General features: G+C 72.6%; 59 protein-coding genes and 3 pseudogenes (1 of these 62 only partly in view). 36 read left to right on the forward strand and 26 right to left on the reverse strand.

All coding sequences use genetic code 11. The features are described 5' to 3' along the window. Positions 1–293, forward strand: a pseudogene (locus LX15_RS03600) (IS982 family transposase); the annotation flags it as partial. 13 nt (positions 294–306) lie between these two features. On the opposite strand, the gene LX15_RS03605 reads toward LX15_RS03600, so the two are convergent. The 4 genes from LX15_RS03605 to LX15_RS03620 form a co-directional block, all read right to left on the reverse strand. Continuing rightward, positions 307–567 carry a hypothetical protein gene (locus LX15_RS03605; protein WP_253668021.1) on the reverse strand — a complete coding sequence of 87 codons (261 nt, stop codon included), beginning with the start codon at positions 565–567 and terminating at the stop codon, positions 307–309. Between the two features lie 286 nt (positions 568–853). Continuing rightward, positions 854–1,261 (reverse strand): RidA family protein, encoded by a 408-nt coding sequence (locus LX15_RS03610; RefSeq protein WP_253668022.1) that lies wholly within the window; start codon positions 1,259–1,261, stop codon positions 854–856. Between the two features lie 171 nt (positions 1,262–1,432). Next, a complete protein-coding gene (locus tag LX15_RS03615; protein ID WP_253668023.1) occupies positions 1,433–2,347 on the reverse strand; it encodes an NADP-dependent oxidoreductase in 915 nt (304 codons plus the stop codon). 90 nt (positions 2,348–2,437) lie between these two features. Further along, entirely contained in the window at positions 2,438–3,349 is a 912-nt protein-coding gene (locus LX15_RS03620; protein WP_253668024.1) for a LysR family transcriptional regulator, read from the reverse strand. Between the two features lie 114 nt (positions 3,350–3,463). Between LX15_RS03620 and LX15_RS03625 the strand changes: the two genes are divergently transcribed. Beyond that, entirely contained in the window at positions 3,464–4,978 is a 1,515-nt protein-coding gene (locus tag LX15_RS03625) for an MFS transporter (RefSeq protein WP_253668025.1), read from the forward strand. A 67-nt stretch (positions 4,979–5,045) separates the two neighbouring features. Here the strand turns inward: LX15_RS03625 and LX15_RS03630 are convergent, their stop codons facing one another. Beyond that, positions 5,046–5,375: a hypothetical protein gene (locus tag LX15_RS03630; protein ID WP_253668026.1), complete on the reverse strand. Its 330-nt coding sequence runs from the start codon at positions 5,373–5,375 to the stop codon at positions 5,046–5,048. Between the two features lie 328 nt (positions 5,376–5,703). Here LX15_RS03630 and LX15_RS03635 point away from each other — a divergent pair, with 328 nt between their 5' ends. Beyond that, on the forward strand, positions 5,704–6,072 hold the full coding sequence (locus LX15_RS03635) for a hypothetical protein (protein WP_253668027.1): 369 nt from the start codon (positions 5,704–5,706) through the stop codon (positions 6,070–6,072). Positions 6,073–6,133: 61 nt separating this feature from the next. On the opposite strand, the gene LX15_RS03640 is transcribed toward LX15_RS03635, so the two are convergent. Continuing rightward, a complete protein-coding gene (locus LX15_RS03640; RefSeq protein WP_253668028.1) occupies positions 6,134–7,285 on the reverse strand; it encodes an FAD-dependent oxidoreductase in 1,152 nt (383 codons plus the stop codon). Positions 7,286–7,446: 161 nt separating this feature from the next. On the opposite strand from LX15_RS03640, the gene LX15_RS03645 reads away from it, so the two are divergent. From LX15_RS03645 to LX15_RS03660, 4 genes are all read left to right on the forward strand, one after another. Further along, positions 7,447–7,989, forward strand: coding sequence for a TetR/AcrR family transcriptional regulator (locus LX15_RS03645; RefSeq protein ID WP_301304004.1), 543 nt, complete (start codon positions 7,447–7,449; stop codon positions 7,987–7,989). A gap of 313 nt (positions 7,990–8,302) precedes the next feature. After that, entirely contained in the window at positions 8,303–9,127 is an 825-nt protein-coding gene (gene map / locus LX15_RS03650; protein WP_253668030.1) for a type I methionyl aminopeptidase, read from the forward strand. Positions 9,128–9,634: 507 nt separating this feature from the next. Further along, complete coding sequence (locus LX15_RS03655) at positions 9,635–9,931, forward strand: YciI-like protein (protein WP_253668031.1); 297 nt, start codon at positions 9,635–9,637, stop codon at positions 9,929–9,931. Positions 9,932–10,489: 558 nt separating this feature from the next. After that, a complete protein-coding gene (locus LX15_RS03660) occupies positions 10,490–11,665 on the forward strand; it encodes a Cmx/CmrA family chloramphenicol efflux MFS transporter (protein WP_253668032.1) in 1,176 nt (391 codons plus the stop codon). Positions 11,666–11,715: 50 nt separating this feature from the next. On the opposite strand, the gene LX15_RS03665 is transcribed toward LX15_RS03660, so the two are convergent. Next, positions 11,716–12,816: an FAD-dependent oxidoreductase gene (locus LX15_RS03665; RefSeq protein ID WP_253668033.1), complete on the reverse strand. Its 1,101-nt coding sequence runs from the start codon at positions 12,814–12,816 to the stop codon at positions 11,716–11,718. Positions 12,817–12,907: 91 nt separating this feature from the next. Here LX15_RS03665 and LX15_RS03670 point away from each other — a divergent pair, with 91 nt between their 5' ends. Beyond that, positions 12,908–13,444, forward strand: a complete 537-nt coding sequence (locus LX15_RS03670) for a TetR/AcrR family transcriptional regulator C-terminal domain-containing protein (RefSeq protein WP_253668034.1) — start codon at positions 12,908–12,910, stop codon at positions 13,442–13,444. A 377-nt stretch (positions 13,445–13,821) separates the two neighbouring features. Here LX15_RS03670 and LX15_RS03675 read toward each other — a convergent pair whose 3' ends face one another. Next, the gene (locus tag LX15_RS03675) at positions 13,822–14,211 is read right to left on the reverse strand and encodes a helix-turn-helix domain-containing protein (protein WP_253668035.1); all 390 of its coding nucleotides are present in this window, start codon (positions 14,209–14,211) and stop codon (positions 13,822–13,824) included. A 216-nt stretch (positions 14,212–14,427) separates the two neighbouring features. Here LX15_RS03675 and LX15_RS03680 point away from each other — a divergent pair, with 216 nt between their 5' ends. Next, the gene (locus tag LX15_RS03680) at positions 14,428–14,832 is read left to right on the forward strand and encodes a PPOX class F420-dependent oxidoreductase (protein ID WP_253668036.1); all 405 of its coding nucleotides are present in this window, start codon (positions 14,428–14,430) and stop codon (positions 14,830–14,832) included. Between the two features lie 46 nt (positions 14,833–14,878). Here the strand turns inward: LX15_RS03680 and LX15_RS03685 are convergent, their stop codons facing one another. Both LX15_RS03685 and LX15_RS03690 read right to left on the reverse strand, forming a co-directional pair. Continuing rightward, on the reverse strand, positions 14,879–16,129 hold the full coding sequence (locus LX15_RS03685) for an MFS transporter (protein ID WP_253668037.1): 1,251 nt from the start codon (positions 16,127–16,129) through the stop codon (positions 14,879–14,881). A 162-nt stretch (positions 16,130–16,291) separates the two neighbouring features. Next, positions 16,292–17,161, reverse strand: coding sequence for a TIGR03621 family F420-dependent LLM class oxidoreductase (locus LX15_RS03690; protein WP_253668038.1), 870 nt, complete (start codon positions 17,159–17,161; stop codon positions 16,292–16,294). A 327-nt stretch (positions 17,162–17,488) separates the two neighbouring features. On the opposite strand from LX15_RS03690, the gene LX15_RS03695 reads away from it, so the two are divergent. Further along, the gene (locus LX15_RS03695) at positions 17,489–18,361 is read left to right on the forward strand and encodes a polysaccharide deacetylase family protein (protein ID WP_253668039.1); all 873 of its coding nucleotides are present in this window, start codon (positions 17,489–17,491) and stop codon (positions 18,359–18,361) included. 146 nt (positions 18,362–18,507) lie between these two features. On the opposite strand, the gene LX15_RS03700 is transcribed toward LX15_RS03695, so the two are convergent. Next, the gene (locus LX15_RS03700) at positions 18,508–19,029 is read right to left on the reverse strand and encodes a DinB family protein (protein WP_253668040.1); all 522 of its coding nucleotides are present in this window, start codon (positions 19,027–19,029) and stop codon (positions 18,508–18,510) included. 1,153 nt (positions 19,030–20,182) lie between these two features. Between LX15_RS03700 and LX15_RS03705 the strand changes: the two genes are divergently transcribed. Together LX15_RS03705 and LX15_RS03710 are read left to right on the forward strand one after the other, a co-directional pair. Next, entirely contained in the window at positions 20,183–21,415 is a 1,233-nt protein-coding gene (locus tag LX15_RS03705) for a site-specific integrase (RefSeq protein WP_253668041.1), read from the forward strand. A 177-nt stretch (positions 21,416–21,592) separates the two neighbouring features. After that, positions 21,593–21,982, forward strand: coding sequence for a tautomerase family protein (locus LX15_RS03710; RefSeq protein WP_253668042.1), 390 nt, complete (start codon positions 21,593–21,595; stop codon positions 21,980–21,982). Positions 21,983–22,035: 53 nt separating this feature from the next. Here LX15_RS03710 and LX15_RS03715 read toward each other — a convergent pair whose 3' ends face one another. The 3 genes from LX15_RS03715 to LX15_RS03725 form a co-directional block, all read right to left on the reverse strand. Next, entirely contained in the window at positions 22,036–23,058 is a 1,023-nt protein-coding gene (locus LX15_RS03715) for a MerR family transcriptional regulator (protein WP_253668043.1), read from the reverse strand. Beyond that, on the reverse strand, positions 23,052–23,678 hold the full coding sequence (locus LX15_RS03720) for a HEAT repeat domain-containing protein (protein WP_372502311.1): 627 nt from the start codon (positions 23,676–23,678) through the stop codon (positions 23,052–23,054). Before LX15_RS03720 ends, LX15_RS03715 begins: the two co-directional genes overlap by 7 nt. Positions 23,679–23,926: 248 nt before the next feature. Next, positions 23,927–24,922, reverse strand: coding sequence for an NAD(P)/FAD-dependent oxidoreductase (locus tag LX15_RS03725; protein WP_253668045.1), 996 nt, complete (start codon positions 24,920–24,922; stop codon positions 23,927–23,929). A gap of 280 nt (positions 24,923–25,202) precedes the next feature. Here LX15_RS03725 and LX15_RS03730 point away from each other — a divergent pair, with 280 nt between their 5' ends. Continuing rightward, the gene (locus LX15_RS03730; RefSeq protein ID WP_253668046.1) at positions 25,203–25,784 is read left to right on the forward strand and encodes a GNAT family N-acetyltransferase; all 582 of its coding nucleotides are present in this window, start codon (positions 25,203–25,205) and stop codon (positions 25,782–25,784) included. Positions 25,785–26,345: 561 nt separating this feature from the next. Here the strand turns inward: LX15_RS03730 and LX15_RS03735 are convergent. After that, entirely contained in the window at positions 26,346–26,840 is a 495-nt protein-coding gene (locus tag LX15_RS03735; protein WP_253668047.1) for an SRPBCC family protein, read from the reverse strand. Between the two features lie 299 nt (positions 26,841–27,139). Here LX15_RS03735 and LX15_RS03740 point away from each other — a divergent pair, with 299 nt between their 5' ends. After that, positions 27,140–27,763, forward strand: a complete 624-nt coding sequence (locus tag LX15_RS03740; protein WP_253668048.1) for a hypothetical protein — start codon at positions 27,140–27,142, stop codon at positions 27,761–27,763. A gap of 15 nt (positions 27,764–27,778) precedes the next feature. Here LX15_RS03740 and LX15_RS03745 read toward each other — a convergent pair whose 3' ends face one another. Further along, the gene (locus LX15_RS03745) at positions 27,779–28,522 is read right to left on the reverse strand and encodes an AraC family transcriptional regulator (RefSeq protein WP_253668049.1); all 744 of its coding nucleotides are present in this window, start codon (positions 28,520–28,522) and stop codon (positions 27,779–27,781) included. A gap of 46 nt (positions 28,523–28,568) precedes the next feature. Between LX15_RS03745 and LX15_RS03750 the strand changes: the two genes are divergently transcribed. Continuing rightward, positions 28,569–29,777, forward strand: coding sequence for an MFS transporter (locus tag LX15_RS03750; protein ID WP_372502312.1), 1,209 nt, complete (start codon positions 28,569–28,571; stop codon positions 29,775–29,777). Between the two features lie 59 nt (positions 29,778–29,836). On the opposite strand, the gene LX15_RS03755 is transcribed toward LX15_RS03750, so the two are convergent. Together LX15_RS03755 and LX15_RS03760 are read right to left on the reverse strand one after the other, a co-directional pair. Beyond that, a complete protein-coding gene (locus tag LX15_RS03755) occupies positions 29,837–30,181 on the reverse strand; it encodes a DUF2690 domain-containing protein (protein ID WP_308213410.1) in 345 nt (114 codons plus the stop codon). A gap of 22 nt (positions 30,182–30,203) precedes the next feature. Next, positions 30,204–31,373 (reverse strand): FAD-dependent oxidoreductase, encoded by a 1,170-nt coding sequence (locus tag LX15_RS03760; protein ID WP_253668052.1) that lies wholly within the window; start codon positions 31,371–31,373, stop codon positions 30,204–30,206. 492 nt (positions 31,374–31,865) lie between these two features. Here LX15_RS03760 and LX15_RS03765 point away from each other — a divergent pair, with 492 nt between their 5' ends. Further along, positions 31,866–32,021: a hypothetical protein gene (locus tag LX15_RS03765; protein ID WP_253668053.1), complete on the forward strand. Its 156-nt coding sequence runs from the start codon at positions 31,866–31,868 to the stop codon at positions 32,019–32,021. 225 nt (positions 32,022–32,246) lie between these two features. After that, positions 32,247–33,401 carry a cytochrome P450 gene (locus LX15_RS03770; RefSeq protein ID WP_253668054.1) on the forward strand — a complete coding sequence of 385 codons (1,155 nt, stop codon included), beginning with the start codon at positions 32,247–32,249 and terminating at the stop codon, positions 33,399–33,401. A 433-nt stretch (positions 33,402–33,834) separates the two neighbouring features. Here LX15_RS03770 and LX15_RS03775 read toward each other — a convergent pair whose 3' ends face one another. Next, a complete protein-coding gene (locus tag LX15_RS03775) occupies positions 33,835–34,434 on the reverse strand; it encodes a TetR/AcrR family transcriptional regulator (RefSeq protein WP_253668055.1) in 600 nt (199 codons plus the stop codon). Positions 34,435–34,515: 81 nt separating this feature from the next. Between LX15_RS03775 and LX15_RS03780 the strand changes: the two genes are divergently transcribed. The 5 genes from LX15_RS03780 to LX15_RS03795 all read left to right on the forward strand — a co-directional run bounded on the left by LX15_RS03780 (position 34,516) and on the right by LX15_RS03795 (position 38,153). After that, the gene (locus LX15_RS03780) at positions 34,516–34,773 is read left to right on the forward strand and encodes a hypothetical protein (RefSeq protein ID WP_253668056.1); all 258 of its coding nucleotides are present in this window, start codon (positions 34,516–34,518) and stop codon (positions 34,771–34,773) included. After that, positions 34,766–35,329, forward strand: coding sequence for an alpha/beta hydrolase (locus LX15_RS32945; protein WP_308213404.1), 564 nt, complete (start codon positions 34,766–34,768; stop codon positions 35,327–35,329). The genes LX15_RS03780 and LX15_RS32945 overlap by 8 nt, the downstream gene beginning before the upstream one ends. Continuing rightward, positions 35,326–35,691: a hypothetical protein gene (locus LX15_RS32950; protein ID WP_308213405.1), complete on the forward strand. Its 366-nt coding sequence runs from the start codon at positions 35,326–35,328 to the stop codon at positions 35,689–35,691. Before LX15_RS32945 ends, LX15_RS32950 begins: the two co-directional genes overlap by 4 nt. 763 nt (positions 35,692–36,454) lie before the next feature. Continuing rightward, positions 36,455–37,561 (forward strand): acyltransferase family protein, encoded by a 1,107-nt coding sequence (locus LX15_RS03790; RefSeq protein ID WP_253668057.1) that lies wholly within the window; start codon positions 36,455–36,457, stop codon positions 37,559–37,561. A 211-nt stretch (positions 37,562–37,772) separates the two neighbouring features. After that, positions 37,773–38,153: a hypothetical protein gene (locus tag LX15_RS03795; RefSeq protein ID WP_253668058.1), complete on the forward strand. Its 381-nt coding sequence runs from the start codon at positions 37,773–37,775 to the stop codon at positions 38,151–38,153. Between the two features lie 29 nt (positions 38,154–38,182). Here LX15_RS03795 and LX15_RS32955 read toward each other — a convergent pair. Then, positions 38,183–38,470 (reverse strand): annotated as a pseudogene (locus LX15_RS32955) (hypothetical protein); the annotation flags it as partial. 128 nt (positions 38,471–38,598) lie between these two features. Here LX15_RS32955 and LX15_RS03805 point away from each other — a divergent pair. After that, positions 38,599–39,162, forward strand: coding sequence for a dihydrofolate reductase family protein (locus LX15_RS03805; RefSeq protein ID WP_253668059.1), 564 nt, complete (start codon positions 38,599–38,601; stop codon positions 39,160–39,162). Between the two features lie 91 nt (positions 39,163–39,253). On the opposite strand, the gene LX15_RS03810 is transcribed toward LX15_RS03805, so the two are convergent. Both LX15_RS03810 and LX15_RS03815 read right to left on the reverse strand, forming a co-directional pair. Further along, the gene (locus LX15_RS03810) at positions 39,254–39,706 is read right to left on the reverse strand and encodes a MarR family winged helix-turn-helix transcriptional regulator (RefSeq protein WP_191892487.1); all 453 of its coding nucleotides are present in this window, start codon (positions 39,704–39,706) and stop codon (positions 39,254–39,256) included. Between the two features lie 137 nt (positions 39,707–39,843). Next, positions 39,844–40,248: a hypothetical protein gene (locus LX15_RS03815; RefSeq protein WP_253668060.1), complete on the reverse strand. Its 405-nt coding sequence runs from the start codon at positions 40,246–40,248 to the stop codon at positions 39,844–39,846. A 168-nt stretch (positions 40,249–40,416) separates the two neighbouring features. On the opposite strand from LX15_RS03815, the gene LX15_RS03820 reads away from it, so the two are divergent. Together LX15_RS03820 and LX15_RS03825 are read left to right on the forward strand one after the other, a co-directional pair. Continuing rightward, a complete protein-coding gene (locus tag LX15_RS03820; protein WP_301303987.1) occupies positions 40,417–40,953 on the forward strand; it encodes a phenolic acid decarboxylase in 537 nt (178 codons plus the stop codon). Between the two features lie 59 nt (positions 40,954–41,012). After that, complete coding sequence (locus LX15_RS03825; protein ID WP_308213406.1) at positions 41,013–41,246, forward strand: DUF2795 domain-containing protein; 234 nt, start codon at positions 41,013–41,015, stop codon at positions 41,244–41,246. A 137-nt stretch (positions 41,247–41,383) separates the two neighbouring features. On the opposite strand, the gene LX15_RS03830 is transcribed toward LX15_RS03825, so the two are convergent. After that, positions 41,384–41,767, reverse strand: a complete 384-nt coding sequence (locus tag LX15_RS03830; RefSeq protein ID WP_253668061.1) for an ArsR/SmtB family transcription factor — start codon at positions 41,765–41,767, stop codon at positions 41,384–41,386. A gap of 97 nt (positions 41,768–41,864) precedes the next feature. On the opposite strand from LX15_RS03830, the gene LX15_RS03835 reads away from it, so the two are divergent. From LX15_RS03835 to LX15_RS03850, 4 genes are all read left to right on the forward strand, one after another. Next, positions 41,865–43,124 (forward strand): MFS transporter, encoded by a 1,260-nt coding sequence (locus LX15_RS03835; RefSeq protein WP_253668062.1) that lies wholly within the window; start codon positions 41,865–41,867, stop codon positions 43,122–43,124. Between the two features lie 704 nt (positions 43,125–43,828). Next, positions 43,829–44,710, forward strand: a complete 882-nt coding sequence (locus tag LX15_RS03840; protein WP_253668063.1) for an oxygenase MpaB family protein — start codon at positions 43,829–43,831, stop codon at positions 44,708–44,710. Between the two features lie 127 nt (positions 44,711–44,837). After that, positions 44,838–45,914: an NAD-dependent epimerase/dehydratase family protein gene (locus LX15_RS03845; protein WP_253668064.1), complete on the forward strand. Its 1,077-nt coding sequence runs from the start codon at positions 44,838–44,840 to the stop codon at positions 45,912–45,914. 222 nt (positions 45,915–46,136) lie between these two features. Then, positions 46,137–47,057: an aminoglycoside phosphotransferase family protein gene (locus LX15_RS03850; protein WP_253668065.1), complete on the forward strand. Its 921-nt coding sequence runs from the start codon at positions 46,137–46,139 to the stop codon at positions 47,055–47,057. Positions 47,058–47,142: 85 nt separating this feature from the next. Here LX15_RS03850 and LX15_RS03855 read toward each other — a convergent pair whose 3' ends face one another. After that, complete coding sequence (locus LX15_RS03855; protein WP_253668066.1) at positions 47,143–47,910, reverse strand: catalase family protein; 768 nt, start codon at positions 47,908–47,910, stop codon at positions 47,143–47,145. A gap of 184 nt (positions 47,911–48,094) precedes the next feature. On the opposite strand from LX15_RS03855, the gene LX15_RS03860 reads away from it, so the two are divergent. Both LX15_RS03860 and LX15_RS03865 read left to right on the forward strand, forming a co-directional pair. Further along, the gene (locus LX15_RS03860) at positions 48,095–48,616 is read left to right on the forward strand and encodes a hypothetical protein (RefSeq protein ID WP_253668067.1); all 522 of its coding nucleotides are present in this window, start codon (positions 48,095–48,097) and stop codon (positions 48,614–48,616) included. A gap of 196 nt (positions 48,617–48,812) precedes the next feature. Beyond that, positions 48,813–49,421: a CatB-related O-acetyltransferase gene (locus tag LX15_RS03865; protein ID WP_253668333.1), complete on the forward strand. Its 609-nt coding sequence runs from the start codon at positions 48,813–48,815 to the stop codon at positions 49,419–49,421. Between the two features lie 9 nt (positions 49,422–49,430). Here the strand turns inward: LX15_RS03865 and LX15_RS03870 are convergent, their stop codons facing one another. Continuing rightward, entirely contained in the window at positions 49,431–50,303 is an 873-nt protein-coding gene (locus tag LX15_RS03870) for a UbiA family prenyltransferase (RefSeq protein WP_253668068.1), read from the reverse strand. Between the two features lie 26 nt (positions 50,304–50,329). Here LX15_RS03870 and LX15_RS03875 point away from each other — a divergent pair, with 26 nt between their 5' ends. The 3 genes from LX15_RS03875 to LX15_RS03885 are packed head-to-tail and all read left to right on the forward strand — an operon-like array spanning position 50,330 to position 53,355. Next, on the forward strand, positions 50,330–51,061 hold the full coding sequence (locus tag LX15_RS03875; protein WP_253668069.1) for a methyltransferase domain-containing protein: 732 nt from the start codon (positions 50,330–50,332) through the stop codon (positions 51,059–51,061). A gap of 6 nt (positions 51,062–51,067) precedes the next feature. Further along, positions 51,068–52,273: an acyl-CoA dehydrogenase family protein gene (locus LX15_RS03880; protein WP_253668070.1), complete on the forward strand. Its 1,206-nt coding sequence runs from the start codon at positions 51,068–51,070 to the stop codon at positions 52,271–52,273. Continuing rightward, positions 52,270–53,355, forward strand: coding sequence for a type III polyketide synthase (locus tag LX15_RS03885; protein ID WP_308213407.1), 1,086 nt, complete (start codon positions 52,270–52,272; stop codon positions 53,353–53,355). The genes LX15_RS03880 and LX15_RS03885 overlap by 4 nt, the downstream gene beginning before the upstream one ends. Positions 53,356–53,420: 65 nt before the next feature. Here LX15_RS03885 and LX15_RS03890 read toward each other — a convergent pair. Next, positions 53,421–53,857 (reverse strand): annotated as a pseudogene (locus tag LX15_RS03890) (hypothetical protein). A gap of 417 nt (positions 53,858–54,274) precedes the next feature. Here LX15_RS03890 and LX15_RS03895 point away from each other — a divergent pair. Both LX15_RS03895 and LX15_RS03900 read left to right on the forward strand, forming a co-directional pair. Further along, complete coding sequence (locus LX15_RS03895) at positions 54,275–54,865, forward strand: hypothetical protein (RefSeq protein ID WP_253668072.1); 591 nt, start codon at positions 54,275–54,277, stop codon at positions 54,863–54,865. Between the two features lie 549 nt (positions 54,866–55,414). Continuing rightward, a protein-coding gene (locus LX15_RS03900; RefSeq protein WP_253668073.1) for a VldE C-terminal domain-containing protein crosses the window boundary here: on the forward strand, positions 55,415–55,623 show its beginning. The gene runs 445 nt beyond the window's last position; the window shows 209 of its 654 coding nt (coding positions 1–209); it begins with the start codon at positions 55,415–55,417; its stop codon lies off the right edge, out of view.

The following is a 55,623-nucleotide window of genomic DNA, read 5'->3' on the forward strand; positions in this document are numbered from 1 at the left end:
CCCGCGAACTCGACCACTTCCTCGCCGAGCGCGGGGTCCGGTTGATCCGACCGTCCTACCGCAACCGGACCCCGCATCCCGGCGAGCCGCTGCTCAAGGCCGTCCGCCAGCTGATCGAGTCGGTCAACGACACGTTGAAAGGCCAACTCGACCTGGAACAACACGGCGGGCGCACCATCGAGGGCGTCGGTGTTCGCATCGCCCAACGACTCCTGGCCTTAACGGCCGCCATCTGGCACAACCGCGCCACCGGCCAGCCCGTCACCCGCTCCCTGACCGCCTACGACCACTAACCCCAGTTACGCATTACTCGTCTAGTCCTATTCCTCCTGGAGCGCTGACCGTCGACGCCGGTGACCACTGGTAGCCGCTGGCCCACAACGCCGGTGGCGTACCGGCCGTGCGGTCCACGGCCACGGTGGGCAACAGCGGGATCTGCCCGTCCAGGCCCGTGAGCTGGACACCGCCCTGCCGCGGTGGTGGGACCCCGACGCCTCCCGGGCCGTCCTCGACGCCGAACAACTCACCCGCGACCAGCTCAACGACCGGTGCCCTCCGCGGAATCACTTCAGGAACCGCCCGCAGCCAGCTCCGCGTTGATCGGCGACCAGAGCCGGTGCGGGCTTGGCGCCAGTTTTCGTTCCGATGTTCCTCAAGCCCCCGGTCCTGAAGAAAACCTTGGGCGGTACGCCAGACCCGAAAGCCCTGTGACAGAGACAGGACGAGAAGCAGACAGTGGTGGTGTCGACGCGGAGTTCCGCGTCGACACCACCGACCTGGTCACCTCACACGATCACCGTGGCCGGCTCGGCCGCCGTGCGGGAGGTGCGGACCCTCCGCGCTGGGTTCGCGCTCAGTCGAGGACCGCGACCGCCTCGACCTCGACCAACAGGTCGGGCTCGGCCAGCGCGGCCACGCCCACCAGCGTCGCCGGCGCGGCCGGGCTGACCCCCAGCTTCGCGCTCGCCCTGGCGAGCCCGTCCCGGAACAGGGGCATCTTGTCGGGAGTCCAGTCGACGACGTAGATGGTCAGTTTCGCCACGTCCTCGAAGGAGCCGCCGACCGCCGCCAGGGCGGTGCCAACGTTGAGGTAGCTCTGCTCGACCTGGGCGGCGAGGTCGCCGTCGCCGACCCTGCGCCCGTCGGCGTCGCGGGCCACCTGGCCGGCGACGAAGACCAGCCTCGACCCGGTGGCGACCGCCACCTGCCGGTACACGCTGACCTGGGGCAGCCCGTCGGGGTTGACCAGGGAGACGGCCATGTCCACTCCTTGTCGTCGAGGATCACGAAGATCACGCCGTGACCACGGGTACCGCGAGGGCGCGGCGAGGCCAAGACCCGGGGAAGGAGTGACCACTGTGGACGGTGTGGCCCGCCGGATCCCGTCCGGCGGGCCGACGGCGCGGTGAGGACCGCGCGGACGCCCCGGTCCTCAGACGACCTTGATCACGGCCTTGCCGGGGCGGCCGGCCTTGGAGCGGAACGCCTCCCGCGTCTCCTCCAACGAGTGCACGGCACCCACGATCGGACGGATGACGCCCTCCCGCACCCGGCGGGCGAGCTGGACGAGTTGCTGCCGGTTGGGCTCCACGACGAAGAACACCGCGCGGCCGTTGTCCGGCCGCACCTTCGGCGGCGCGGCGACGGTCACCAGGGTGCCGCCGGGTCGGACCACCGCGGCCGAGCGGTCGAGGATCTCGCCGCCGATGACGTCCAGCACCAGGTCCACCTGGCCCACCTCCTCGAACCGCTCCCGGTCGAGGTCGACGAAGACCTCCGCGCCCAGCTCCAGCGCGGTCGCCCTGTCCCGCTCGCGGCCGGTCGCGACGACCCGCGCGCCGGCCTGGCCGGCGAGCTGCACGGCCAGGGCGCCCACGCCGCCGCCGGCGCCGTGGACCAGCACCGTCTGCCCGACCGCGAGGTTCCCGTGGTCGAACAGCGCCTGCCACGCCGTGAGGCCGGCCAGCGGCAGGGCCGCCGCCTGGACGTGGTCGATCGAGGCGGGCAGCGGCGCGAGGTTGCGGGCCTCCACGGCGACGTACTCGGCGAGGGCGCCGTCCCTGGTCCAGTCGGTGAGGCCGAACACCCGCTGGCCCACGGTCAGCCCCGTGGTGCCCAGCCCGAGTTCCACGACCTCCCCGGACACCTCGTGGCCGGGGATCGACGGGGCGCGGTCCCGGCCGGCACGGTCGGTCCAGGTGCCCGGCCAGTCCAGCTCACCGGGGGTGAAGCTGGCCGCGTGCACCTTGACGATCACGTCGTTCTCGGCGGCGTGCGGGTGTGGCGCCTCCTCCAGGACCAGCCCGTCCACGCCCTCGCCACGACGGTGGATGCGGATCGCTCGCACGGCGGCTCCCTCTCGTCAGAGATGATCAGTGCACGGTGCGAACCCGGGCGACCCCCGGTTGATTCCCGACCGCCGGCGACAGAACGCCTGTCAGTGCCGGGCGGGCCCACCGTGCGCGCGCACGGCGTCCTCGACAGCGCGGACGAAGGCCAGGATGCGCGCGGTGGCGTTCGCCGTGCGCCACACGACCGCCACGTCGGTGGGCGGCGCGTCGTCGATGGGCACGAACACGATGTCGGGCCGCGCGTAGTAGCGGTCGACGGAGGCGGCCACCGGGGAGATCCCCTGTCCCGCCGCGATCAACGCGAGCAGTTCCTGGAAGGTGGCCACGTCCTGACCCCGGCGCACGGGCTTGCCCGACGGCGTCGAGCGCGGGACGTGGAAGTCCCACCAGTAGTCGGGCGCCGGCCCGGCGACCCCGAACACGGTGTGGCCCGCCAGGTCCTCCAGCGAGACGGTCCTCCGGCGCGCGAGCGGGTGTCGGGCGGGCACCGCGAGCACGCGTGGCTCGGACAACACCACCGGCCCCACCGTCAGGTCCGGTTCCTCGACGGGAAGCCGGGTGAGCAGGACGTCGACCTCGCCGGCGCGCAGCGGTCCCAGCGGGTCGGCGAAGTGGGTCTCGCGCATCTGGATCTCGCAGCCGGGGTGCCGTGCGCGGAAGGTGTCCAGGATCAGCGGGGTGAGTTCGCCCGCTCCGGCGCCCAGGAACCCCAGGCGCAGCAGGCCGTCCACGCCGCGCGCGGCGGCCGTGGCCCGGCCGATCGCCTCGCCCATCCCCCGGTAGAGGGGTTCGAGGTCGGCGCGCAGTCGCGCGCCGATCGGGGTGAGCGACACCCGACGGCTGGTGCGTTCGAACAGCGGAGCGCCGATCCCCCGCTCCAGCTTCCTGATCGTCTGGCTCACCCTGGCCTGGGACAGCCGCAGCCGCTCGGCGGTGCGCCCGAAGTGCAGTTCCTCGGCCAGCACGAGGAACGCCTCCAGTTCGTACCGCTCCGGCATCCGCGCATCCATAACCGTGGATTATTGATCCTTTCTCGCTTCGTCGTTGTTCCGACCCCCGCGCTGATCGATCGTTTCTGGTGTTCCCCCGCGATGACCTGGGAGTTGAGCAGCATGAGCGTGACGATCGAGACCCCGAGCCGGCCACGGGAGCGGGCGGGCACCGCCCCACCGGCCGACACCGCGCCGCCCGTCGGCGCGGAGCGGATCTCCGGTCGGGGCCTGGGGACCCTCCTCGTGGTGCTGGCCGGCACGTTCATGGCGATCATGGACTCGTTCGTGGTGAACGTGGCGGTGCCCTCCCTCCGCGACGACCTCCACGCGAGCTTCGCCCAGGTCGAGCTGTCGATCAGCGGCTACGTCCTGGTCTACGGGCTGCTGCTGGTGACCGGCGGCCGCCTCGGCGACCTGTTCGGCGCGCGACGGCTGTTCCTGCTGGGCACCGGGGCCTTCACCCTCGCCTCGCTGGCCGCGGGCCTCGCGCCCGACCCCGTGTCGCTGGTCGTCTTCCGCGTGGCCCAGGCCGTGGGCGCCGCGTTGTTCTACCCGCAGGTGCTGGCCGTGTTGCAGACCGCGTTCACCGGGGCCGCGCGGGCCAGGGCGTACGCGGCGTTCGGCGCGACGATCGGGCTGGCCTCGGTCGCCGGGCAGGTGCTGGGCGGGCTGTTGATCCACCTCGACCTGTTCGGCCTCGGCTGGCGCACGGTGTTCCTGGTCAACGTGCCCGTCGGCCTGCTGACCCTGGTCGGCGCCCGCCGCACCCTGTCCTCCTCGGCCCGCGCCACCACGAGGGGACGCGGTCTGGACGTGACCGGTGTCGGGCTGCTCAGCGGCGCGCTCCTGCTGCTGACCGTGCCGCTGGTGGTCGGTGGGCAGGCCGGCTGGCCGACGTGGACGTGGTTCTCGCTGGCCGCCTCCGTCCCCACCCTGGTCGCGTTCCTGGTCTGGGAGCGCCGGCTGGCCGCGCGGGGCGGCAGCCCCCTGGTCGACCCCGCCCTGTTCCGGTCGCGGACCTTCTCCGCGGGCAACGCGATCGCCCTGGCCTTCTTCGCCGGCAACGCGGGGCTGTTCTTCGTGCTGACCCTCCAGTTGCAGAACGGCATGGGCTACTCGCCGCTGGCCGCCGGCCTCACCTTCGCCCCGCTCGCGGTGACCTTCTCGGTCGCCTCACTGCTGGCGCCGCGCCTCCAGGCCCGCCTCGGCCGGCACACCCTCACCCTCGGCTACGCGGTCAACGCCGTGGGCACCCTCGCGCTGCTGGTCACCGCCTGGGCCGCCGGCGACGGCCTGACCGGCTGGCTGTTGATGCCCGCGCTGGCCGTCATCGGCCTCGGCGAGGGGCTCGGGGTGAGCCCGCTGGTCAGCACCGCCCTGTCCGGGGTGCCGGCGCGCGTGGCCGGAGCGGCGGCCGGTGTGGTGGAGACGGCCGGCCAGGTGGGCATGTCGCTGGGCGTCACCGTCCTCGGGCTGGTCTTCTCCGCCGCCCTCGGCGGCACGACGCACACGGCGGCGCCGGCGGCGGTCGGCCACGCCTTCACGGTCACCCTGGTCGGCAACCTGGTGTTGGCCCTGGCCGCCCTCGCGCTGCTGCCCCTGATCCGCGACACGTCCACTGTGGACAAGAGCTGAGCGGGGAGGCGACGCGACGGGTGGCCCACCTGGGGCGGGCCACCCGTCGCGTCGTGTGCCCTCCCGCTCAGAACAGGCGTAGCTGCCCGGCCGCCAACTCGTCCCGGGTCGTCCGACAGCCGGGAAGGCGGCAGGTCACCGGGTCGTGGGTGGGCGTGTACACCCGCCACCACTCCCACGCGCCGAACGCGCCGACGTGGCAGGCGGGGACCGGGATCTCGATCCCCCGGGAGTCGGCGACCCAGGTGATCGCGTGCACGGTGTGGTTGTCGTGGATGCGGAGCCCGGAACGCTCCCGGAACTGGTCCGCCTGCCAGCTCTCCCCCGGGACGCCGGTCGGTGACGCCGACCCGGGCGGGGGTGGCATGCCGGGCAGAGGCAGCGGAACCACGGTCACCCCACCGATGGTCGCAGGGAACACCGGCGATCTGGCTGACCAGAACGGGTGGATCACCGCCAGGCCCGCGACCTGGGTGACCACGGCCCACGACACGGTCACCCGAACGCCGGCTCGGCGACCGTCGGCCACGACCTGGGCCGTCCCGGCGTTCCTCCCGTGCCCCGTCGCGGGCAACGCCGCTGCTCCGTCTCGCTGAACCGCCCCGAAACGGCCGAGAAGGACCAGCCGCTCCCCACACACTCGGCCCCACCTCGGTGTCGCCGGCGTGCCGGCCGGCGGCGCCGAGGCCCGAACTCTTCTCACGCCAGGACAGGAAGAGGTGTCCATGCGTTCGACGACCACGAGGATCACCGGTGTCGCGGCCGCGGTCGTGGGAGTGGCGGTCCTGCTGGCCGCGCCCGCCGCGGCCGCGCCGGAGCCCGCCGAGGCGCGGCCCGCCACGGCGTGCACGACGTTGTCGGGACCGGCCGGCGGCAGCCTGCCCCTGTGCAAGAGCTGGGAGCGGCGCGGCAACGCCTACGACGGCAGGTGGTGGCCCAACGGCCCGTCGTCCCTGCCGTCCAAGAGCTACCTGGAGCGGTCCGAGGACGGACACGTGACGAGGTCGAAACACTCCGGCAGCTACAAGAACCGCAAGAGGGTGCTCTTCCGGGTGTGCGACAGCCTCGCCCGCCGCTGCAACGGCTGGTGGTGACGGGCCTGGTGGTGGGTCGCCACCAGCATCGCGGCGACCCACCACCAGCTCCCGGACGGGGTCAGCGGGCGTGGTCCCACGACGGCGCGCCCGTCCAGCCGATGCTGCCGTCCGACGGCACGAACGTCTCCAAGCCCTCGCCACAAAGCTTGGCGGCCTCGGCGGAGCGCGGCAGCATGACGCTCTCGTAAGCGCGGACGGCGTCGTCGACGGTGGCTTCGCGCAGCAGCGCGGTGGCCAGTTCGGCGCCGTCGACCATCGCGAGGTTCGCGCCCAGCCCCAGCGGGGGCATCAGGTGCGCGGCGTCGCCGAGCAACGTGATGCCCGGGACGTGCTCCCACACGTGGGGGACGGGCAGGGCGAACAGCGGGCGGTTGACGAACGGGCCGTCGTGCTCCCGGACCAGCGCCAGCAGGTTCTCGGCGTAGTCGTCGAACAGGCGCAGCATGTGGGCGCGCACGGCGTCGACGTCGTCGAAGTCCAGTCCGGCGGAGACGTGCCAGTCCGGCGCGTCCCGGAACACCAGGTAGACCCGGACGTGACCGTCGCTGTTGCGTTGGGCGGTCAGCACCCTGCCAGGCGCCTTGGCCATCAGGGTGCCCTGACCGAGCAGTCGCGCGACGGCCGGATGCCGGGTGTCGCAGTCGTCGAGGCTGGTCTCGACGAAGACGACGCCGCTGTACCGGGGTGTGGCGTCCGAGACGGCCGGACGGACCCGGGACCAGGCGCCGTCGGCGCCCACGACCAGGTCGAAGTCCTCGGTGGAGCCGTCGGCGAAGAGCAGGCGGCACGTGCCGTCGTCCTGGGGGATGGCCTCGCGGACCGCCCGGCCCCAGCGCACCGTGCCGTCGGCGAGGGAGGCCTCCAGCAGACCGCGCAGGCGGCCCCGGTCGATCTCCGGCCTGGCCGGCGCGCCGGGCGTGGGCTGGTGGTGGAGCAGGACCTCGCCCGTGGCGGCGTCGACCATCCGCATCTCCTCCCCCTCCGGTCGGGCGACGGCCAGGAACTGGTCGAGCAGTCCGGCCGTGCGCAGCGCCACCTGCCCGGTGTCCTCGTGCAGGTCGAGCGTGCCGCCCTGGGCGCGGGCGTCGGGGGACGTGTCGCGTTCGAGGACGGTGACCGGGTGGCCGTGCATCTGGAGGACGCGGGCGCAGGTCAGGCCGCCGGGGCCGGCGCCGACGACGGCGATGCGGCGGTCGTGGACGGATGTCATGGGCACCTCACTGGGGATGGCGTGGTCGTCGAGGTCCGGACCACCCCGAGAAAAGCAGACCCGATCAAAAAGTGCAACGGCTTAACTTTTGGTCCAGCTCAACCGTCGGGTACGGTGGGCCCGTGAGCCAACCGACCGGGCGCCGGGAACGCAAGAAGGCCATGACCCGCAAGGCCCTGGCCGACGCCGCACTCCAGCTCTTCCTCGAACGCGGCTACGACCAGGTCGGCGTCAAGGACGTCGCCGACGCCGCGGACGTGTCGGTGACCACCCTGTTCAAGCACTTCCCCAGCAAGGAGGCGCTGGTCTTCGACATGGACGACGACCTGCGCACCGCGCTCGTCGCCGCCGTGCGCGACCGCTCCCCCGGCCAGTCCGTCCCCCAGGCCCTGCGCGAGCACATCCTGGACCGGACGGTCCCCGCCGACAGCCCCGAACTCGCCGCCTTCCACAACCTGGTCGAGAACACCCCCGCGCTGCGCGAGTACGCCCGGCGCATGTGGACCCGGCACCAGACCGCCCTCGCCCACGCGATCGCCGAGGAGGTCGGCGCGCCCGCCGACGACGTCACCTGCGCCGCCCTGGCCCGCTTCGCCCTGGAGGCCCACGACCTCATCGGCGGCCACCCCGACCCGAGGGCCGCCGCCGAGCAGATCTTCGCCCTCCTCGAACACGGCTGGTCCGCCGCCCACCCCACCTCATGAACCCCGCGCGCCCGGCACGTCGCCAGGCGCGCCCGAGCGTGTGGCTGTTCCGGTGCCACCACCAGCTCAGTGGTGGGCGCGGATCGTGGTGAGCGCGGGACAGGTACGGCCGCCGGCCCCCCTCCGGCGACCATCAGACACACAGGACGAGTCGAACCCTTCGGTCGAGCCAGACCGTCCACAGAGGACAGCTTCGGCCTGCTCCGGCGTGAGCGGTTTGATGGGGCCACACCAGGGCAACTGGTATTTCTATACCGCCAAGGACTAGGGTGCCGGTATAGAAATACCGGCACCCGAGGCACGTGAGGTACTCGTGATCGAACTGAAGACCCCTGCTGAGATCGAACGCATGCACGTGACCGGGCGTTTCGTCGCCGAGGTGCTCACCGAGGTCGGCCGGCTCGCCGACGTCGGCGTCAACCTCCTCGACCTGGAGCACCACGTGCGCGGCATGATCAGACGGCGCGGGGCCGAGTCGTGCTACTGGGACTACGCGCCGTCCTTCGGCAGGGGCCCGTTCCGCAACGTCATCTGCCTGTCGGTCAACGACGCCGTCCTGCACGGCATGCCCCACGACTACGTGCTGCGCGACGGGGACGTGCTCACCGCCGACCTCGCGGTCAGCATCGACGGCTGGGCGGCCGACTCGGCGCGCACGATCATCGTCGGCACCCCCGCCGAGGAGGACCTGCGGATCATCCGCGCCACCGAGGAGGCGCTGGAGGCCGCGATCGAGGTGGCACGGCCGGGCAACCGCCTGGGTGACATCTCAGCGGCCATCGAGGCGGTGGCCCGCGACTACGGCTACCCGGTCAACACCGAGTTCGGCGGCCACGGCATCGGCCGCACCATGCACGAGGACCTCCACATCCCCAACAAGGGCCGGGCGGGCCGCGGCCTGAAGCTCCGGCCGGGGCTGACCCTGGCAATCGAACCCTGGTTCGCCCAGACGACCGACCGGATCGTCTACGACGACGACGGCTGGACCATCCGCTCGGCCGACGGCTCGCGCACGGCCCACTCCGAGCACACGATCGCCATCACCGAGGACGAGCCCTTGGTCCTCACCCGACGCGAAGGGGAGATCCCCGCGACCAGGGCTGGTTCCGCCCGTCGACCGTCCACGAGCAACGCCTAGGTCTATTGTCCTGAGAGGTTGCGAACGGCCCGACACGTAGTCGGATGATCGTGGCATGAGGGAGGGCCTCCGGGTTCGGTGTGGATTGCGTCATCACCCACCGAGCCACAGGAGGCCCTCATTCCTCACGCTCACGCACCACTGACCGCGTTGGGCCGACTGTGTCCTGCCCGGTGTGTCGCCGACGACGGAGCGTGTGACCGTGGGGCGGAACCGGCCGCACTCGACCGGGGTGGAGTCGATGATCCACGTGGCGTGGGGTCCACTAGGCGCGCTGCGGACAGGAAACGCGCCACGGTCAGGCCAACGGCTCTTCCCCGGCGAGAACTCCGACCGCTGCGAGCCGAGGACGCGCACCCGTGTCCCCAGTCCACACAGGTGGGGCGCCGGCTGCCTGGCGCGGGAAACTCACCGACGGCCGCTCGAAGGTGACTGGAAGTATGGCGGCTTCGCAGTGACGTCTGGATGGAGCCGCGACGGCTGCGGCGGGGTGAGGAGGACCAACGGATGGCGCATTTCGTTCTGGAGTACGTGGTGGTCGATGACTACGTGCGGCGGAGGGCGGAGTACCGCACGGAACACCTCGCGCTGGCCCGCCAGGCCCACGAGCGCGGCGACCTGGTTCTCGCCGGAGCCCTGGCCGATCCGGTGGACCGGGCGGTGCTCGTGTGGTCGGTCGAGGACCCGTCGGTGGTCGAGCGGTTCGTCGAGCAGGACCCGTACGTGCGCCACGGCCTGGTCCGGTCGTGGTCGATCCGGCCGTGGACGGTCGTGGTGGGCGGCGAGGGCGGGGCGATGGCCTGACCCTTCGGGGGCCGTCACGTGCACGGAGTCCACGGTGGGGCCCACCGCCGCTCGACTGTCCATAGTGGACCTCCTGGGAGGCCCTTCTTCGACCTCCGCCCCCGCTCCGGGTTTCGTCACCGTGACAAAGGCGGACAGTGTCTCTACGCCCGATCTCCCAGGGGTGCGCGGGTTTCGGCCGCGCCCTGTTCCGGCGCCCGGTCGACAGGACCGCGACGAAATCCGTGGACGTGACCGGGTCGGCCTGTCTAGGCTGCCCACGTGTCCAGCCCCGAAGCGTCAAGACGCTAGCCACCGGCCGTGTCCGGTGGCTTCTCCTGACGTCGTTGTGATGCCCGCGTGCCGCTGACGCCGCCACGGGCCGCGACCATCGCCACCGGATCGCCGTAGTACGGGCTGTCTTTCTCGCGTCGCACGTCCTGTCGTGACGTCGACGGTTCCTGCCTCGCGGTAGCCCCGCGCCCGAACGCCCACCCGCCGTCCGCCGACGCCGTGGGTCGTCGTCGCGCGCGGCTCGCCGCTGCCCTGTCGATCCCTGACGTGGTTGCGGAGTCTTTCGTGCCTTTCACCCTCTACCTGCTCGGACTGGCGGTCTTCGCCCAGGGGACCTCCGAGTTCATGCTCTCCGGTCTCCTGCCGGGCATCGCCGACGACCTGGGCGTCTCCCTCGCGACAGCGGGAACGCTGACCTCGGCGTTCGCCGCCGGCATGGTCGTCGGCGCGCCGCTGGTGGCGATGCTGAGCCTGCGCTGGTCCCCTCGCGGAGCGCTGCTGGGCTTCCTGGTCACCTTCCTGCTCGTCCACGTGCTCGGCGCGCTCACCCCCACCTTCGCGGTGCTGCTGGCCACGCGGGTGGTCGCGGCGTTGGCCAATGCCGGGTTCCTGGCGGTGGCCCTGGCGACCGCGACGAGCATGGTCGACGCCAACGCCAAGGGGCGGGCCACCTCGGTGCTGCTCGGCGGCACCACCCTGGCCTGTGTCGCCGGCGTCCCGGCCGGGGCCGTGCTGGGTCAGATGTGGGGATGGCGGTCGGCGTTCTGGGCGGTCGCCCTGCTCTCGGCCCCGGCCGTGATCGCGATCCTGTTCTCGGTGCCGAGGCGGCCCTCCGACTCCCCCGCCGCCCCCAGCCTCCGTGGCGAGCTGCGGGCGTTGCGGAGCGCGCGGCTGGTGGTGACGCTGCTGCTGGCCGCCCTGGTCAACGGCGCGACGTTCTGCACGTTCACCTACCTCGCGCCGCTGGTCACCGAGGTCGCCGGGCTCGGGGCCGCGTGGGTGCCGGTGCTGCTGGCGTTGTTCGGCGTGGGCTCGTTCGCGGGGGTCGCGATCAGCGGCCGGCTCGCCGACACGCACCCGGTCGCGCTGCTGGTGTCCGGCGGGGCGGCGCTGCTCGTGGGGTGGGCCGCGTTCGCGCTCACCGCGGGGAGCGCGGGCGCCGCGATCGTGCTCATGCTCGTCCAGTCGACGCTGTCGTTCGCGGTCGGGTCGACGTTGATCTCGCAGGTGCTCTACGCGGCGGCGGGCGCGCCGACGGTGGCCGGCGGACTGGCCACGGCCGCGCTCAACGTCGGAGCCGTGCTCGGGCCGGCGCTCGGTGGACTCGTCCTCGACGCGGGGCTGGGCTACCGCTCGCCGTTGTGGGTGAGCGCGGTGTTGGTGGCCCTCGCGCTGGTCCTCGCCGCCGCGGCGCGGGGCGCGCGAGCCCGGCGCGAAGCCGCCACGGTCACGGCGCGCTGATGCCACAGGGGTCCGGCCACCGCGGGATGCGGTGGCCGGACCACCGGTTCTCACGACCGGACAGGAGACACCCGGGGTTGGTCGGCCCGGCCGGGCAGGAACGCCGGCAGGGCGTCGAGGCTGCGCGCGACGGCCTCCGCGCCGTAGTCGAACATCTGGCGCTCGTAGTCCTCCACCGCGTCCAGCAGGCTGATCCGCCCACGCGCGACGTCGATCAGCTTGCGCCGCAACAAGTCGGCGTCGCGCAGCGCGGTGTTCGCACCGTTGCCGCCGCTGGGCGAGGTGGCGTGGATGGCGTCGCCGAGCAGGGTCACCGGCCCCGACGGCCACCGCGTGGACGGTCGGACGACCCTGATCGACAGGTGGGTGGTGTGCGTGGCGCTGGTGGCGTCGAGGACCTCGCGCAGGTCGGGGTGCCATCCCTCCACCAGCTCCGGCAACGGGCGGGGCGAGTCGGGCATGCACACCCACCGCAGGTAGTCGGCGGTGTCCGGCAGCCACGGCGCGGCCTGGCGCGGCGGCACCCGGAACCGCATCAGGCCCAGCATCAGGGTCAGGCCCGGCCCCCTGACCACGGTGCCGGCCCCGGGGACCAGTCGGGCGAACCGGTCGGTCAGCGGGGTGCGGCCGAGCACGAACCGGATGCCGGTGTCCTCCGGCTCGATCCCGGGGGCGAGCGCGGCCCGCACGGCCGAGCCGATCCCGTCCGCGCCGACCAGCAGGTCGGCCGTGGTCGTGGCGCCGTCGGCGAAGTGGACGTCCACCCGTCCGTCCTGTCGCACCTGGTAGCCGGTGAACCTCCGGTCGAAGCGCACGTCGACGCCGTGGAGCAGCAGGTGCCGCAACACGTGCCGGTCGGCGGCCAGCGCCGTCATCGGCCCCAGGTCGCCGACGCGGCGGAGCTGGTGGTCCAGCACCACACGGTCGCCGGCCAGATCCCCCGTGATCGCGTCGAGCACGGGGTGCGAGGAGGCGGGCAGGCAACCGTGCAGCGCCGCGACGCCCACCTCGGACAGCCCGATCCGGTAGCCCTGGAACCTCGCGTGCACGCCGGCGTCCCGCTCGGAGACGTCGACCTCGATCCCGGCCTGTCGCAGGCCCTGGGCCAGTGCCAGCCCGCCCAGCCCCGCGCCGATCACCACGACTCGCACGACCACTCCTCTTGAGCGTTGTTCAATTGAGCGGTGTTCAAGATACTTGAGCGCTGTTCAGGTGGGCAAGGGCTGTGGTGGACTGTGCGGCATGCCGCTGACCCAGGCCGTGGTGCTGGACGCCGCGATGTCGCTGCTGGACGAGGTGGGGCTGGACGAGCTGACCACCCGCAGGCTCGCGACCAGGCTCAACGTCCGTGTGGGCGCGTTGTACTGGCACTACCGGAACAAGCAGGCCCTGCTGGACGCCGTCGCGGACCGGATCATCGCCGAGGCCGCCGCGACCCCGCTGCCCGACGCCGACTGGCCGGACCAGCTCCGGGCGCTCGCCGGCGCGCAACGCGAGGCGATGCTCGCCCACCCCGACGGCGCCAGGGTCGTCGCCAGCATGGGCGCGCCGGGGACCCAGGCGCGCGCCTTCTTCGACCGCCTGATCGACATCCTGCTCACCACCGGCCGCGACGCCGGCGCGGCCGAGACCGGCGCGGACGTGATCACCAGCTACGTCAACGGGTTCACCATGGAGGAGCAGGCCCGCAAGGCCAACCTGCTCTCGCGCGCCGAGCGCGACCGCGCGTTCGACGCCGGCCTGGACGTGGTGCTCAACGGCCTGCGCCACACCCCGTGATCTCCGCGAGCGGACGCGCCGCGGACACAGGACAGCGTCCCGAGCCGTCCGCCCTCCCGGGAGGAACCGGGGCGAGGAAGCCGAGGGAGGACCCGACCGTGACGACGTCGACGAGCAGGTCGGCCAGGTCCGACACGGCCAAGGAGAAGTCCTCAGAGGACAGACGAACGACGGTGCGCACAGGATTCCCTTGTCCGACAACGACAACCGACAACAACGATGACGATCAGGGCAGGACCAGCGCCAGGGCATAGCGGACCGGCTCGGGTCCCTGGCACCAAAACCGAGTCTGCCCCCAACCGGAACCGCAGGCAGTCCCCGGCCTGGACCTCCTGCGCCCTCCCGCCCACGGTGATCTCCACCATGTCCGACAGCACTCAGAGGTGCTGCTCCAGTCCCGGCACCGACGGCTCGTCGTGGATGATGTCCGCGCCGGACCGCAGCACGCCCTCGACGACCTCCGCGCGCGGCCCGGAATGCGGCGGGGACACCGACCGGCGGGTGAAGCCCGACGCCTCGTCCCGCCACACCAGGTGCTGGCCGGCCCGCACCAGGTGTGGCGGCTCGGCCTCCACCTCGGCCAGCAGCCGGGACCGTCGGTGGGCCGTGCACAGCCCGCCCAGCGACGACGCGGTCGGGCTGATCTCGGCGCGCTCCAGGCGCGACAACGTCGAGCGGCTCACGCCGGCGCGCCGGGCCAGCTCCTCCAGCGACCAGCCGTGCTCCGCCCGCAACCGCGCGAGCCGGTGGGCGAGGCGGACGTCCATGTCCCCGCCGTCTCCCCCTCACCTCGTCTCCCTATTCGGGAAGCCATCCCGGATATGAGCGAGACGGAAGGGCGCCCAGGACGCGCCGTGGCGCTCGTCGATGCGACAGAGGGCGGATCACACGCCCGTCACCCCAGGCCAGAGGCGGCGCGTTCGCGCGCTGAGGCAGGATCGGGGCGAAGGTACGTCAACCCGACGCCGCGAGAAAGGACATCCATGGCCACCGTGCTGTCCGAGCGCCTCAAGGAACTGCTCGACGCCCCCACCTTCGTCACCCTGGTGACCCTCCAGCCCGACGGCAGCCCCCAGGCCTCGCCGGTGTGGGCGAAGCGGGACGGCGACGACATCCTGATCTCCACCACCGTCGGGCGCCAGAAGGAGCGCAACCTGCGCCGCGACCCGAGGACGACGGTGGTGGTCCAGCCCTTCGACGACCCCTACGTCTACGCGGAGATCCGCGGCGAGGCCACCCTGTCCCCCGAGGGCGGCCAGGAGCTGATCGACGAGCTGTCGGTGAAGTACACCGGCACCAAGTACGCCGAGTTCAACCCGGCGGCCGGGACCGAGGGGCAGCGCGTGGTCGTGCGCATCACGCCCCGCAAGGTCGTGGGCCGCCTCTGAGCGCCGGGCAGCGCACACCCCAACCGCCTCCGGCACGTCCCCGCCGTCACGTGACGGGTGTGGGCTGGTCGCCCGGGCGCCACGACCGGCGCAGCGCGGGCGTGGTCAGACCGAGCGCCACGACCACGGCCACGCACATCACGCCGCCGCTGACCAGCGCGACCGTGCCCGAGGTGGCGTCGGCGACCAGCCCGCCCCGCATGTTGCCCACGTCCGGCCCGGCCCTGCCGACGATCTGCTCGGCCGCCCCCACCCGGCCGAGCAGGGCGTTGGGGGTGTGGAGCTGGACGAGCGTGCCGCGCGAGACCACCGTGACGGTGTCGGCGGCGCCGGCCACCGCCAGGAACGCCAACCCCGCCCACGGGTTCGCCGACAGCCCGAACAGGGCCAGCGCCGCGCCCCACACCACCGCCCCGCCCAGCATCGCCAGACCGGGACGGGACAGTCGGGTGAAGGTCCCCGACATCAGCGACGCCAGGACGCCGCCGACGGCGATCGCGGTCAGGAACAGCCCGAGCGTGCGGGGGTCGTCGCCGAAACGCTCGGCGTTGACCAGCGGGAACAGGCTGATCGGCATGGACAGCGTCGTGAGGGCCAGATCGGTGAGCAACGCGGCGCGTACCACCGGGTCGCGCACCAGGAACGCCAGGCCGTCCAGCACCCCGCCCAGTCCGGGCCGGGCCGGCTCGCCCTCCGGGCGCATCGGCGGCAACCCGAGCGCCCCGGCGAAGGCGACGACGAAGGTGACGGCGTCGACCAGGTAGCAGCCGCCAACGCCCCACCAGCCCAGGACGAGTCCGCCCAGCGCGGGGCCGACCAGCATGGCGGCCTGGAACGCGATCCCGTTCAACGCCAACCCCGCCGCCACGTTCTCCCGGGGCAGCAGGTGCGGGATGAAGGAGCGGAAGGCGGGGCCGCCCATGGCCACGAACCCGGACTGCGCCGCGACCAACGCCAGCACCACCGCCACCGGGACCTGACCGAGGAACCCCTGCACGGCCAGCGCCACCGAGCACAGGGCCTGCCCGGCGGTGGCGACCAGGTAGACCCGACGCCGGTCGGAGCGGTCGACGAGGGCCCCGGCGAACAGGCCGAACGCGATGACCGGCAGGGCCTGCGCCAGCCCGACCGCGCCGGTCCAGACGGTGCTGCCCGTCTCCCGCCACACCTGGAACATCACCGCGACCACCGTCATCTGGCCGCCCAGCGACGAGACGACGCGGCCGATCCACAGTCGCCGGAACGCCGGGGAGATCCGCAGGGGCGTCAGGTCCACCAGCGCCCGCCTCACCGCCACGCCTCCCCGCTCGACCGACGACCGTCATCCCCGACCACACCCTCAGCGCCGTCAGCGCCGAGGACGCGGTCGCGTGGTCCTCCACTCCCCGCCGACACCCGTGCTCCCCTCCCTGTCGCTGATCCCGGTGCGCGGACGACCGGTCCTCGACCGGCGTGGTGGTCAGCGGAGCTGGGCGATCACCTCGGCGAAGGCGTCCATGCCGGGCTCGGTCACGGTGAAGTAGCTCAGCCCGTAGGTCTCGCGGTACTCCCGCAGCGTGTCGGCCATCGACGCCGGGCTGCCGCGCAGCACGCCGGGCAGCGCCAGGATCCGCTCGTCGCTCAGCCCGGGGGCGAACCCGCGCAGGAACGACAGGTCGGGGTGCGGCTCGCTGTCCGGCAGCACCGCCTGGACCAGCAGGTTCAGTTCCAGATCCGCCCAGCGCGGCCCGGCGGCGGCCCGGACGGCCGCGATCTTGTCGGCCAGCGCGGCGTGCCCGGTGTCGTGTTCGTCGCGGGGCAGGGCGCCGGCGATGCCGACGATGTCGGCCTGCCGCGCGGCGACCCGCAGCAGCCGGTCGCCCTGCCCGGCCACCAGGATCGGCGGCGTGGGGCGCTGGACCGGCGTGGGCTGGTGCCCCTCGTCGGCCAGCAGCCGGCGTAGCTCGGCGACGGTGCGCGCGAGATGGTCCACGCGCTCTCCGGCGCGCGGGAAGGGGAGGCCGGCGGCCTCGTACTCGTGCGCGGCGTAGCCGGCGCCCAACCCGAGTTCGAGGCGGCCCTCCAGTAGCTGGTCCAGGCTCGCCACGTCGCGGGCCAGCAGCGCGGGCCGGTGGAAGCCGGCGTTGAGCACGAAGGTGCCCAGCCGCACCCGGGAGGTGACCTGCGCCGCGGCGGCCAGCAGCGCGAAGGGCGAGGACATGCCGAGGTGGTCGGGCGCCAGGACCACGTCGTAGCCCAGGTCCTCGGCCCGCCGGGCACTGGCCTGCCAGTCCGCGCGGGAGACGCCGGTGAAGAAGGTGACGCCGAAACGGAACGGTCGGGTGGTCATGCGCCCCTCCAGGACGTGCCGCGCCACCGCCCCGCACTGCCGGGGTCGGCGCGGGGCGGTGGGGAAGGCGATCAGTCGGGACCGTCACCCTGGCACATCCCGGGGAGGGACCCAACCGAAAAGGCGTCACCTGAGGCGGGGAACGCGGCCAGGAGCGGACACGCGGGGCCACTAGGCGGGGCGCAAGGGCGGGGCGCGAACACGCGCGGGGCATGGCGACCAGCGGTGTGCCGGGGCTCACGCCGGCGCGCTTTGACCTTCACATCAATGTGAAGGTTTCAGGATCCTCCTCGACCGCGACACCCCAGCGGACACGAGGTGAGAAGGATGGACAACCAACTCTACGACTACAGCCCGATCGTCGACCGCGAGCCCATCCACTGGCCGAACGGGGCCAGGGTCGCCTTCTACGTCGGCGCCAACATCGAGCACTACCAGGTCGACCGCCCCTCGACCAGCATCTTCGGCGGCACCGTCGACCTGGCCCCCGACCCGCTCAACTACGGCTGGCGCGACTACGGCCCCCGCGTGGGCGTCTGGCGACTGATCGAGACCCTCGACCGGCACGGCCTGCGCGCCAGCGTGCTGCTCAACTCCGAGGTCTGCCGGCACTACCCGCGGATCATCGAGGCAGGCACGGCCAGGGACTGGGCGTGGGTGGCCCACGGGCGGGACAACTCCACCTTCCAGGCCGACATGACCGTCGAGGAGGAACGCGCCTACCTCACCGACGTGGTGGAGACCATCGAGAAGGCCACCGGCCGACGCCCCCGGGGCTGGATGGGCCCGGCGCTGACCGAGACCTTCAACACCCCCGCGCTGCTCGCCGAACTCGGCCTGACCTACGTGCTGGACTGGTGCAACGACGACCAGCCGTACCGGCTGAACGTCCCGGGGATGCTGAGCGTGCCCTACGGGATCGAGCTGAACGACATCTCCCTGTTCCTCGGCAAGAGCCTCAGCGGCCCGGACTTCGTCCAGATCGTCAAGGACCAGTTCGACCAGCTCTACGCCGACTCGGCGACCAGCGGCCGGGTGATGGCGCTGGCCCTGCACCCGTTCGTCATCAACCAGCCGTTCCGGCACAAGTACCTGGACCAGGCGCTGGAGTACGTGGTCAACCACCCCGGGGTGTGGCTGACCACCAGCGACGAGATCGCCGAGCACTACGCGCGCACCACCGCGCCGACCACGGCGTGAGCCGCACTCCGACGGCCACGGCGTGACGCTCGGCCACGGCGTGACGCTGCCCCGCCGGGGTCCTCGACCCACCTCAGGCAGGCCGAGCACCCCGGCGGGGGCGCTCCGCGTTCCCACGTCCCTGACAGGGGCGCAGGGCGACGCGGTCAGGGCTGTTCCGCACCGTCGGTGGTGGGCGCGGCGGGATGCTTGATCTGCTCGCGGAGGATGTCGCCGTGGCCGGCGTGACGCGCGAAGTCCTCCGTCAGGAGCAGGTAGACGAACCGCAGGTTGACGTCGCCGAGGTCGGGGTGCGGCGTGGTGTGGTCGAGGTCGAACCCGGCGGCGATCACGCGCGAGCGTTCGCTGGCGCGTTCGAACTCGGCGATCACGTCGGCCACGGTCTCGTCGTCGGCGACGACGAAACTGGCGTCGCCCGCCGTGGTGCCGCCGTCGCACTCGCTCCTGGGCAGGCCGGCCAGGACGTGCTGGAACCAGATCCGTTCGGCGACCGCGGCGTGCTTGAGCAGTCCGATCGGGGTGGTCGGCGACGCGACGAGCCGGCGGCGGGCGTCCCCGTCGGACAGACCGCGCACCGTGTTGACCAACTCGGCCCGGTTCCGGTCGAGCATGGCCTCCAGCAGACGGCGTTCGTCGCCGGTGGTGATGCGGGGTATCGACCACGTCATTGTCAGCTCGATTCTGTTCGTGAGAGGGATCTGCCTGGTGTGCCTGAGGTTTCGGTGCCCGCGCCCGGTTTCAGCAGGGGCCGCTGAGCGCGTTGCGCCGGAGGCGGCGGGTGATTCCCTCGTGCTGGACGGCCAGGCGCGCGCGGCCCGCACGCGGACGTCGGTGAGTTCGCCGCAAGGCTGACGGTCTCGGCGAGCCGCTCGCGGAGTGCGCGATCGGGAGTGCGCGATCGCCGGGCGTGAGTCGCAGGATCCGCGCGCCGTGGGATCCGGGATGACGCCGCTCTGTCGCGGCGCGCGCGGGCGTTGCTCGAACCCTATCCGACGGTGGGCCTAGGTCTGTGCTCAAGCTGGTGTGGCTGATCTGGTGTGTTCCCGGGGCGTGCTCATCGGCACGAGGTGACCGGCACGAGGTGACCGGCGAGCGACGGCGAGGCGAGCGAGCCGCTGTTGCCCGCCTCCGACGCGAAGGGACACCCACGGGTGGATGAGGCGTCGCGTGATCAACGGGTGCTGTTCACGGCCAGGATGGGCGTGATGTGGCCTGCCGGAACGTGAGGGGCCGTGGAAGACGGTCAAACCGGTTCTGGCGGTGGCCGCGCACCCGCGCCCTGACCACTCTGGCGGCGCGGGTGCGGGTGATCGCCGAGGCGATCAAGGAACCTGACCGGGAGGTCTCGCCTCGACTCCAGCGTCGTGCGATGCGCACCGGCCCGCCGCCGCCCGCCGCACCTCCGCGTCCCTCACCCAGGGGGGAGGGCGGATCGTGCGGTGGGCGCCGTGAGCCAGGAGGACATGCCATCGGCCGCTTCCGCAGCGTGGGACCCCGCCGCCTACCCACGCCGCACCGTGGTGGTCGAACGCCGCCTCGACCGGGTTCGCGGGGTTCCGTGCTCTCGTCATCCGCGAGGACAGGACCGCCGTCTCCTGCTGAGGGATGATCGAACTGGCCATCCTGCTCATCGGGCTTTGCGGACAGACCCTGGGGACGAGCCCCGGAGACGACCGCTGGCGGCTCCTTCAGCGCCCAGCTCCACGAGCCCCAGGGGGCGCGATCACCGAACAATTGCGACCGAAACGACCTGACGTGTGGGGTCGATCCGGTGATGACAAGCTTGTCCCTGATCATCACTGACACGTCGGAGGAGGCAGCGTGGGGGGCTCGCCGACGGCGCCGCAGGCCCTGCCCGAGCCGGTGCGGGCGGCGCTGGAGCGCCGCGCCGGAAGCGTGCTGATCGACACCGAGCACCTCGCGGCGGTGCGCGCCCGCTTCGACGACGACCAGGCCGCCGCGCTGGGCCGCTACCTCCAGGCGTCCCAGTCCCCCAACACCCTGCGCGCCTACCGGTCGGACTGGATCGCCTGGTCGGCGTGGTGCGCGGCCGAGGGACGACAGGCCCTGCCCGCCGACCCCCTCGACGTCGCCGTCTACCTGGCCGCCGCGGCGGAGGAACGCCGACCGCCCCGCTCCGGCGAGACCGGCCCCACCCGGTGGGCGTTCAGCCCGGCCACGCTGGAACGCAAGGCCGCCGCCATCGCCGCGGTCCACGCCGCCAACGGCCTGCCCTCCCCCACCCGCGCCGACGTCGTGCGCCTGACCCTGCGCGGCATCCGCCGCACCCGCCGCGCCCGACCCCACCGCAAACGGCCGGTCCTGCTGCACACGCTGGAGGAGCTGCTGGACCAACGCCCCGACCCGGGCTGGCCCGGCGAGCCGGCCCGCCGCCGGGACAGCCTGGTGCTGCTGGTCGGCTTCGCCGGCGCGCTGCGCCGCGGCGAGCTGGCCGGGCTCACCCTCGACGACGTCGTCGTGCACGTCGACCCCGGCACCAACGAGCCGGTGTTGCTGGTGGACCTCGCCGTGACCAAGACCGACCCCAGCGGCGTGCGGGCGCAGCGGGTGGTCCTGCCTCGGGGCGCGCGCCCCCACACCTGCCCGGTGTGCGCCTTCGCCGCCTGGGTGGAGCTGCTGGAGATCCACGCCGAACACGGCGCGGCGGGTCTGCGCGAGTACGTCGAACACGGACAGGTCAAGGAGCGGGCGGTGCACCGCTGCCACGGCTTCGACGGCACCTGGCTGGCCGACGGCCAGGGCCGTCCCCTGTTCCCGGGGATCAACCGGCACGGCGGGATCGGCGGTAAGGCGATGTCCGGCGCGGCCGTGGCGGAGCTGGTCAAGCGCTACGCCCAGCGCGCCGGTCTGGACCCGGACCTGTTCGGCGGGCACTCGCTGCGGGCCGGCTTCGCCACGCAGGCCGCGTTGGGCGGCGCCAGCGACCGGGAGATCATGCGGCAGGGGCGGTGGAGCAACCCGCGCACCGTCCACCGCTACATCCGGGTGGCCAACCCGCTGGACGACAACGCGGTGACCAAACTCGGTCTCTGACCGGCCGCGAGCCCGCCGTGCTCTCCGCAGGTCACGCATGCGCGGCGGATGACCACCAGCCCGGGCTCGCCACGACCACCCTTCTGTACCTACTAGTATGTATGATCATGGTTGGGGTTCCCGGAACCGCCCGGTGATCATCGCCGACCCCATCGACCCGAGGGGAGAACCACCACCGTGCCCTTCGTGCGCATCGACGCGTTGCGGGCCGACGAGGACCAGCTCGACGCGCTCGGCCGCGCCGTGCACGAGGCCCTGGTCGAGACGCTCGGCATCCCGTCCGACGACCACTTCCAGGTCCTGGTCAGCCACGACGGCGTCACCAGCACCCTGCGGTACGACAACTACCTCGGCGTGCCCCGCGACGAGGGCATCGTGTACATCGCGATCACCCTGCGCTCCGGCCGCACCCAGGAGCGGAAGCGGGCCCTGTACCGGCGGATCGCCGAACTCGCCCACGAGTACGCCGGCACCGAACCCCGCAACGTGTTCGTCACCCTGACCGAGAACGAACCGGCGGACTGGTCACTGGGCCACGGGCTGGCCCAGTACCTCGACTCCCCCTGAGAACCCTCTAGGCAAGGAGGAGACGCCGACCGGGTGGTCACCACCCCGGCTCGTCACCCTCCGTCCTCATGGGACCGCCGTTCGAGCACGCCCACCAGGGCCGAGGCGACGAGGGCGACCGCCCGATCATCGTCCCGTGCCAGCGACCGCAGGACGTCCCGCGCGAGGGCCGCCGGCATCTCGACCAACGCCTGGGTCAGGCGTATCCGCACGGCGGAGTCCGCGGTGTGCGCGGCGAGCGCGTCGACCAACGCGCTCATGATCCGCTCCGCGCGCCCGGGGTCCAGCGCCAACGCCCCCAGGACCTCGGCCGCCTCGACGTCGTTGACGCCCCCGACCACCATCTCGACCAGCGCCGGCACGGCCGCGGCCTCACCACGCCCGCCCAGGGCCACCGCCGCGTGCGCGCGCACCGTCGCGTCGGAGTCCCCGAGCGCGTCCACGAGCACCGCGGCCGCCTCGTCACCGGGCATCTCGGCGATCGCCAGGACCGCACGCCGCCGGACGTCGACCTCCTCCGCGCGCAGACCGGCGGCCACGCTGGCCACCCCGTCGGCGCCCGCCCGCGCCAGAGCCCACCGCAGAGCGCCGGCGACGTGCGGATCGGATTCGGCCAGAACCGCCCGCGCCAACACCTCGGCGGGAACCGGCACGTCCTCGGCCGGAGCCAGGACGGCCTGCTGTCGGCGCGCCGCGCTGGGCGAGTCGAGCCCGCGCAGCAGCTCCACGACGCGCAGGACGCCCCGCCAGTCCGCCGGCGCCGAGCCGTCGATCGCCCGGAGCCGGTCGAGCAGCTCCCGCTCCCGCCTCAGCCGGTCCTCGGTCCGCAGGATGAGGTCGCCGACCAGCGCGGACGGTGTGAACGCCGGGTCGTCCATGGCGCGTGCGACCTGCCGCAGCGACAACCCCAGGGACCGCAGCCCTTCCACGTGGAAGATCCGCTGGATGTCCTCCTCGGAGTACTCGCGGTAGCCGCCCACCGTGCGACCGGTGGGGCGCACCAGCCCGAGGGACTCGTAGTGCCGGAGCATCCGCGCGCTCACCCCGGACCGGCGCGCCACCTCCCCGATCAACACGTTGGCCCCTCCCCGGGCTCCTGGCCAGGTTCCTGATCGGGCTCCCGACCGGGTTCGCGACCGAGCGCGACGATCCGCTTCGCCTCGTCGACGGCCAGGTCGAAACCGGAGTCCGGGTCGCGCGACAGCCGCTCGGTCGCGCGGGCGTGCGCGCGCACCGCCGGGTCCTCACTCGCCTGCGCCGCCCGCAGGATCGGCTCGATCACGTCCCCGAGCGCGACGAGCGCCCGACTCAGGCTCAGCCGCACGTTCCGGTCGCCCCGCCCCAGTTGCGCCGCCAGGTCCTCGGCCAGCCCCCTGCGCTCTCCGGCGGGCACGAGCACCACCGCGGCACGCCACGCGCTCCGCGCGACCTCGTCGTCGGCGTCGTGCAGCAACGACCGCGTGATCGCGGGCCACGCGCCGCCGTCGCCGATCTTGGACAGCGTGTGCAGCGCCTGGCCGCGGGCCTGGGCGCGCTCGGACCGCAGCTCCGCGAGGAGACGAGGGACCGTGATCTCCGCGGGCAGGCGCGTCAACGCCCAGGTGAGCATCTCGCGCACGAAGAAGTTCGGCTCGACCGCGCACCGCGCCACGAGCGCGTCCACCAGGCCGGGGTCGGGGCGCGTGCCGATCGCCATGACCGCCTGGAGGCGCGTCGACGAGCTCCCGGCGCTCAACGCCTCACGCAGGCGGGTCTCCTGTGAACTGCTGGGTGTCGAGTGGATGGGAACCACCTCCTGCGCAGCAGCCAAGACCTTGTCACAGTGTCAAGGTCAAGCGCGCGGGGGCCCGGAGTGAGCGGACGCTCAGCTCGGGGTGGCTCGGCGCGGCGCGTGGCGCACCGGCCGAGCCACCCCACCCCCAGTTCGACACCGCTCACGCGAGGTCAGCGCACAGCCACCGCCGACGCGCCACGGCGCGCGACCATGACCTGCGCGATCTCCTCCTCCAGCAGGTCATGGTTGAGGGCGATCGCCGCCGCGGCGCCCCGGGCCGCCGCCGTGATCACCTGGGCGCGCTGGTCCACCACGTTGCCGGCCGCCCACACCCCCGGCACGCTCGTGCGCCCCGACGGATCGGTGATCACCCAGCCGTCGGCGCCGGTCCGGCAACCCAACGTGGTCAGCAGGGCGTCGTGGGGCACCATGCGCGGAGCGACGAACAACGCGTCCCGGGTCACCACGTGCCCCTCGGCCATCTCGACCCCGCGCAGCCGGTCACCGTGCGCCACCAACTGCGTGACCTCGCCGTCGACCACGCGCACCCCCAGCGCGGCGAACCGCTCGCGGTCCTCCTCGCCCAACCCCAGGGTGTGCGGGAAGAACACCACGTCCTCCGACCACCGGCTCAGCAGCAACGCCTGGTGCACCGACCCCTCGGCCGTGCCCAGCACACCGATCCGCTGGTCACGCACCTCGTAGCCGTGGCAGTACGGGCAGTGCAGCACGTCCTTGGCCCACCGCTGGCGCAGGCCGGCGACGGCGGGCAGCTCGTCGCGCAGCCCGGTGGCCACCAGGACCCGACGGGCGCGCAGCACCGGCCCGCCCGCCAGTTGCGCCAGGAACGAGGGCGCCTCCCCGTCGCCGGCGACCGCCTCGATCTGGTCCACCCTGCCCTCGACCAGGCGCACGCCGTAGCGGGCCACCTCGTGGCGGCCGACCTCCAGCAGCGCGGCGGGCGAGGTGCGGTCCCGGGACAGGAACCCGTGCATGTGCTCCGCCGGGGCGTTGCGCGGCTGGCCCGCGTCCACCACCGCCACCCGTCGCCGGGCCCGGCCCAGCACCAGCGCGGCGTTGAGACCCGACGCGCCCCCTCCCACCACGACCACGTCGTACACCGAGTCCACCGAGTCCTTGGCTGACACGTTCTCCGTCCCCGTCACGGCGACCACCTCCGCCGCGAACCCTGCGCCCCGCCCGCCCCGGTCGACAAACTTCGTTGCCGCATCAGCAAGAGATCGCCGGGCGGGACCGTGCACACTGGACTGATCACGATCGGTCACCCGCGATCCCCGGGGCACACCCGACTCTTCCGGCCACAGTGGACTCGGCCCCGCGCGCGCCCTGCCGGCCGAACGCGGACCGAAATTGCCGCCCGACCGATGTCACCCGCATGCGAAGATCCTTCGCACGAGCGGCCGACAGTGATCACGGAGTGTGGCGATGTACGCGATTTCCCTGGGCGAGGACGGCGCGGAGCTGCGCCCGCTGGAACCCTGGCAGGCCGAGGAATTCCTCGCCCACATCGACCGGGGGCGGGAGTTCATCGCCCAGCACGTCCCGCTCGCGGACCTCGTCACCGACCTGGCGTCCAGCCGCGCCTACCTCCAGAGCTACGCCGACCGGACCCTGGCCGACACCGGGCGGATCCACGGCATCTGGTGGAACGGCGCGCTGGTCGGCGGGATCGTCATCCCGGCGATGGACCTCGCGCGGGGCACGGCCGAGGTCGGCTGCTGGCTGGAGCCCTCGGCGGCGGGCAGGGGCCTGGTCACCAGGGCCGCCCGCCTGGTCATCGACTGGGCGGTCGAGCAACGGGGCATCCACCGCGTCGAGTGGCACGTGTCGTCGGAGAACGAGCCCAGCATCGCCGTGGCCCGACGACTGGGGATGACCAGGGACGGCGTGCTGCGGGAGAGCTACCCGTACCGGGGGAAGCGGCAGGACATCGAGATCTGGTCGGTGCTCGCCCCCGAGTGGCGCGCCGCCGCGGAGGCCCGCCGGACCACCCACGGCGAACGCTGACCAGATCCCGGCCAGTCCCACGCCCCGGCGGGGAGCGAGGAGGACGCTCCGGCTCCCCGCTCCGAGCCCAGCGCCGGGAACACGCGAAACCAACTGGATGAAACCCGCGACTCCGCGCGATAAAGTGCCACGTCAGAAAGTGTCGTCCCCGCACACGCGGGGGTGGTTCCCATCGTGCCGGTGGCGGCCCAGTCCAGTCGTGGTCGTCCCCGCACACGCGGGGGTGGTTCGTGCCAGCGGCTACCGTCGCAAGACTCATCGCCGTCGTCCCCGCACACGCGGGGGTGGTTCCATCCCGCGCCTGGCCCGCGCCCGGGGACGGGCGTCGTCCCCGCACACGCGGGGGTCCAGCGCGCCGCTACCTCGACCACGTCCTCGCCCGGGGTAACTGATCCGGCCGTGCGATCCGCGACCCGCTTCCGTGCGTCGAGGCCACGAGGAGCAACCCGGAGTCACGAGGGCGGCTGCGCGCCGAGAAGGCCCGCAGGGACGAGCAGATCGCCGATCTCCAACGCATCCGCGACTGCTTTGAGCCGTCATCGCGCCTGCCCTGGACAGGGATCAGGCGATGGTGTGCAGGTAGCTCGCCAGGCGGTCGAAGCTCTGGGCCGCGCCGTCCTTCATCCCGGTGCCCAGGGCGGCGTCCCTGGCCTGTGGCGAGGGGTAGCGGATGGTGACGGTGACCGTGGTGCGGCCGGCGTCCTCGGTGAAGATGGCCATGTTCACCGTCTCCGGCCAGTCCCCGCCCCACCGTTCGGTGTTGACGATCCGTTCCGGCGGGGTGACCTCCCGGTACTCCCCGCTCATCTCCATCTCGGTCCCGTCGTCCTTGCGCCAGACGTGCCGCCAGCTCCCGCCGGGGCGCAGGTCGATCTCGCAGACCGGCATCCGCCACCCCTGCGGTCCCAGCAGCCAGTGCCGCACGTGTTCGGGTTGGGTGAAGGCGTCGAAGACGCGCTGACGCGGCGCCTGGAAGACCCGGGTCAGGACGACCTCGTGGTCCGAGGGCATGGACAGGACGGTGTCGGCGGAGGCGTCGTCGTTGGTGGTGCCCATGGCGGTGCTCCTCGTCGCGGCGGCGGGGCTGCGCCCCCACCCTGCGCCCCCGCAGCCCGACGCGCACGCCCAGAACCGGCAGCCTCGCCCCTTCCAGGCCACGCCGCGACCAGCTGGTGATCACACCCGTGTGAGTGAGCGCCGCTCGCCACTCCACGCGGCAGGATGACAGTGATCAACACGGGACCGCTCTCCCCGTCGCCGCTGGTTCACCCGCGACAACGGGGAGAGCGGAAGGAAGGCCGGCGACGCCCCGGGCCGAAGGACCGTCGGCGACCCCCTCACCAGGGAGTGATGCCGTGGTCAACGTCCGGAGGTACACCAGGCGGGACGGCACGACGGTCCGGGCGCACACGCGTTCCGCCCCGCGCCGAGGTGGCGGAGGAGCCGGACTTCTCGCCCTCATCCCCCTCACCCTCCTCCTGGGCGTGGGCGCTCTCCTGGCCACCCACCGCGAGGGGAGCCAGGAGGAGCCGACAGCGGCCCCCGCCCAGCAGGTAGGCCCCACCTTCGCCCCGATCGGCGTCTCACACGCCCTGCCCTGCGGCGCCCACGCCTACGGCGAGGTGAAGCGGTTCCTCGACACCACCCCGTGCCTGGCGCTGGCCCGCGCCCTGTACGAGGCCAGCGAACAGGGCCACCGCGTGCTGGTGGCGGTCGCCTGGGCGGAGATGCCCGACCGGGCCAGCGCCGACGCTCTGAAGGAGCTGGCCGACCGGGAGGGCAGTGGCAACATCACCGAGCTGTCCCAGGAACTGCCCCAGCACGCCGGCACCCGGTTCACCGGCCGCTTCTACCGGGCCCGAACCGACGGCGCCACCACGGTCATCGCCCAGTCCGAACCCCTGACCGGCACCCGCGACGAGGCGCTGCTGGACCGCGTCACCCAGGCCGCCGCCCACCTTCCCCGCCCCACGAGATGACGTTCGTCGTCTCCCTCACTGGCGTTGGTGCGCTCCCGGGGTGTGGCCGAAGGCGCGGCGGAACACGTCGATGAACGCGCTGGCCGACGACCACCCGCACTGGTGTGCCACGGTCGTCACCGGAGTGTTCTCGGCCAACAGCACGAGCGCCCGGTGCAGCCGGAGCTGGGTGCGCCACTGCGGGAAACCCATCCCGAGGTCGGTCTGGAACAACCGCGACAGCGTGCGGTCGCTGGCACCCACCTGCTTGCCCCACGCGGCCAATGTCCGGTTGTCGGCCGGATCGGCGCGCAGCGCCGCGCACACCGCCCGCAGCCGAGGATCCCTCGGGGCGGGCAGGTGCACCGGCTGCTGCGGCGAGGCCCGCAACTGGTCCAGCAACACCGCCCGCAACCGACTCCGCTCCGGGCTGTCCTCCCGCGGCGCGCGGGTGTAGGCCAGGATCAGCTCCCGCAACAACGGCCCCACCGCCAACACCGACGGCTCCTCCAGCCCCAGCGGGTTGTCCGTGGCCGGCAGGCCCACCAGGTGCAGTTCCAGATCCCCGTGCGCCTCGTGGGCGTGCACCGTCCCCGCGGGCACCCAGATCGCCCGGGTCGCCGGAACCACCCACGACCCCGCGTCGGTCGTGATCGCCAGGACACCCCGCGCGGCGTAGACGATCTGGTGGTCGTCGTGCCGGTGCGGGTCGATCGTGGACCCCGACGGCAGCCGCTGGCTGCGGGTCGGCGCGACCGGCTCGTGGCGGATTCTCGTCATCGCTTGGCAGGTTAACGAAAGCACGACAACCCGGCCGGCGGTGAGCATGGCGGGCGTGCCGAGAAACCACACGATCATCCTGCTGGCGGTCGGGCACGCCTGCGTGGACGTCTACCAGGGCGCGGTCGCCGCGCTCGTCCCGTTCTTCCTCGCCGAACGCGCCTACACCTACGCGGCCGCCTCGGGCGTGGTGCTGGCCGCGTCCCTGTTGTCCTCGGTGGCGCAACCCCTGTTCGGCGCGCTGACCGACCGCTGGGCCATGCCCTGGCTGCTCCCGACGAGCACCCTGCTGGGCGGAGCGGGCATCGCGCTGAGCGGCGTCACCGGCTCCTACCCCCTCACCCTGGCATTCGCCGCCCTGTCCGGCATCGGCGTGGCCGCCTACCACCCCGAGGCCGCGCGCGTGGCCCGTCTCGCCAGCCGGGGCAGCCACACCGCCATGGGCTGGTTCTCCCTCGGCGGCAACATCGGCTTCGCCCTGGCGCCCCTGCTGGTGGCCGTCGTGGTCGCCACCGGCGGCCTGCGCCTGTCCCCCCTGCTGGTCATCCCCGCCCTGGCCGGCGGCGTGCTCTGCCTGCCCGCGCTGCGCGCCCTCCGCGCCACCACCCGGCCCGGCTCCACCGCCGCCGCCCCGACCCGCGACGACGACAGGGGCTCGTTCGTGCGGCTGTCACTGGCCGTGGTCTGCCGCTCCATCGCCTTCACCGGCCTGAGCACCTTCCTGGCGCTCTACGCCCACCAACGCACCGGCGGCGGCACCCCCGCCGGCACCGCCGCCCTGGTCGTGCTCTACCTCGGCGGCGCCGTGGGCACGGTGATCGGCGGCAACCTGGCCAACCGCTGGGACCGGGTCACCGTCGTGCGCTGGTCCTACCTGCTCACCGTGGTCGCCGTCGCCGGCGTCGTGTTCATACCCGGCCCGGCGTTTTTCGTGTTCGTGGCGCTGACCTCCGCCGGTCTGTACGTCCCGTTCTCCCTCCAGGTCACCCTCGGCCAGGACTACCTGCCCACCCGCGTGGGCACCGCCAGCGGCATCACCCTCGGCCTGACCGTCAGCATCGGCGGCCTGGCCAGCCCCGTGCTCGGCGCCGTCGCCGACGCCACCTCCCTCCAGGTCGCCCTCATCCCGCTGATCGCGATGCCCGCCCTGGCCTGGCTGCTGTTCCGCTCCCTGCCCGAACCCGGCACGCCGTCACCCGCCCAACCTGCCGAGCCTGCCAACGCCACCGGCGGGTTGCCCCGCGCCGACCGCTGACCTCCGCCACGAGCCGTGGGTGGCCACCGGTCTGCTGGTGGGCACCCACGGCTCGTCCGTCAACGTGACAGCAGATAGGAGTCCGTCTGCGCGTAGGCGGTGTGGGGGGCCGTAGGCAGCAAACCCACGGCGTAGGACGTCACCCCGTTGTTGTTGAGCTGGGGCGTGTAGCAGCCCCGTTGGTCCCTCAGGGTCTCGCAGCGGTACTCCCGGCCGTCGCTGTTGCGGTGCACGACCGCCAGGGCGCAGTGGTCCCCCGCCGGGCGGCAGGGCGGCATCTTCAAAGTGGTGACCCGCGCCCACGCCGTGGTGCAGCGGGGGCTGTACCGGAGTTCGACCAGGACGATGGGGTGCCCATCAGCCTGCCGTAGGCCGAGCGCGCGGTGATGGCGTCGTTGGCGCAGCCGGTGTCGACCGGGTCCGCCCTCACCCGCGGTCCGGGGCGTGGGAGTGGAGGGCCCGGTCGTTCAGGTACCGGCGCACCGCGTCGACGTCCACGGGCACGTCGTCGGCCAAGGCCTCGGACAGCTCCAGGCACGCCGCGGCGGCAGCGGCCGATCGGGGCAGCATCGTGTTCTCGTAGGCGCGCACGGCCTCGTCGAGGTCCGCGTGGCTGGCCAGGGCCTGCCCGAGGTCGGCGCCGTCGAGCAGCGCGAGGTTGGCCCCGATGCCGTACGGCGGCATGAGATGGGCGGCGTCGCCGACCAGGGTGACGCCGGGGACGTGCTCCCAGGCGTGCCCGGCGGGCAGCATGTGCAGGGGGCGGTTGACGAACCCGCCGTCGTTGTGGCGCAACAGGTCCAGCAGGCTGTCGTGCCAACCGTCGAACAGCCCCAGCAGGTGCGCGCGCACCGCCGCGGTGTCGTCCAGCTCCAGACCGGCGGCGACGTGCCAGTCCAGCGGGACGTCGAGCAACGCGTAGACGCGGACGTGGCCACCGCTGTTGCGCTGGGCGAACAGACTCCGCCCGTCGGACTCGGCGACCATCGTGCCGTCGCCGACCAGGCGGGCGAGGGCGGGATGACGGCGGTCGACGTCGTCCAGGAAGGTCTCCACCATCGAGGTGCCGAGGTAGGCGGGGGTGGCCTCGGAGACCGCGGGGCGGACGCGCGACCAGGCGCCATCCGCGCCGACGACCAGGTCGACGTCCTCGGTCACGCCGTCGGCGAAGCGCAGCCGGGCAGCGCCGTCGCCGAGCGCGGTGACCCCGCTGACCGCACGCCCCCAGGCGACGGTGCCCTCGGCGAGGGAGTCCAGCAGCAGCGTCCGGAGTTGACCCCGGTCGATCTCGGGCGCGTAGTCGTCGGTGGCCCCCGGCCGGTCGTGGCGCCGGAGGGCGGCGGTGGCGGGATCGAGCGCGCGGTGCTCCTGACCTTCGGGGCGGGCCAGGTCGCGGAACCGCTCGTACAGCCCCAACGCGCGCAGGGCGGCCTGGCCGGTGTCGGCGTGCAGGTCGAGGGTGCCGCCCTGCCAGCGGGCGTGACGGGACGTCTCCCGTTCGTACACGGTCACCGCGTGGCCGTGCGCCTGGAGGGCGCGGGCGCAGGCCAGGCCGCCGGGGCCGGCGCCGATGACGGCGATGCGGGGAGAGCGCATGGTGCGGGTCCTTCCGTTCCGGGTGCGCCGGTGCTCCGGACGCACCCCCAGAAGACCACAGTCACTTCAAAAGTGCAACCACTAACCTTTTGTCATGACTACACCCTTCTTGGGGTCATGGGTTCGCGGCGGGCGGGGCACCACCCCGGCCACCTTGTGGTCCACAGTGGACGGTCCACCCGATCCGACCCCGGCCAAACTCACTGATCAACGGCCGTCAGGACACCACCGAGGCCGTCGACACCCACCACGACGTCTGTCGGCCGGGCCAGCACCCGCATGCCCCCACGCCATCGGCCGCTCGTCGACGGCACATCCCACCGCCCGGCACCCACCGCCCACCGGTGGACAACCCACCTGGCCCGCCACCGCTCACCCCGCAGGGCGAAATGATCACCGGGCGACTCCCCGCCCCCTGGGCGACAGTGAAGACACCCGACGCGCCCACCGTCCGCAGTGGACGCCGTCGGCCCACCAGGGAGGGAGAACCCGGTGAACCCCATCACGGAACTCGCGGACCTCGACCAGCTCATCGAGGACCTCGCCACCCGCATCGCCGACATCCGGCTCCCCGCGCCCGGCACCCACGCGCAGAGCGACTTCCTCCTCTGCGACCTGACCATCCTGATGTGCCCGCCACCGTCCTGACCCGCCCCACGACCCCGCTCCCCACAGCCGTCGCGGCGCGCGCCACGCCGCCACCGGTGAACACACGGAGCCGGCCGAGCCGGCCCGCTCCCCACCGCCACAGGACATAACGGCCAGAACACGAGGTGATCACGAAACGGTCGATCAAGGACTGCTGACCCGGTGATACTGACGGCCGCTCGCACGAACCCCCGGGCACCCGCCCGGCGTTCCGCAGGAGGCCTCGTGACCACCGCACCCCGAGCCGGCATCGACCCCTTCGCCACCACCGTCCGCCCACCCACACCACCCCGCCCCCTCCACGCCGCGCTCCGCGCCACCGGACCCGTCGTCCGCGTCGACGCCCCCGCCGGCGGCCCCGCCTGGATCGTCACCGACGACACCCTGGCCAGGAAGGTCCTCACCGACCCCCGCGTCAGCAAGGACCCCGCCTGCGCCCCGCACGGCTGGAACCCTCACACCGCCGGCCTGGAACCCCGCGCCGACGAACGACTCTCACTCACCACACTGGACGGACAGGCCCACGCCGAGCTGCGCCGCGCCCACGCCCCACTCTTCTCCGCGCGACGACTGGGCCAGTTCTCCGAGGACATCACCGCGACCGCGCGGGAACTGCTCACCGCGCTGGCCGCCACCGGTGACACCGTCGACCTGATGGCCGACTTCACCACGCGGTTCCCCCTGACCGTCCTGTGCGACCTGTTAGGCGTTCCCCGACAGCACGTCGACGCGGCCATGGCGGCCAGCAGGCTCATGATCACCGACGACGTCGACCAGCGAACCACCGCGGTGGCGGCGTTCATGGACCTGGCCGCCACCGCCCTGCGCGAGGGCCGGCACGGCCTGGCCGCCGAACTCCGCGACCGCCTCCCCACCCACGTCACCGAGGACCAACTGCGCTACCTGATCTTCGCGCTGCTCTTCGCCGGTCAACTCACCACCGACGCGTCCCTCGGCTTCCTCATCGCCCGCGCCCTCGGCGACGACCAGGCAGCCGTGGCGGGCGCGGCCGACGAGGTCGTCGAGGAGACCCTGCGACTGCACCCACCCGCGCCGTTCACCCTGTGGCGGTTCACCACCAGCGAGATCGAGCTGGCCGGAACCAGGATCCCCGCCCACGCCCCGATCCTCGTCGACATCCAGGGCATCAACACCGACCCCCACCGGCCCCGAGCGCAGGACCTCACCTTCGGCGCCGGCCCGCACTACTGCATCGGCGCGCACCTGGCGCAGATGGAACTGCGCGTCGTCCTGGAGGTCCTGCGCGCGGACTTCCCCCACGCCCGCCTCGCCGTCCCGTTCGCCGAACTCCGACAGATCGACTTCGGCGGCATCCAGGGCAGCCGACTCATCGCCCTGCCGGTCCGACTGCGCGGCTGAGCCGAACCCGAGCCAGCGCCGGCCGGGGCTCCTTCTTTCCCCTTCTTTGCCTTTCTTGTTGTTTTGCTTTTGTGTCTTTAGGAGGTGATAAATTTGGTTGACACTGAAATCATCGTGCCAAAAGACTGAGACAAGGAGCACGTGCAGACGCTGTTGGCCGAGACGGCTGATGGCGTGATCGCCTGGCTCACCATGCCCGCCGCCCGATGTGTCCTCCCCCTTGCGGGGCGCGGAGGCGCGGCGGGCACCGGCCGCGTGCTGGTGGGCGGCATGGTGCTGGAGCTGCCCCACACCTCCGGCCGAGATCGCCAATCGCCCGCACCTTCGACACCAACGTCGTCAGGGTTCCGGTCCGTGACCACAGTCGACGCGTGCCTGCGGAGCACGCCTCGGGATCACACCAGATCCGCCACACCAGCTTTGCGGACACGACCTAGGTCCGCAGTAGTGCGGTGGTGCGTCGGCGGATCGCGGCGCGTGCCGACTCGGGGCTGTGCCTGCCGAGCAGCACCTGGACGGTCAGCCCGTCGGCGAGGGCGATGAGCGCCTCCGCCTCGGTTTCGGGCTCGACCTCGGCCCTGATCTGCCCGCTCTCCTGGCCCGTGCGGAGCAGGACGGTGAGCAGTTCGGTGAGTCCGGCGTAGTGGCCGCGTTGGACTTCGGCGAGGGCGGGGTCGAGGGTCGCCTGCGCGGTGAAGGCCATCCAGACGCGCGCGTCGAGCAGGTCCTCGCCGTCGACCGCCAGCATGGCGACCAGCGTCTGCTCCAGCATGGTCGTGACCGATCCCGGTTGGGGGGACTCGGCGATCCGGGCCCGGGCGCGCTCGGTGATCCTGCGGTTCACGTGTTCCTGCGCGAAGACCAGCATCTCGTCCTTGGCGCGGAAACACCGCTGCACGGCGCCCATGGACACCCCCGCCTGCGCCGCGACCTCGCGCAGGGTCGCGCCTTCCAGCCCGCGCCGGCCAATCAGCTCGCAGACCGCCTGCGCGATGTGGCGTCGCCGGCTGTCGTGGTCCACCTGTTTCGGCATGACCACACCTTACCGATGCATGTGTATCGGAACCGTGCTAGCGTTCCGATACACATGCATCGGAACGAGGGAGGGCGCCAGATGGCGCAGAGGACGGACAGGGCACGGCGCAGCAGCGGCTCGGCGCTCCAGTGGGTGCTCGGGGTGGTCCTGCTGGTCCAGGGGTTCGGGTCCGCGGTCACCGAAGCGCTGTGGCAGACCAGTTTCGGGGTCTCGGGCCTGCTCCGGTCGGCGGGCGCACCCGGCTGGTCGGATCTCGTGGTGGGCGCGCTCGGTGTCGCGCTGCTCGGCCACGCGCTGGTGCGCCGTCGGCCCGGGAGGAGGACCGTTCGTGGCTGAGCTGTCCCGTCGCGGCTTCCTCGGCACGGCCGTGATCGGCGCGGCCGTGATCGGCGCGCGGGAGTGGAGTGCCCGGGGTCGGCCGACCTTCGTGCTCGTGCACGGCGCCAACGGCAACGCGGGGTACTTCGCCCCGCTGGTGGCCGAACTGGCGATGGCCGGTCACCGGGCACTGGCCGTGGACCTCCCCGGGCACGGCCCGGCGGCCCACTTCCCGCCCTCCTACCAGGCCCCGCAGGACCTCGCGTCCCTGGCCGCCGCCCCGTCGCCCCTGGCCAGACTGCGCCTGGCCGACAACGTCGAGCACGTCACGCGCATCGTGCGCCGGGTCGCCGCGCACGGGCCGGTCATCCTGGTCGGACACAGCATGGGCGGCGCCACGATCACCCGGGTCGGCAACGAGATCCCGCACCTCATCGCGCGACTGGTGTACGTCACGGCGTTCTGCTGCGTCCGGCTCCGCAGCGTCCTGGAGTGCTTCACCGCCACCCCGGAGGGCGCGACCTCGTCGCTGACCGCGATCCCCAGCCTGACGGACCCGGCCAGAACCGGGTGACCCGCACCAACTGGCGGAGCGCGGACCGCGGCTTCCTCACCGCCGCGAAGGCCGCGCTCGCCCACGACTGGGACGACGCCGCCTTCCTGGCCGCCCTCAACACGATGGAGCCGGACGAAGTGTGGGCCGTGAGCACCGACGACGCCCGCGGCGCGCCCACGACCTGGGGACGGATCCCCCGCACCTACGTGCGCTGCGCCCGTGACCGGGCACTTCCCCCGGCGCTCCAGGACCGGATGATCGCCGAAGCGGACCAGGCGACCCCGCGCAACCGGTTCGACGTCCACACGCTGGACGCCCCTCATCTCGGCCCGCAGCACCCCCGACCGCTGGCCCGGGTGCTCACCAGCCTTCTCGACTGAGCCCCGAGGCCCGCCGCGCCCGCCCTGGTGTAGGCCGAACTCCCCAGGCCGGCGATGAGCGCCCACGCCCCTCCCCCTCTGGCGTCAGCGGCCAGCGGCGAGGCCGGAGCGCGCTCCCGCGCCGGACGGCTACACCGGCGAACAGGCCGTGATCGAGAAGGTCGGACTTGCGCTGCCTCGTCACCAGGACAGCCCGCGCCCTCCGCACGCCTCCGGAGATGAGCGGTCGCGTGGGATCGTGGCAGGTTCCCGTCAGGACGAGATGGCATTGCCACGCTCCGTCCAGTCTGGACTGTCCCATGTGGAGAGAGAAGAACCCCTTGTCACATCGTGGTTTCCGACCTCCTCTGGGTGAGGCAAGCTGCCGGGGCGCGCGCTGCCGCGCCCCGGTGACGCCTGTCGCGCACCGGCGAACCCATCAGACGTGGCGCCACCGTAACGGGCCGCCCAGTCGACACCTCAACGGTTTTGCCGAAACTGGAAAGCACTCTGAGGGGCGGGCGGGTCCCTGCCCAGTCCATAAGAGACGGTCCACGGCAGCGCCTTGAGCGGCCGCCACTGCCAACGGGTTACGACAATCGGGTGACAACCAGAAAATCCTTGCCGTGCGGGGAATGCGGGCGCGAACGGCCAGGTTCACCCGATCACCGGCTGCCGGGCGCTGCCCGAGCGCGACCGGTCCAGGGACCGAAAGCACCCTCTCGGCCGCGATCTCTCGCGGCCCCTCCCTGGTCCGTCCCCTCCCCCACACGGAGAGGTCTCGATGACCATCACGTTCCACGAGCACCGGGTGACCACCGACGACGTGCGAAGACCCGCGCTGCCCTCGCTCACCGGCATGCGCGCGGTCGCCGCGGTGTCGGTGTTCCTGTTCCACCTCGCCATCCAGGCCGAGGACCTGCCCTACGGCATCGACCTGCTACACGTCTCCGCCGACCCCGACATCCGCTCGACCTACCTGTTCCTGGTAGGCACGCTGGGGCAGACGGCGGTGTCGTTCTTCTTCGTGCTCAGCGGCTTCATCCTCACCTGGTCGGCACGTCCGGAGACCGTCGGCCGCTTCTGGCGCCGGCGGCTGGTCAAGATCTACCCGCTGCACCTGGCGACCTACCCGCTCGGCGTGCTGCTGCTGACCGGCGCCGGCACCTCGGCCGCGGACGTGCCCGGCCTGTTCCTGGTGCAGAGCTGGATTCCCGACTACCGGTTCACCGTCGCCGGCAACGGGCCGAGCTGGTCCATCTCCACCGAGCTGTTCTTCTACCTGATGTTCCCCCTCCTGCTGTGCTGGTTGGGCCGCGTTCCCCCGCGCCGGTCGGGTCTGACGCTGGTCGCCCTGGTCAGCGCGGTCGTGGTGGTCGCCGTGGTGAGCGACCTGACCCTGTCGCCGTCGGGCCAGGTGTGGCTGGGGTACGTGTTCCCGCCGGTGCGGGCGCTGGAGTTCGTGATGGGGATCGTGCTGGCGCGGATGGTGATCGCGGGCCGCTGGACCGGGCCGTCCCTCGGCTGGTCGGCCGCCCTGCTGGCCGCCGCGTCGGTGGTGGCGTTGTTCGTGCCCAAGGCGTACGCGTTCGCGGCGGTGACGATCGTGCCGGTGATGCTGACCATCGCCGCCGCCGCGCGCAACGACCTGGCCGGACGGCGCGGTTTCCTGAGCACACCGGCCATGGACTGGCTGGGCCGCATCTCCTTCGCCTTCTACCTGGCGCACCTGCCGGTGTTGGCCGCCATGCGCCGCCTGGTCGGCCAGGACCAGTCCTACGGCGTTCCTGGCTTGCTGCTGTTCGTCGGGGCGAGCCTGGCGGTGACGGTGCTGCTGGCGTGGGCACTGCACGTGTTCGTGGAGAAACCCGCGATGCGGCGGTGGGGCTGACTCCCCCGGCCGGTCACGCACTCGCCGAGGTCCTGAGCGGCAGCGGCGAGTCATCAGCCGACGCGGCGGGCGCGGCACGCCAATCGCGTGCCGCGCCCGCCGCGAGGGGTCGTCAGCGGAGCTTCGCGAAGAAGGCCCCGATGTCGGCGGCGAGCGGGCCGGCCTGGTCCATGGCCGCGAAGTGGGGGCCGCCCGGGTTGTCCTCCGGCCAGTGGACGATGGCGTTGTGGCGTTGTGGCGTTCGGCGAGCCGCCGGATGCCGGGAGGCCCGCTGTACACCCCGGTCGGCACGTCCTTCTGCCCCTGCGGCCAGGCGAACCCGCTGCCGTCGAAGTACGGCCACGCCGAGGACCCGAACGTCCCGGTGAACCAGCACAGGCTCAGGTTGGTCAGGAACGCGTCCCGGTCGATCACCTCCTCCCAGGGCCTGCCGCTGGCGTTGAACTCGCGGAACTTCTGCGCCATCCAGGCCAGCGCCGCGACTGGGGAGTCGTGCCAGCCGTTGGTGAAGGTCCGCACGCCGTGGCGCTGGTACCCGAGGCGGCGCATCAACTCCACCCACAGCCGCGCCACGTGCGCGCGCCAGTCGTAGCCGTCGCGCCAGTACTCGGCCAGGTCCCGGAGGACGGCCACCGGCACTCCTCGGCTCCAGCCCTCGCCGGGCGGCTGCCGCGGCCACCGCGTCTGGGCCGGACGGACGCGCAGGTCCCCCAGCTCGGCCTCGGCGACCTCGACGCGGAACGAACGGATCTCGTGGTTCACGATCACGACGCCAGGAGCCAACTCGGCCAGTTCCTGGCCTAGATCAGCCCGGGGGGTGTCCTCCGGGTCGGTCCACGGCCAGGCGTCGCGAGTGGACGCCTGCCGCGCACACGACGGGGCGACAACGAGGCGAGGTCGCTGTTTCACCTGGTCCCGGCGGTGTCGCCGACGCCGTTCTGTCGGCCGGGGTGGGTAGCGTGCCGCCCAGACGCGGGGCCGGACCAGCAACCGTCCACACCCGACAGCGAACCCGAACCGGCGGAAGGAACCCCACCGTGCGCACGTTCAAGCTCCAGGTCCAGACCAGCGTCGACGGCTACATGGCCGGCCCGAACGGCGAGATGGACTGGCTGACGCTCCCGTGGTCCGACGACCTCAACGCCCACGTCGACGCGCTCACCGAACCGGTCGACTGCATCGTGCTGGGCCGCAAACTGGCCGAGGGCTTCATCCCCGCGTGGGCCTCGGGCCCGGAGGGCGAGCCGCAGGAGAGCGTCGACAAGATGAACAACACCCCCAAGGTGGTCATCTCCAACACCCTCACCGAGTCACCGTGGGACAACGCCACCGTCGCCGGGGGTGATCTCCGCGAGATCGTCGACCGGCTCAGGGCCCAGCCCGGTCGCGACATGATCGCCTACGGCGGCGGCACGCTCGTGTCCAGCCTGATCGCCGAGGGCCTGCTCGACGAACTCCACCTGTTCGTCAACCCCGTCGCGTTGGGCTCCGGCATGCCCGTGTTCCCCGACCTCGGCAGCTACCACCGGCTTCGCCTCGTCAACGCCCGCGCGTTCGACTGCGGCATCACCGCACTGCACTTCGAGCCGAAGCGGGCCTGACCACCAACCCCCGGGGAGGACGACGCGTGCGCGCCGGCCGGGCGCGACCACGGCCCCCGGTCGCGCGCCGCCGCTGCCCCCTCCCCCGTGGTCAGGCTCTGCCGCCGCCCGAAGCCTGACCCTCCAACGCGACCAGGAGTTCGGCGAGCGCGGGAATCGCCCGCTCGACCGCCTGACGACTGCGCGGGCTCAGGCTGTCCAGCGCCTGCCGCAGGGCCGCGGTGCTGATGCGGTCGTAGCGGTCGAGCATGTCCAGGGCCCTCGGCGTCGCCGCCAGGTGGACCGTGCGCAGGTTGGTGGTGGACGGGGTGCGCTCCACCAGGTCCGCCGCCACCATCGTCCGCACCAGGTTGCTCACGGTCGACGGCGCGGCCTTCAGCCGGACCGCGGCCTCGCCCGGGGTGAGCGTGCCGGCCTCGGCGAGCACACGCAGCAGCTCGATCTGCGCCTCGGGAAGGTCGGGAAGCCCCTCGGCCCGTCGCGTGCGCAGCACGGCCCGCCGCAGCGGCCCCAACAGACGGCCGAACTCGGTCGCGGTGTCCATGCGGTCATTGTGCTGGGAGCACCGGGACCGACCGATCTCGTCCTGAACCGACCGCCGCGGCCGGCGCGCTCCGGTCGCCAGGGCCGCTCAGGCACCCCGCGATGCGCGTGGGTTGCCAGCGGGTTGACAGTGGGTTGTCAGCGGGAGTGGCTGGCAGGGCGTGCCGCGACGCGCACCACCAGCCGGGGGCGGCCGTCGGGTCCGTCCTCCTGGTCGACCCCGACCACGCACGCCGTCCTCCCCTGGTGGTCACCCTCGACCACGACCACGGCGACCTGGGCGTCAGGCCGGCGCCCCTCCTCCCGCTCCAGGTCGAGAAGCCGGTCGACCAGCGCGCCCAGCCGCATCGGCTCCGCCTCGGCGGACGCGCCGAGCCACACCGTCTGGTCCTCCGCCACCGTCACCCCCACCACGGCCAGACCGAGGTAGGGCTCCCACGTCATCACCACCGGCACGTCGTCGCCGAGCTGGGCGCGGCGGTCCCGCAGCTCGCGCACCACGTCGCCCAGACACCACTGCTCATCCATGGACGGTCTCGTCATGCCTCCAGCCTGAGTCGCCGTGACCAGGGCGGCAACGGCGGCGACTCGGGCGTCGGCGGCTCGCTGGCTCCCTGCCCGTGCGCCAACTCACTTTTGGCTCAAAACTATTTTGAGGCAAAATCGAGGGGTCGGTGGCGCGCCGCCAACAGCACAGCAAGGAGGCACCCCATGACCACAACCGCCCACCCGACGAACCCGGCCAACCCCGTCCCGCCCCAGGACCTCTCCGGGATCGTCGGCCACCGGTTCGTCTACACCTACGCCAACGGCTGGCAGTACGAGATGTACGTCAAGAACGACCACACCATCGACTACCGCATCCACAGCGGCCACGTCGGCGGCCGGTGGGTCAAGGACCAGGACGTCGACCTGGTCCAGCTCGACGACGACAGCTACAAGGTGTCCTGGACCGAGCCGACCGGCACCTCCGTCGCGGTCAACATCATGCCCGGCCGGCGCCGCCTGCACGGCGTGATCTTCTTCCCGCACTGGATCCGCGAGCACGGCGAACGCACCGTCTGCTTCCAGAACGACCACCTGGACCAGATGCGCGCCTACCGCGACCAGGGACCCACCTACCCGATCTACGTCGTCCCCGAGTTCGCCACGATCACCCTCGACGAGTACGTCGGCCCCGACGACGACTCGGTGATCTCCGTGGCCCCGGGCGACCTGCCCCCGGGCTGGGCCGACCGCACCAACTGAACGTCGGCCGCCCGGCGCCCACGACCGCCGGCACGCGTTCCCGAGCGTTCCCTGAAGGAGTGGGACTTCCCCACGGCGGCGCCGGGTACTCGGTGAGCATGGCCGTGAACCCGATCCAGGTGCAGAAGTTCCTCAAGGGAATCGACTACCCCGCCACCAAGGACGAGGTCGTGAAGGCGGCCCAGTCCCAGGGCGCGGACGACAACGTGCTGGACACCCTGCGGAACCTGCCTCGCGACAACTTCAACTCGCCCAACGACATCAGCGAGGCCATGGGCCAGCAGTCGGGATGACCCGCACCTGACCGCCGCCGGCCGCGGACGCCGCACCCCTCGGGGTTCGGCGTCCGCGGCCGGCCTGGCGCATCCACGCCCCTCGCCGCTCCCGACGGCAGGCCGACGGCAGACCGGTGCGAGACCTGAGCAGCCGTTCAGTCCTCGCGCGGGCTCCAGGCCGCGATCATCTCCACCAGACCGGGGAACCGGGCGTCGAGGTCGTTGACCCGGACGTGGCTCCGCCGCTCCAGCCCGTACTGGCGCTGCCGGATGACACCCGCGTCGCGCAGGGCCCGGAAGTGGTGGGTCAGCGAGGACTTCGGGCGGTCCAGCCCGAACCAGCCACAGGGGTGGTCGAACTCCTCCCGGTCGAGGAGGAGCTTGCGCACGATGAACAGCCGCAGCGGATCGCTCAGCGCGGCCATCACCCGCTCCAGCCGGATGTCCTCGGCCGCAGGCTCGGGGAGCGGGTCCGGCAGGCCGGGCGGCTCCGGCAGCTCCCTGACGATCTCCGACACCGGCCGACCGGTCACGGGCATGTCGGTTCCTCCTCTGTCCCCGCGCTCTGCTGTACGAGTCTGATCGTACTAGGTGCTAAGTTCGACTCAACTCGTACAAGCCTGCCTGGGGGCGACCATGCCGCGAAGCGCAACCACACTCGCCAAGACAACCCACCCCGAACAGCACGAAGACCAGCAGACCAACACCGCCGCGCCACCAGCACCCGCCCGCTGGATCTGGCTGGCCGCCTGGCCCGTGACCGCCGTCTTCGTCCTGTCCAACGCCGCCACACCGCTCTACGTGCTCTGGCAACACGACATCGGCTTCTCCAAGGGCACCCTCACGGTGGTCTTCGCCTGCTACATCGTCGGACTACTGGGCTCCCTGCTCGTCTCCGGCGTGGCCTCCGACCGCTGGGGCCGCAAACCCGTGCTGCTGCCAGCCCTCGCCCTCTCCCTCCTCGCCTGCGCGATCTTCGCCACCGCCACGACCGTGACCGCCCTGCTCATCGCCCGCCTGTTCACCGGCATCGCCGTCGGCGCCGTCGTCTCCGCCGGCATGGCCGCGGTCACCGACGTCGCCGGACCACACCGCCAACGCCTGGCCGCCCTCCTGGCCTCCACCGCCATGGTCTTCGGCGCCGGCCTGGGCCCCTTCCTCGCCGGCCTGCTCTCCGAAACCCTCCCCGCACCCACCACCACGGTCTTCGTCGTCGAAGCCGTCCTACTGACAACCGCGCTGCTCGCCACCCTGCGCATGCCGGTGCCACGCCCGACCACCACCACCGGCGCCTGGATCCGCGTACCCCGGGTGCCCCGCGGCGCGGGCCTCCGCCTCGCGCTGGGCATCGCCGTGTTCGCCCCCGGCATCACGGCCACGTCCTTCGTGGTCTCCCTCGGCCCGTCCGTGCTGGCCACCCTGCTCAACACCCCCAGCAGGACCGTCGCGGGAACCCTCGCCTTCGCGATGTTCGCCACCGCCACCGCCGTGCAGTTCACGGTCCGCGCCCTGCCCCGCACCACGATCCTGCTCGCCGGGGCCACGAGCACCGCGCTCGGCATGGCCGCGCTCGTCACCGCCGTGCACACCCAGGCGGTCGCCCCCCTGGTCACCTCGGCCCTCCTGGCCGGAGCCGGCCAGGGCATGGGCCAGCTCGGCGGCCTGTCCCTGCTCAACTCCTCGGTCCCACCCCGCCGCCTCGCCGAGGCCAACGCGGCCTTCAACGTCGGCGGCTACCTGCCCGCCGGCGCCCTGCCCGTCGCGGCCGGCTACCTCAGCGACGCGGTGGGCCTCACCACCGGGGCCACCCTCTTCGGCTCGGCCCTGCTGGCCCTCGCGGTTCTCGGCGGCGCCGTGGTCCTCGCCGCCCGCCCCCGCCTGACGACATCCGCCTGACCCCCACACCAGCACGCGCGGGGTGGCTCCCGACCGCGGAGTCACCCCGCGCGTTCGGTCGCCCTACCCCCGCGTCAAGCCATCCCGTCGGGACGACCTCGATCACCCAGCCCCTACCGCCGGCGACCAAGCCCCGCAAGCAGGGTTGCGTGGGATGTGGGGCCGTGCCCGCGGAGGACCCGTGCCCCTCCTGCGGTGCGCGGAACCAGACTCACCGTCATGAGGCCGCGACGCAACGTCATCACGACCTGGGAGGCTCGCGTCTCGCGTCGGGGTCGTCCAGAGCCTCACCAGATGTGACCGCGCCACGGCCGAGGAGGTCGCACACCAACTGGCGGCCGACATGCTCTCCGCCACGGCGTGCGACCTGCGAAACCAGACCTGGCCAGTGGGCACCGGTCCCGCAAGGGTCGCCGACTGGCTGGCTGGTCTCGCCCACGAACTGCGGTTCAGTCCGGTCCTGCCGGCCGGCCAGCCCCTGCCGCCCTTGGACTGAGAACGTCGAGCCACTCCGACCAGCCCAGGGCTGATTGATCACCCATCACGGCCTGTTCTCGGGGTTCTTTGCTCCTCTGTCCTTGCTGCTTTTGGGTCTTCTTGGCTCTTTGGAGGTCATCAAATTTAGTTGACACTGAAACGATAGTTACAGAAGCGCGGACTGCTTGTTGGAGGGCGGGGCAACGGGGTGGGGAGGTTGACGACGGATGAGCCGCGCACGAACACTGCCGCCGTCAAGGCGACTTCCCGGGGGGCACGTGCGCACCGACCGCTACCGCAACCTGCACCACCTCACCCGGCTGGACCCGGAGCGCGACCACCACGCGATCTACCGCACGACGATGCTGGTCGAGTTCCCCTGGCTGGCCCACCTCGGGCTCAACCTGGCCTTCTACCGGACCTACGGCATCCCCCGCATCGCACGGGTCCTCGCCTCAACCGGCCAGATCACCCACCACACCCGCGACCGGGCCCAGGCCACCGGCGCCGTGATGTTCACGCTCATCGAGCACGGCTTCGACCACCCCAGCGGACGGGCCGCCCTGCGCCGCCTCAACCTCGCCCACCGGGGCCTGCGCGCCACCCACGACGACTACCTCTACGTTCTCGGCGCCACCCTGTTCGTCCCGTTGCGCTGGATCGCCCGCTACGGGTGGCGTCCCCTCACCGACGTCGAGACGCGCGCCGCCCACCACTTCCACGTCCGACTGGGTCGTCTCATGGGCCTGAAGGGCATCCCCGACTCCGTCGAGGCGTTCCAGCGCTGGTTCGACGACTACGAGACGGCGCACGTCGCGTTCACGCCCGAAGCCCAGGAGTTGATGCGCGCCTCGCAACGACTCCTGGAAGACCGGGTCCCGCGCGCGCTGCGTCCCGTGATGCGTCGCGTCGGCCCCGCGCTGCTGGATCCGCCGCTGCGTCAGGCCGTCGGTGTCGGTTCCGTCGCCCGCGCCACGGAGCTGGCCGTGCACGCGGCCCTGCGCGCCACCGCCCTCCTCCAACGCACTCGCCCACCGCGCACCCGATCGGTCTATGCCGGAGGCCACGGCCTCCCGCCCGTCGCCCCGACCTCCACGCCCGACGACTGACGCCCGGCCGAGTGCGCGCCGGGGAGGAGTCGGCGGGGCGTCGCTCGGGTACACCGACCCGTGGGGCGGCAGTCCCTCCGGCGTCGACGGCCGGTCGACGCGGGCGAACCGACCGGAGGAGCGCGGCATGACCGAGGGACGGGCAGGCACCAGCGGCATCAGGGTCGTGGTCGTCGGCGCCACGGGGAACGTCGGAACGAGCGTCGTCGCCGCGTTGAGCCAGGACCCGGCCGTGGGGTCCGTCCTCGGTCTGGCGCGGCGCCTGCCCGACTGGCGGGCCCCCAAGATCGAGTGGGCGCGGGCAGACATCACCAAGGACGACCTGCTCACCCTGTTCCGGGGAGCCGACGTGGTCATCCACCTGGCGTGGCTGTTCCAGCCCACCCACGACCCGGTGACCACCTGGCGGGTCAACGTCCACGGCAGCATCCGGGTGTTCGAGGCCGCCGCGTGGGCGCAGGTGCCGGCGCTGGTCCACGCCTCCTCCGTGGGCGCCTACTCCCCCGGCCCCAAGGACCAGCCGGTCGACGAGACCTGGCCGACCCACGGCTGGCCCACCGCCGGCTACACGCGGGAGAAGGCCTACCTGGAACGGGTGCTGGACACCTTCGAGTCGGCGCATCCCGACACCCGGGTGGTCCGCCTGCGCCCGGGGTTCATCTTCAAGCGCGAGTCCGCCAGCGAACAGCGCCGCCTGTTCGCCGGCCCGCTGCTGCCCAACCGGCTGGTGCGCAGCTCCACCGTGCCGATCGTCCCCAACCTGCCCGGGCTGCGGTTCCAGGCCATGCACACCGCCGACGTCGCCGAGGCCTACCGGCTGGCCGCGCTGCGCCCGGTGCGCGGGGCGTTCAACCTCGCCGCCGAGCCGGTGGTCGACCCCGAGCTGCTGGCCGACATCCTCCACGCCCGCCCGGTCCGGGTGCCCACGCCCGTGCTGCGCGCGGCCGTGGCCGCCGCCTGGCACCTGCACCTGCTGCCCGCCTCGCCCCAGCTTCTCGACGCGGTGCTGCGCCTGCCGATCATGGACACCACGCGGGCCCGCACCGAGTTGGGCTGGTCGCCCCAGCACAGCGCGCGGGAGGCCATCGAGGAGTTCCTGCACGGCCTCCAAGAGAAGGCCGGCCTGCCCACGCCGCCGCTGCTGCCGGACGCGCGGGGCGGCCGGGTGCGGGAGCTGGTCACCGGCGTGGGCAAACGCCCCTGACACCCCGCGCGCCGCGTCCCCGCAGGTCCGGGTGCGGGGGTGGCCGCACCCCCCTGGGCGGAGCCACTGTCGAACACGAAGTGTGGTGCCTCTCCCCCGTACTTCGGGTGATCATGTTCGGCTAGATTGGTGACATGCGTTGACGACTACCCCTCGGACGGGCACCGCCGGTGAGTTCCTTCGTTCACGTTCGGTTCACCATCCACGAAGGAGACTCACCCCTTGACCACGTCGCCCCTCATCGCCGTGCCCGACGCGTTCGCCGCCGCCTACGGCGCGAACGGCGCCGCCGAGCGCGCCTGGGTCGCGGAGCTGCCCCGCCTCGGCGGGCACTTCCTGGAGCGCTGGGCGCTGCGGCCCGACGGTGCAGCGGCGCACGGCATGGCCTCACTCGTCCTGCCCGTGCTCCGCGCCGACGGCACCCCCGCCGTCCTGAAACTCCAGCAGCTCCGGGAGGAGACCGCCCACGCCGCCACCGGCCTTCGGGCCTGGAGCGGCGACGGCATCGTGCGCCTGCTGGAGTACGACGAGGACAGCGGCACCCAGTTGCTGGAACGGCTCGACGCCACCCGGACCCTGTCCTCGGTGGCCGACGACCACGAGGCCATGACGATCCTGGCCGACCTGATGGCGCGCCTGACCGCGGTGCGGGCTCCCGAGGGCGTGCGGCGGCTGTCCGACATCGCCACCGCCATGCTCGACCAGACCCCGGCCGTGCCGCCGCTGCGCGACCCCGCCGAGCAGCGGCTGGTGCGCACCTGCGCGGCGGCGGTGGCCGAGCTGGTCGCCGAGCCCGGTGACCGCCTGCTGCACTGGGACCTGCACTACGACAACGTCCTCGCCGGGCAGCGGCAGCCCTGGTTGGCCATCGACCCCGAGCCGCTGGCCGGCGACCCCGGGTTCGAGTTGCTGCCCGCGATGGACAACCGGTGGGACGAGGTGGTGGCCTCCGGCGACGTCGAACGCGCCGTGCTGCGCCGCTTCGACGTGCTGACCGAGGCGCTGGACCTGGACCGGCGGCGCGCGACCGGCTGGACCCTCGGCCGCGTCCTCCAGAACGCGCTGTGGGACATCGAGGACGGCAGGACCGCGCTGGAACCAGCCCAGGTCGCCATCGCCACCACCCTGCTGCGCCACCGCTGAACCACCACGTGAAGGCCTGGGTGACCAGACACCCGCGATGACTGATGACCCGGGGGCGGCGGCGCGTGCCGTCGTCGCCCCCGCGTCACGGGCGGGGCAGGGCGTGGAGCGCGGCCTCAGGCGCGTGGTGGCCACGCCGGCTCCCCCGGTAGGCGAACAACCGCAGGCGGCGCAGCCACCGCGGCCACAGCGGCATCTCCGGCGGGCAGTTCACGACCGGGTCGAAGCACACCTCGTCGACGTGCGCGCCCACCAGCACGGTGTGCAGGGTCAGGTCCGCGACCTTCCCGCCGGACCGCCCCGCGCCCACCACATGCAGGGTGAACCGCGCGGGCCGCTCCCCCACCCGGCGCGCCACCCAGTCCAGTGACGCGGGTGCGTCCGGGTCCAGATCCCGGGGCACGGCGACCAACCACACCCGCCGCCCCCGCAAGCGGTAGGGCACGATGCTGCCGAAACTGGCGCGCCCCCAGTGCCGGGCCAGCACGGGCAGCAGCCACGTGAACCGGGCGCCGCCCGTGCTGGACAGCGTCAGATCCCACGGGCGGTCCACACCGGACCACGGCGGAACGCGCACCGCCAGCCCCAGCACGTCGGCCCTGCCCCCACCGGTGCCGACCCCCTTGGACAGTCGGGCGACCACCGGCCGCGTCCCGGCGGGAACCGGCAGACGGGCCTGCGCCGCGACGGTCAGCTCCCCGCCGACGAACACACCTCGGGGATGAAGCGCCCGCGCGCCCCGCAGACGCGCCAGCACCTCGAACAGGCCCGTGACCAACCGGGACGGTCGAAGGACGCGTCCACCCGCGCCCTTCGCGCTGCCCGAGAACAACGACCTGATCCTCACCGACATCGGAGTTCCCCGACGGCACGGCAGGTAACCGTCCTCTATGGAGGAACAAGGCCCGCCCACCGCCCGGGACCCTTCAGGGTTCCGTCAAAGATCGACGACAACCCGCTCTCTCGCGATAGGACTTGTCGTCCGGGCCGACCGTCGACCCGGAGCACCTCCTGTCATCACCAGAAAGGAACAGATCATGGCGAGAAAACCCGTGAACCTGCTGGCCAGAGCGGCCGGGACCACCGCGGGCGCGCTCCTGCTCCTGGCCTCGGCCGCCGCCCCGGCGCTGGCCGAGGCGGCGCCCGCCGCCCCGAGCGCGGCCCCGTCGGTCTGTTACCGCGCGCACGTGGAGAGCATCGGCTGGCAGGGCTGGACCTGCGACGGCAACCTGGCCGGCACCACCGGCCGGTCCCTGCGGCTGGAGGCGCTGGAGATCCGGGCGTCCGGCGTGGGCCGCCTGTGCGCCCAGGCCCACGTGGAGAAGATGGGCTGGCAGGCCACCCGCTGCGCCAACGACGGCGACACCCTCTCCGTCGGGACCACCGGCCAGTACCTCCGAATGGAGGGCCTCGTCCTCGGCGTGAGCACCGGCAACGTCTGCGCCAACGCCCACATGGCGCACACCGGCTGGCAGGGCCTGCGGTGCGGCGGTTCGGTGTTCGTCGGCGAGACCGGCCAGCACGCCCGCATCGAGGGGATCACCATCAACGTCGGGTGAGCGAGTCCTGAGTGGGTTCCTCCGTCCTGCCCCCGGAGGCACCCACTGACGACTCGACGCGACTCGACGCGCACCGCCCCGCCTCCGAAAGACGACCGGCGCGCAAATTGGCGATCATGACGCGCCCCTTCGTCGCACGTGAGGAAGACAGCCCGTGACGCCCGCTGCCCTGCCCGACCCGACCGTGACCCACCCGATGCCCGAACAGACCCGGGTCGCGCTGCTCAAACCGGTGGTCACGTCCCCGCTGATCGAGGTCGGCGAGTTCACCTACTACGACGACCCTGACGACCCCACCGCGTTCCAGACTCGCAACGTCCTGTACCACTACGGGCCGGAGAAGCTGGTCATCGGGAAGTTCTGCGCCCTGGCCACCGGGGTGCGGTTCATCATGGGCGGCGCCAACCACCGCATGGACGGCCCCTCCACGTTCCCCTTCCCCATCATGGGCGGCGCCTGGGCCGAGCACGTCGACCTCATCACCGACCTGCCCCGCCGGGGCGACACGGTCGTCGGCAACGACGTCTGGATCGGCTACCAGGCCCTCGTGATGCCCGGCGTCCGGATCGGACACGGCGCGATCATCGCGTCGGGTTCGGTCGTCGTCGACGACGTGCCCGACTACGGCGTCGTCGGCGGCAACCCCGCCCGGCTCCTCCGCCGCCGGTACTCCGACGAGGACGTCGAGCGCCTGCTGGAGCTGGCCTGGTGGGACTGGCCCCCGCCCCACATCACCGACCACGTCCGCACGATCATGTCCGGCAGCGTCGACGCCCTCGCGGCGGTGGCCCCGCCCCGGCCGTAGCCGCCGACCTCACCTCGGGTCGGGGCCCCGCACCTCGTGCGCGGCCCCGACCACGAGCCCCCCTGCCGACAACAACAACCCCACATCCAGCGCGGCCACCAGCAGCACCGCCCGGAACGCCGCCCGCGACCGCTCCCGACGGTGCAACACCAGCCCGACACCCAGGACCACCCCGGTCACGGGCAACGCCGCCAACCGAACACCGCCCGCACCCCCACCCGGCCCCACCACGAGCAGCACGGTGGCGACCACCACCAACACCACGGCCACCAGCAGGCTGACCCGGGCACCCAGCCGGTGCGGAAGACCCCGCACCCCCACCACCCGGTCATCAGCCAGGTCAGGCAGCACGTTGACGAAATGCGCGGCGCACCCCAGCGCCGCCGCCGCGCACACCAGCCACGGCGGCGGCACGGGAGCCCCGGGCAGACCCAACGTCACGAACACGGGAAGCAACCCGAACGAGACCGCGTAGGTGGCCGCCGACACCGGCGTCGCCTTCAACCCGAGGTCATACGCCCACGCCGAGGCCAACGCGACCAGGTGAACCAGCGCGGCGCCGGCGCCCGACACCCACGACAAACCCACCGCCACCAGCGCGGAGACCCCCACCGCCCACCACACCAGCGCCGGCGCCACCCGCCCGCTCGCCACCGGCTTGCCCCGCCGCCCCACCAAGGCGTCGCGACGCGCGTCCACCAGGTCGTTGAGCCACCCCACGGACAACTGACCAGCCAACACGGCCACAGCGACCACCGCCACCTGCCCCGAGGGACGACCAGTGGCGGCAGCCAACCCCGCGGTGACCACGGTGACCGTCGCGGACGGCAACGGATGACCAGCGCGCACCAACGCCACCCCGGTCAGGAGGAGATGCCGCACACCGGCAAGCGTGCCAGCCTGAGCCCATGTGCCGCCGAACGGCGACCACGGCGCGCCCCGCCCCACCACGCAACGACCCGCTGCTCTACGAGCGGCTCGCCGACCAGTGGTGGCGACCCCGCGGAGCCTTCGCGATGCTGCACTGGCTCGCCGCCGCCCGCGCCCACCTCATCCCCCGCGCCACCCGACCGGGCGCCGTGCTGGTCGACCTCGGATGCGGAGCCGGCCTACTCGCACCCCACCTCGCCGACAAGGGCTACCGGCACATCGGCGTCGACCAGTCGCCCACCGCGCTCCGACAGGCCCGCGCCCACGGCGTCACCGCCGTCCAGGCCGACGTCCTCACCACACCCCTGACCGACCGCTGCGCCGACGTCGTCGTCGCCGGCGAGATCCTCGAACACCTGCCCGACCTGCCCCGCGCCGTCGCCGAGGCCTGCCGCCTGCTCCACCCCGGCGGCCTGCTCGTGCTCGACACCCTCGCCGACACCGCCCTGTGCCGGTGGCTGGCCATCGAGATCGCCGAACGACTCCCCGGCCTCGCACCGCGCGGCGTCCACGACCCCGCCCTGCTCGTCAACCGGCGACGCCTCCTCGACGAATGCGCCCGCCACGGCGTCCACCTGGAAATCCGGGGCATCCGCCCCGCCCTCACCGACCTGCTCGCCTGGACCGCCCGGCGACGCTCCTCGGTCCGCATGGTGCCCACCCCCACCACCGCGGTGCTGTTCCAGGGGCGCGGACGCAGGGAGGAGTGACAACCCGTGACCACCACCGCCACACCCCTCCACCCACCCACCGACCCCGCCACGGCCCTGGCCCGCGCCCGCGTCCTGGTCCCCCACCTGGCCGCCCGCGCGCAACAACACGACGCCACCGGCGAGTTCCCCCACGCCGACCTCGCCGACCTGCGCGCCCACGGCCTACTCGGCCTCATGACCCCCACCCGACTCGGCGGATGCGGCGCCACCTTCGCCGACTACGCCGACGTGGCCCTCGAACTCGGCACCGGAGCCGGCGCCACCGCCCTGATCTTCAACATGCACGCCTCCGTCACCGGCGCGCTCGCCCACACCCCCGACGACCTCCTCCGCCAACTCGACGTCCCCGACCACTTCCTCACCACCCGCGACCGGCTGCTGGCCCACGCCGCGCGAGGCGCGCTCTACGCCGTCGCGATGAGCGAACGCGGCACCGGCGCGCGACTGTCCCGCGTCACCACCACCTACCGCCCCCACGACGGCGGATACCACATCCGGGGAAGCAAGACCTTCGTGTCCGCGGCCGGGCACGCCCACGCCTACCTCGTCGCCGCCCGGGACGCCACCAGCACCGAACCCAAGATCTCCTACTTCCTCGTCCCCCACGACGCCGGCGTCCGGGTGGAACCCACCTGGGACTCCCTCGGCATGCGCGCCACGTGCAGCCACGACCTGCACCTGGACGCCCACGTCGCACCCGACGCCCTGCTCGGCGGCATCGAGGGACTGGCCCTCCCCCTCGCCCAGGTCATGCCCCAGTGGCTGGTCGCCTCCTACGCGGCCGTCTACGTCGGCGTCGCCCGCGCCGCCCTGCACGCCGCCCGCGACCACCTCCACGCCCGCGCACTCCACACACTCCCCGCGGTACGCGCCCGCATCGGCCGCGCCGACGCGGCCATCGCCGCCGCCCGCCTCGCCGTCACCGAAGCCGCCCGACGCGTCACCCACCACCCCGGAGAACCCGACACCAACCGCTGGATCTGGCGCGCCAAACTGCTCGCCGGCGACACCGCCCACACCGTCGCCTCATCCCTGCTGGAAGCCGCCGGCGCCAGCGCCACCCGACGCGGCCACCCCCTGGAACGCCTCTACCGCGACGCCCGCTGCGGAGCCCTCCAACCAGCCACCTCCGACGTCTGCGCCGACTGGCTCGGCGTCGCCACCCTCGGCGGGAACCCCGAACAGGACACCGAGGTGGCACGGTGGTGACCCCGACCGTCGCCGGCTGGGGAGTGGCGCTGCCCGGCGCCATCACCCAGGACGCCCTGTGGGAGGGCTTCTTCCACCACCACTTCCTGCCCCGCGAGGTGGCGCGCCGCATCTTCGCCGCCTCCGGCGTGCGACGCCGGCACGCCGTCGCCAACCCCCTGGCCGAGGACCTCTCCCGCTGGTCCACCAGCCGACGCATGCGCCGCTTCGCCGAGGAGGCCCACCCCCTCGGGCACCGCGCCGTCACCCTGGCCATGACCGACGCCGGCACCGGAGCCGACGAGATCGGCCTGCTCGCCGTGGCCTCGTGCACCGGCTACGGCACACCAGGACTGGACATCCGACTGGCCGCGTCACTGGACCTGCCGCCCGACACACAACGAGTCCTCATCGGACACATGGGCTGCTACGCCGCGCTGCCCGCGCTGAGAAGCGTCGCGGACTACGTCGCCACCCACCGCCGCCCCGCCGTGCTGCTGTGCGTCGAACTCACCTCGCTGCACCTCCAGGGACCCACCACCGACCGACAACAGATGGTGTCCCACGCCCTGTTCGGCGACGCGGCCACCGCTCTCGTCGTCCGCCCGGCGACCCCGGCCCGACCAACCACCGGCAGGGAACTGGAGCTGCTGGACGTCGCCGCCCACACCGACGTCACCGCCAGCGACCACATGACGTGGGAGATCACCGACCTCGGGTTCCGCATGGGACTGTCCCCCCGGGTCCCCGACCTCCTCGCCAAGCACCTGCGCCCCACGGTGGAACGCCTGCTCGCCGGCCACGGGCTCGACGTCCCCGACGTCAGGGCGTGGGCGGTGCACCCTGGCGGCCCGCGCATCCTCAGCCTGGTCGAGGACGAGCTGTCCCTGCCCCCGCACGCCCTGAGCGCCTCGCGGTCCGTCCTGGCCGAACGAGGGAACTGCTCCTCGACGACCGTGCTGCTCGTCCTCGACGAGGTTCTCCGCACCCGCCGGCTCGGCCAGGGCGACACCGCGGTCGCCCTGGCCTTCGGCCCCGGCCTGTCCCTGTACGCCGCGCTCCTCCGCTCCCCCGGCCCGCACCAGGACCGCGCACGGCAGTGAACCTGGACGATCGCCTCCCCGCGCTCACATGAGAAGCAGAAGACGGGACACGAAGTCCTCCAGCGTCAGGAGGGCACTCCCACAGGAAGCCGGCCGACGTCGGCGTGACGGCCGGGGCGAAGGTTCGCGTGCCGCTGACCAGGGCCGGGACCACTCGGCGCGGCCAACAGGTCGGCGGCCAGCCCCGTGGCAAGAGCGAACGCCGCCTTGTGCAGCAGATCCACCACCAGTTCCCGCCGGGGCCACGTCGGGGGCGGCGCGCCGACACCGGTGGCGTTCTCCAGGATCTGATCGTTGGTCAACCGCACCACGGCGAACATCGCGGATGTCTGCGGCCCGCGCAGACCCGAGTGCGCCATGACCGACCGCGGGACCCCAATCAGCGCGCCCTGACCGAAGTGCATGGCCACCTGCCCGGGACGGAAGAATCCAGTCGTCCCGTGACCCACTGCTCCAGCTTCTCCCCCAACGTCATCACGGCTGCACCCGCCAGTCCGGACATCAAGCCCTGCCACAGAACGCGTTTCACCGTGCTCGTCGGACACCCGGCGGCGCCCGGATCTCACCACCACCATCGTCAACCCCGACCCCCTCGGTCCACTGTGGACTGAAAGGACCGCCGGCCAGGACGCCCAGGAACAGGCTGCCGTGGTCAACCGCTCTGCTCCTGGCTGTCTTTTCGTTGCTGCGTTGCTCTGTCCGCACTCGGGTGTCGCTTGAGTGGTTCATTTTAGTCAGCACTGAAACCATCGCGGTCAAAGCGATAAAAGCCCCCCCGGTGGAACCCACGACAGAGCCACGCACAGGAAGTCACCCGGACACGCGCCTGTTCCCATCAGGAACACACCTGGCTCCGACGTTTCCACGGAGGCCACGAGCCACGGACCGAAGGCGTGAGACGATTGCGGCAGAGGTGGTCATGCCGCTCTCCCCCGACACCTCTCACTCCGCAGAGACAGGGCACGCGACCGGCTGCGTCACGGGCGGGCTGACCGAGGAGGTGGCCGGGGAGATCGTCGACGCGACCGTCGCCCTGGCCGAGGACTGCTCGCCGAGGCAGCGCAGCGCCTGGCGGGGCGACACGTTGGACGCCTCCCTCGGCTACGTCAGGGGCGTCGCGGTGGCCAGGACGCCCGAGCTGCTGGGGCCGGCCGTGGTCGCCGTGGCCCCGCCCCCCGAGGTGACGCGGTGGAGCCTGTTCTCGCTGCCGATGCGGCTGGACCCCGAGCACGCGGAGGGGCTCTCCCGTGACCTGCTCGTCCGCGCCCTGTCGGCGGAGGGCATGTCGGCCCACGAAGGCCATCTCGACCCCGTCTACCGCCGCCCGTTGTTCCGGGTCAACCCGATCGACCACCGCAACGACGGCTGCCCCGCCGCCGAACACGCGGCCGACGCGGCTGGCTTCGTCATCTCCCACCGCATGTTCCTCGGCCCCGAGTCCTGGATGCGCCGCCTCGCGGAGCTGATCAACGAGATCGTGGCCTCCGGCCGCTGCCACGTCACGGCGTGACCGGCCCCGCCCAGCGGCGCGGCCCGGCGGGCGTCCGGTGCTGTCCCATGCTCTTCTGGGCGGCGGCGCGAAGCTGCCGCTCGCCCAGCCTGAAGATCTTCCACGTGGGATTTGAGGTTCACGGAGCCGTAGAGGACCGTGCAGCCGCACCTCTGGTCGGATAGCTGCGCTTTCGGTGCTTCCTCGGCGTCTTCGGTCGCGGCTGCGGTGCCTCCTCGTCTTCCCCGGGTCCTGAAAGCGGAACGCGGGGACCGACCGAGCGGCAAGATCGTATTCGAGGAAGGCGCGTTCCGGACCGCTCAGGGCGGTCGGCTTCGCCGTATCGCGCGAATCCTCCTCGGGTACGGGACGAATCCCCCCGGGGAGGGACCTCCCCAGCGGAGTCGGCGAGCAGGCTGGGCCTCACACGCGGACGAGAGGGTCCGCACCGACCAGTGGCGCTGCCGCCGCCCCAGGACGACGACACATCGGGCTCTTCTCCAGATCGTGTCCGACTCGCGCGGCGCCGTGAGACAGCGAAGAGGTCCGCCGGACAGGAAAGGAGTTCCCGTGTCGCCGACCACGCCGGAGTTCGGGCCGGAAATCGACGGCTACGCCCCGTACGAGCCGCAGCGGGACTGCGACCCGAGAGCCAAACCGGGAGTGGAGGAGTTTCGCGACCTCGTGCTCGCGACCTATCGGGGAACCAGCAACATGGGGATCGTCCGCGCCTGCGGCGTGGGCGGGAGGAGCGAGCACAAGGAAGGGCGCGCCTGGGA

The organism is Streptoalloteichus tenebrarius, assembly GCF_024171885.1.
Classification (GTDB): domain Bacteria; phylum Actinomycetota; class Actinomycetes; order Mycobacteriales; family Pseudonocardiaceae; genus Streptoalloteichus; species Streptoalloteichus tenebrarius.

Bases quoted from the DNA above. Each gene is read 5' to 3' on its own strand.
- LX15_RS03610 (WP_253668022.1), bottom strand. From the start codon at position 1,261: ATGGCCGTCTCCCTGGTCAACCCCGACGGGCTGCCCCAGGTCAGCGTG.
- LX15_RS03620 (WP_253668024.1), bottom strand. From the start codon at position 3,349: ATGCCGGAGCGGTACGAACTGGAGGCGTTCCTCGTGCTGGCCGAGGAA.
- LX15_RS03625 (WP_253668025.1), top strand. From the start codon at position 3,464: ATGAGCGTGACGATCGAGACCCCGAGCCGGCCACGGGAGCGGGCGGGC.
- LX15_RS03635 (WP_253668027.1), top strand. From the start codon at position 5,704: ATGCGTTCGACGACCACGAGGATCACCGGTGTCGCGGCCGCGGTCGTG.
- LX15_RS03640 (WP_253668028.1), bottom strand. From the start codon at position 7,285: ATGACATCCGTCCACGACCGCCGCATCGCCGTCGTCGGCGCCGGCCCC.
- LX15_RS03645 (WP_301304004.1), top strand. From the start codon at position 7,447: ATGACCCGCAAGGCCCTGGCCGACGCCGCACTCCAGCTCTTCCTCGAA.
- LX15_RS03655 (WP_253668031.1), top strand. From the start codon at position 9,635: ATGGCGCATTTCGTTCTGGAGTACGTGGTGGTCGATGACTACGTGCGG.
- LX15_RS03670 (WP_253668034.1), top strand. From the start codon at position 12,908: ATGCCGCTGACCCAGGCCGTGGTGCTGGACGCCGCGATGTCGCTGCTG.
- LX15_RS03675 (WP_253668035.1), bottom strand. From the start codon at position 14,211: ATGGACGTCCGCCTCGCCCACCGGCTCGCGCGGTTGCGGGCGGAGCAC.
- LX15_RS03680 (WP_253668036.1), top strand. From the start codon at position 14,428: ATGGCCACCGTGCTGTCCGAGCGCCTCAAGGAACTGCTCGACGCCCCC.
- LX15_RS03690 (WP_253668038.1), bottom strand. From the start codon at position 17,161: ATGACCACCCGACCGTTCCGTTTCGGCGTCACCTTCTTCACCGGCGTC.
- LX15_RS03695 (WP_253668039.1), top strand. From the start codon at position 17,489: ATGGACAACCAACTCTACGACTACAGCCCGATCGTCGACCGCGAGCCC.
- LX15_RS03700 (WP_253668040.1), bottom strand. From the start codon at position 19,029: ATGACGTGGTCGATACCCCGCATCACCACCGGCGACGAACGCCGTCTG.
- LX15_RS03720 (WP_372502311.1), bottom strand. From the start codon at position 23,678: ATGGCGATCGGCACGCGCCCCGACCCCGGCCTGGTGGACGCGCTCGTG.
- LX15_RS03730 (WP_253668046.1), top strand. From the start codon at position 25,203: ATGTACGCGATTTCCCTGGGCGAGGACGGCGCGGAGCTGCGCCCGCTG.
- LX15_RS03735 (WP_253668047.1), bottom strand. From the start codon at position 26,840: ATGGGCACCACCAACGACGACGCCTCCGCCGACACCGTCCTGTCCATG.
- LX15_RS03745 (WP_253668049.1), bottom strand. From the start codon at position 28,522: ATGACGAGAATCCGCCACGAGCCGGTCGCGCCGACCCGCAGCCAGCGG.
- LX15_RS03750 (WP_372502312.1), top strand. From the start codon at position 28,569: ATGGCGGGCGTGCCGAGAAACCACACGATCATCCTGCTGGCGGTCGGG.
- LX15_RS03760 (WP_253668052.1), bottom strand. From the start codon at position 31,373: ATGCGCTCTCCCCGCATCGCCGTCATCGGCGCCGGCCCCGGCGGCCTG.
- LX15_RS03775 (WP_253668055.1), bottom strand. From the start codon at position 34,434: ATGCCGAAACAGGTGGACCACGACAGCCGGCGACGCCACATCGCGCAG.
- LX15_RS03780 (WP_253668056.1), top strand. From the start codon at position 34,516: ATGGCGCAGAGGACGGACAGGGCACGGCGCAGCAGCGGCTCGGCGCTC.
- LX15_RS03790 (WP_253668057.1), top strand. From the start codon at position 36,455: ATGACCATCACGTTCCACGAGCACCGGGTGACCACCGACGACGTGCGA.
- LX15_RS03810 (WP_191892487.1), bottom strand. From the start codon at position 39,706: ATGGACACCGCGACCGAGTTCGGCCGTCTGTTGGGGCCGCTGCGGCGG.
- LX15_RS03815 (WP_253668060.1), bottom strand. From the start codon at position 40,248: ATGACGAGACCGTCCATGGATGAGCAGTGGTGTCTGGGCGACGTGGTG.
- LX15_RS03820 (WP_301303987.1), top strand. From the start codon at position 40,417: ATGACCACAACCGCCCACCCGACGAACCCGGCCAACCCCGTCCCGCCC.
- LX15_RS03830 (WP_253668061.1), bottom strand. From the start codon at position 41,767: ATGCCCGTGACCGGTCGGCCGGTGTCGGAGATCGTCAGGGAGCTGCCG.
- LX15_RS03835 (WP_253668062.1), top strand. From the start codon at position 41,865: ATGCCGCGAAGCGCAACCACACTCGCCAAGACAACCCACCCCGAACAG.
- LX15_RS03840 (WP_253668063.1), top strand. From the start codon at position 43,829: ATGAGCCGCGCACGAACACTGCCGCCGTCAAGGCGACTTCCCGGGGGG.
- LX15_RS03845 (WP_253668064.1), top strand. From the start codon at position 44,838: ATGACCGAGGGACGGGCAGGCACCAGCGGCATCAGGGTCGTGGTCGTC.
- LX15_RS03855 (WP_253668066.1), bottom strand. From the start codon at position 47,910: ATGTCGGTGAGGATCAGGTCGTTGTTCTCGGGCAGCGCGAAGGGCGCG.
- LX15_RS03860 (WP_253668067.1), top strand. From the start codon at position 48,095: ATGGCGAGAAAACCCGTGAACCTGCTGGCCAGAGCGGCCGGGACCACC.
- LX15_RS03865 (WP_253668333.1), top strand. From the start codon at position 48,813: ATGCCCGAACAGACCCGGGTCGCGCTGCTCAAACCGGTGGTCACGTCC.
- LX15_RS03875 (WP_253668069.1), top strand. From the start codon at position 50,330: ATGTGCCGCCGAACGGCGACCACGGCGCGCCCCGCCCCACCACGCAAC.
- LX15_RS03895 (WP_253668072.1), top strand. From the start codon at position 54,275: ATGCCGCTCTCCCCCGACACCTCTCACTCCGCAGAGACAGGGCACGCG.